Genomic DNA, 57,671 nt, shown 5'->3' with positions numbered 1-57,671 from the left:
TCGGATTAAAACTGTCGCCTGCCGCAATCGATATGCTTATTTCACGTCACGGCGGAGATTTGGCCGCCGTCGCCGGTGCGCTTGGCAAGCTCACAATCTTCATCGAGCCGGGCGCGGCGGTGCAGCCGGGCGACTTGGACGAGGGCTCAAGGCGGATGCCGGAAGCATTCGAACTCGCCGAGAGCCTCGCGCGCGGCCGGGGCTCGGCGGCGCTGGCGCAATTGGGCCGCGCGACGGCGCTCGGTCGCGACGTTTTCGAAATCCTCGCGGTCGAGATCATACCGATGATGCGCCGAATGATGATCGCGGCCTCGATGATCGCGGCGCGAAGGAGCGTCGGCGACGTCGCCGCGGCGCTGGGGTTGCCGCCGCAAAGCGGCCTTGCGACCCGCGCAATCGAAGGGGCGCGGCGCTTCGGCTTGGCGCGCCTCGAACGCGCTTACTGGCGCGCGTGCGCTTTGGACGCGGGATTCAAGAACGGTAGGATCAAGGAGCGCGAACAAGCGCTCGCCGGATTGATCCTCGATCTGATGAGCACGCCCGACTAGAAACCGTCGCCCCGAGCCGACGGCTTACGCTTTTTTGCCGAACTTCCGATGCAGGCTGGCGGACAACCGTGCAACTTTGCGCCGCACCGTGTTGCGATGCATCGTGCCGCTGCTGATCGCCCTGTACAGAACCTTGGTGGCCTGCTTGAGCGCTTCGCGCGCCTTGGCTTCGTCGCTGCTCGACGCGATGGTTTCCGCCGCCGTCTTGGCCAACGTGCGGGCACGTGTCCTGACGACGCGGTTGCGCTCGGCGCGCTTGAGGCTTTGCCGATGGCGCTTCTCGGCCGATGGATGAACTGGAATATGAGGCATAACCAGTCATTTCTAACAGCGCGCGAGCGCCGGAGCAATACACCGGTTCAGTTCATTGCTTCGCTGCCGGGCCGATGGGGCGCACCGCGGCTTTTGCCTCGTTCCACAGAGCGTCGATTTCGGACGGTGTCATCGCTTTGAGATCGAGGCCGCGCGATGCGGCGATTGCCGCGACTTCGTCGAATCGCGCGACGAACTTGTCGCAGGCGGCGCGCAGCGTCTGTTCGGCATCCATCCCGATGAAGCGGGGCGCGTTGGCGACCGCGAGCATCAGGTCGCCGATCTCCTCGGCGGCGCCGGCGGTGTCGGCGCGATCGAGCGCATGCTCGATCTCATCAATTTCTTCGCGAGCCTTCGCCAGCACCTCGCGAATATTGCCCCAATCCATGCCGGCGGCGCGCGCCTTTTCGCCGAGTTTCTCCGCGCGCATCGTGGCCGGCAGCCCGCGGCCGACGTGCGCGAGACTCTTCGCGCTGTTGGGCTCCTTGCGCTCGCGTTCCTGCTGTTTGATCTGATCCCAATTTTCAAGCACTTGCTCGATCGTATCGGCGCGGGTGCCGCCGTAAATGTGCGGATGCCGCCGAATAAGTTTTTCCGCGGCGTTTTGCAGGCCGGTGGCGATATCCAACTTTGACTGTTCGGCAAGAATCACGCCGGCGAACAGGCTTTGCACCGCGAGGTCGCCGAGTTCCTCGGCGACGTCGGGAAAGTTGCCGCGGGCGATCGCGTCGGCCACTTCGTACGCTTCCTCGATCAAGTGCCGCGGTGTGTCGGCGAGTTTCTGTTCGCGATCCCACGGGCATCGAGCGCGCAGTTCGGTAACGACCGCGAGCAGTTTTGCAAACGCTTGCGCTGAACTGGTGTCATCGCTCATGGCGCTACGCCGTGACGATCGGTTCGAGCACCTTCTCGGTGAGAAAGTTTGACAGATCGTTCAGGCCCTCGGCCGTTATCTCGTGACCGCAATCGTACTCGCGATAAGTCAGCGGCACCTTCAGCGCGCGCAGCGATTCCACCGACGCCCGCCCGCGCGCGATCTCGATCATCTCGTCGGCGCGGCCATGCTGAACGAGCGTCGGGATCGCTTCGAGAGCGGCGGGATCGCTGACCTCATCCTTCAAGTCGGGCGGAAAGTACGTGGAGAGCGCCACCAGCGCCGCGAACTTCGAGGGATTTCTGAGCGCGAGCCGATACGCCATCATCCCGCCCTGGCTGAATCCCAGCACCACCAGTTTTTTCCGATCGACCGGATACTTCTGCAGCGCGGCGTTGAGAAACCCGGTCACCATTTTGTTCGCGTCGTCGATCGCGCCGCGGTCGGGCGAAGCTCCCATCCGAATCGGAAACCATGCGTAGCCGCGGGTGGGACCGATCGGCACTTCCATCGGACCCTGCGGACAAATCACCATGAAGCGGCCGTCGGCGATATACGGCGCGAGTCCCAGCAGATCGAGCGCATTGGCGCCGAACCCGTGCATCGCGATTAGCGTCGGATGAGGTCCTTCGCCGGCGGGCTCATAGACGGTATGAATCAGTCGCATCGATGCGTTCTCCTTCGCGGCAGTCTCGCATCATAGACTGGGCTCCAACGGCGTCGCCAGCCAACTTGCGCCCGCGCTGGATGCCCGTTGCCCGGCCGGGCCTGACGCCCGGGGCTGTTCATCGCGGCCCCAATAACCGCTATCTTAGCGGCGCGCGATATGGGCAACAGCAGGATGATCGAGCGTTGAAGGCTGCGGACGACAGGCCGCGGCGGTGGATTGCGCGGGCGCCATTTTTGCGGTGGGCCGCTGCCGCGTTGTCGGTATTTTCGATCGCGGCGGCATCGGCTCCCCAAGCGTCCAGCGGAAAATTGCCGGGATTCATTGCCGGCGCGATTCTGATCGCGCTGGTCGCCTACGCGCTGATCGACTACCTCCGCCCCCTTATCGGCGATCGCGACTCCGGGCTTACCGCCGCGCTGCTCGTGCTCGGCGCCTTGGCCGCCGTGAAGCTCGCGGTGATGCCGTTCTTTCCCGGCTTCGGCCCCGACGTTGGCGATTACCAGGCGTGGGCGGGCCAAATCGCGACCTTCGGTCCCGCGCATACCTATCAAGCGGGATTCTTCCTCGACTATCCGCCCGGCTATCTGTACGCGCTGTGGTTCGTGGGGATCATTGGGCATGCGGTGGGCGCGTCGGGAGATTTTTACCGAGTCATAATCGAGAGTCCCGCGATCGTCGCCGACTTCGCGCTCGCGCTTGTGATGTATGCGTTCGTGCGCCGTGGCAGCCGGCCCGCGATGGCTTTGATCGCGATGCTGATGGTCGCGCTGAATCCGCCGCTGCTGTTCGACACCGTCGTCTGGGGTCAAAGCGATTCGGTGATGACGTTCGTCATGCTGCTCAGCATCGCGGCGATTCTCGGCCGGCAATACGAGATCGCATGGGGACTCGCCGCGATCGCGGTGCTGGTCAAGCCGCAGGGATTGATGATGCTTCCGGTGCTCGGCGTCTGGACGCTGCTCGAGGCCGACTTCGCGACCTGGATCAGGTCGGGAGTCGCGCTGATTGCGGTCGCGATCATCGGCATCGCGCCGTTCCAAATCGGCCATGACTGGAACTGGATTATCAAGCTCTACACTTCCACCGCGGCCTACTACCACGAGACTTCAGTCAACGCATTCAACCTGATGGCGCTGATCGGCGGGCTTCGCCAGTCGGATTCGGGGACTTTTGCGGGAGTATCTTACTTTGTGCTCGGGATGAGCCTGCTGGTGCCGCTCTACGGATTCATCGCGTGGATCTTGTGGCGCGGCCGCACGCCCACGCGCCTGCTGTTCGCCTCGTTCATCGCGATTTTTGGATTCTTCATGGTTGCGCCCAGGATGCACGAGCGGTACCTCTACCCCGCGGTCGTGCTTGCGGTGCCGTTGGCTCTGGAAGCGCCCGAGATGCTTGCAGTCTTCGTAATTGTCTCGCTCACCGGCTTGATCAATTTGGCCTACGTCCTGCACACGCTTAACACCGTGGTGTTTCTCGACGCGCGCGATGGGCTCGCGATGACGACCTCGGCGCTCAACGTGGTCGCGCTTGCGATGGCCGTTTACTACGGAGCAACGCGGCTGCAAGGCGCAAGCGGTGCGACCGATGCCATCGCTGCGTTCTTCGGCAGATTCGCCATGCCCCGGCAGGTCGAGGATTACGTTGAAGAACCGGCCGCCGCGCCCCCGTGGATCGCGGCCGATACGATCATCATCTCGGCGCTGTTGATCGTCGCCGCAATTACGCGCTTCTGGCACCTTGGGCATCCCGCCGAGATCGTTTTCGATGAGGTCCATTTCGTCGCGCAGGGACGCCATTATTTGCACGGCGAGTCCTTCCTCGATCCTCATCCGCCGCTGGCCAAGCTCATAATCGCCGCAGGCATCCTCATTTTTGGCGATCATCCGTGGAGTTGGCGGGTCGGCAACGCGACGCTGGGCACGGCAATCGTGGGCATCACCTACCTGCTCGGGCGCCGGATGTCGGGCTCGCGGCTGGTCGGCGCCATCGCGGGCGCGATCATCGTTTGCGACGGGATGTATCTGGTTGACTCGCACTACGCCGTCATCGACATCGTCTATCTCACCTTTGCGGCACTGGCGTACCTGCTCTTTTTCAGATTCGCGCAAACGCCCGATCCGCGCGCGCGCCGGCGCATCCTGCCGTGGATTGGTCTGGCGCTGGGCCTGTGCCTGGCAAGCAAATTCTACATCCCGGCGATAACCTTCCTGCTGGTGACGGGATTTATTCTCTATGTGCTCGCCAAGGAGCGTCCCAAGGCCGCGCCGGTTGCCGCGCCGGTCGGATCCAAGGCGAGCAAAAACCCGCCGCCGACGCCGCTCGCAATCGACCTCTTCGATCCGACCGGGTTAGTCTTCGCCGCGCTGATCTGCATTGTCCTGGGCTTGGTGATGTTTCTGTTCGGCGAAAGCTTCGCGCACATTCTGCTGATTGTTTTCGCAGTGTTGGCAATCCGCGTTGCCGAGATTTTCTGGCGCAGCCGCTCGTCATCGGCGCCCGGCGCGTTGCGGATGCCCTCGCTGGCGAGCCTCCTCGAACCGATGAGCGTTGGCGCAGTCGCGCTCGTTGGATCGGTCGCCGCGATTGCATACCTGGCGGTGTTCTTCCCGCATTACTGGCTCGGCTGGTGGGGCGGCATCGCGGATCTGTTCAAGTACTACAGCGACATCGTCTGGTACGAGAATAGCGTCGCCTCCGCCACCCATCCGTACGCGTCGCCGTGGTGGAGCTGGCCGCTGATGCTGCGCCCGATCGCGTACTGGCAGAACTTCCCCAAGACCGGTGACGTGCAAACCGTCTGGGGCGGAGGAAATCCTCTCCTATGGTGGGGTGCGCTGACTGCGATCACGATCACCGCCGTGCAGGCGCTCGAGCGCCCCAACCTGACCCGCTCCTTCCTCGTCATCGGCTATCTCAGCTATCTCTTGATCTGGGCCTGGATCGGCCGCACGCTCTTCCTCTACCACTACATGGCGTCGGTTTACTTCGGATACCTCGCGCTGGCGATTTTGCTCGCCGAATGTTTCAAGGAGCGCGCCGAGCCGTGGGAGCATCTCGCGCTGCTGCTGACGATGACGCCGGTGTTTTTCCTCGGGATGCCGCCGACATGGGGATGGATCACTTTCATCGCCGTATTCGTCGCGTACGGCTTTTTCCTGCTGCAGACTCGGTGCGCGGGCCGATACGTTGCCGGCGTGTTCCTGATCGCCGCGCTGATTCTGTTCGTGTACTACTTTCCGATTTGGGTCGGCATGCCGATCAGCCGCAGCGGATACTACGCGCGGATGTGGCTGCAAGGGCCGGGGCTGCGCAGTTGGATATGATCGCTTACCTGCATTCGTATCGAGGCCGCCGCGCGATTTTGCTCTGCGCAGTTTTTCTTGGCGCCACGCTTGCCGCCGCCCTATCCGCACCGCGCCGCGCGGTTGCCGCCGATCAGAGAAACCTGCTGATCAACGGCGACTTCGCCAAGGGCTCCGAGGATCAGCCCGATTTGTGGCGCACCGAGGCCTGGATCAACAAACCCGACGCGTTCCAGGCCCATTGGCATTCGTACCCCGACAAGCCCTGCGAGCTGGAGGTCGATAACCTTCAGGCTAACGACGGGCGCTGGATGCAGTCGCTGACGGTGCAACCGGGATGGTATCAGCTCAGCGTCGATCTCCGCACCGAAAATGTCGGCGCCAAGCAAAGCGGCGCGTCGATTTCAGTCATGGAAGACGGCATCATGTCGCCCGACATCCACGGCACCACCGACTGGCAGCGCGTGACGCTGTACCTCAAGGTCGGCGGACACGGCGCGGACATCGAGGTAGCGCTGCGCGTCGGCGGCTTCGGCAGCCTCAACACCGGCAAGGCGTTCTTCAGAAATGCGTCGCTGGTCCGGATTGACGCGCCTCCCCCCAGCGCGACTCCCACTTACGACTTGCTGGCGATTCGGCAACAGGGGGCTCCGGCGCCGATCGGCTCGCCAATCTCGCTGGTGTTCACGTTGGTGGCGCTGGCGGCGCTCGCATGGGCGGGTTGGCGCATATTCGGCGACGACGACTTTCGCATCTTCAACTCATTTCGCGCCGCCATGTCCGGGCGCTCGAACAAGCGATGAAGTGGGCCGCCGCGAACTCGCCTGGCGCGATCGCTCCGGAGGATCGCATCCGGCAAATCGAGACTGCGGTCTTCCTGATCCCCTTCATCACCTACGCCTACTTCTATCAGGGCGCCGACCAGAGCGTCGCCTGCCGCTTCGACCTGATGCGCTCGATGGTCGAGAAAGGCGTCCTGTGGATTAACGATTTTTGCGGCTTCAACACCGCCGACATCATCACCTTCCACGGCCATATTTATTCGGTTAAGGCGCCCGGCACTTCCTACACCGCATTGATTCCGTGGCTGGTTTTCCGAATCGCGCTGCTGCCTCTGAGCGCGGCTCACGAGCCGCTGTACTGGGCCTTTGTCACTTACCTGACCACCGTGTTTACCACCGGGCTGCTGATCTCGGCGCTGTGCGTCGTCATGTTTCGCTTTGCGCGATTCATCGGCGCGTCGGAGGGCCGCGCGGCCGGCGTCGCGCTGATTCTCGGCCTTGCGACGATCGCATTTCCGTACGCGACCGAGCTCACCGGCGAACCCGTCGCCGCTGCATGCGTCTTCACCGCGTTCTATCTGCTGGCGACTTTCTATTCCCGCCCGTCGCGCGCGCGCGCGATTGCGGCCGGCTTTCTGGCGGGATGGGCGGTGCTCAACGATTACCCGGTCTTCCTGGTCGCCGCGGCGATCGGAATCTACGCCCTGTTCAAACTGTCCGATTGGAAATATCTGGCGGCGTTCTCCGCCGGCGCCGCGATCACCGTCGCGATCATGCTCGCTTTCAACTGGGGCGCCTTCGGAAATCCGTTCTTCTTCAGTTACCAGGCGTTCAAGCTCGCGCCCGCCGAAAATCATCAATTCCCCGAGCAAGCGGTCGGATTCGTCGGCCTGACCTATCCGAAGCTCCGCATTCTCTGGAACGTGCTGGTCGATCCGCAGCGCGGATTGTTTTTCTGCAACCCGGTGCTGTTGCTGTCGATTGTCGGCGTCGGCTACTTCGCGCGGCTGAAGCGATGGCGCGCCGAATTCATCGTCACGGTTTATTCGTTCGTGGTGCTGTTCCTGTTCAACGCCTCGTACGGCCAATCGATCATATCGTGGGGAGGCGGCACCGCGACCGGCCCGCGGCAAATCGTCGCCTCGGTTCCCTTCATGGTCCTCGCGCTCGCTTTTCTCCCCGCCGCCTGCGACTACCTGCTCGGCGCGATCGGCGCGCTGTCGGCCGTGATCATGCTGATGGCGACGGCGACCAATCCGCACTTTCCCTACGAATACGACAATCCGGTGCGCGACTTCGCGCTTCAGCAATTCATGCGCGGCGACTTCGCCACCAACCGCGACGCATTCTTCGGCGGCGGCATGGTCGTCGGCGACTCCGTCGCCTTCAACCTCGGCAAACTCATCGGACTGTCCGCCCCGTTTCAGCTCTGGCCGCTGGCCGCGTTTTGGATCTTCGGCTCGTTCGATCTGTCGCAGTCGCTGGGGCTATGGGGAATTGGCGCGTCGCGCCGCCTGACGCAAATCGCCGCGGCGGTGGGCATCGCGGCCGTGTTCCTGCTCTCGATGAATCAGCGGGTCATGCAGGGGTTCCTGGATAGCGGCCGCCACGGATTACTGGGCAGGTACTACGTCGGCGAGCAATGCGGCCAGACCGCGCCGCACATTGTGCGCGTCGATCGGCAACTGGACTTCGATGACATTGCCCAGATGGGCGCGATGCCGTTTCCGTCGTGCGACATCTGGCGAGGCGAGCTGATCGCGCCCAAGACCGGCGACTACGAGTTTATGATCGAGGTTGACGATTCGGGATGGGTCACGGTGGACGGCATGCAGGTGATTCACGATCCCGGCTTGGTAAACAAGGGTCACGACGCCGGCCGTATCCAGCTTACCGAGGGGCCGCATCGGATTGAGGTGGGCGAGCGAAATATGGCCGGCGGCTCCTACCTGCACCTGTATTGGAGAATCCCCGGCGCGCCGGACTCCGAGATCGTGCCCGCCGATGCGCTCATCCCCGACCGCCCCCGCACCTAGCGCAACCAGCGCTAGTTTTGCGCGGGAATCAATCGTGCGCGCCGACTCCGGCCGGGATGACACAAAAGAGGACACGAAAAAAACAACGCCCGCGATCTGCCGTCTCTCCTCCCCCTTACCCTTCTAACAGGGCAAAGCCCGCATCCTCTCTTACCGTCGGGTGCAGGGGTCACCCCTGCCGAAGGAAGTGTGAAACCCACCGCGGGTTTCACATTCAATCAAGTTCTCCCGTCGAACACTCCGGGGTCGCTCGAAAATGTCACGCCCGCGCGAAGCTTGGGCTCAATTCGGCGGAGGCGCAGGCAGAACTGGATTCATCCCGCCGAGCGAAAACCCCCGCATCGACGCTGGCACATTGGGTTGCGCGGCGGCTTTATCGATCGAGGACGGGGGCCTCGGTTGACTCCGCACCGTCTCCGGCGCTGACGATCTGGCCCGGGCTTGTGACGCAGCCGGTTGCGGCGGCGCGTTTGGCTTGGCGAACTCCGGGCGATGGGTCTTCTTCGCCGCGACCAATACCTCGCGGAGCAGATCCGATTCCTGGATTCCATGCGATACGCAATCTACGTCGGTGGCCTGATGCAACGGGACCTTGACCGACGAATTGAACGTGGCGCGCACCTTGACGATGCTCGCTTCCGGACCCCGTGGCCGCACCAGGAAGTTGTACACCGACGACGAGTTCGCCTCCGGCTCGGCCGTGTAAGTGCCGACCAGGCTCTTTATCTTTCCGCAATCGGCGTCGTGCAGCGTGAAGCGCGGACCGACCGCCTCGATGATCCCGTTGGTCATGTCCTGCGCCTGCACGTGGAACGCGTTTTGGCTGATGACCGCGTTGACCGCATCCCACGCGAGATCGTACGGCAGCGGGATCACCACTTCCTGCTGTTCGTCCGGCGGCGGCTGTGTAACCGGCGGATAGAAGCATCCGGCAGCAAACAGCGCCGCAATCGCGCCCAAAATCGAAACTCTCACCCCAAACCTTGCCCCATTCATCGGCTCGCTCGCCCCAGCATGATAACAGAAGCGGGCTCTAGTGCGTCCAAGTTTTCCACACTCGCCGGTGGCGGCGCTATCGCCTCCGCGCCATTCCCCCTTGGACGAATCTTTATGATAATCTCGGCTTCGCCGGGACCCGCCCGCCAAGGCGGCCCCGCTCGAGGGTATTTGTCATGTCGGGTCATTCGAAATGGAGTTCGATCAAGCATAAGAAGGCGATTACCGATTCCAAGCGCGGCCGCGCCTTCACCAAGCTGATCAAGGAAATCACGATCGCGGCGCGACTCGGCGGCGGCGACCTTAATTCCAATCCGCGCTTGCGCACCGCCGTGACGCTGGCCAAGAAGCAATCGATGCCCAACGACAACATCGATCGCGCGATCAAGAAGGGCACCGGCGAAATCGCCGGCGCGTCGCTCGAGGAAATCACCTACGAAGGCTACGGCCCCGGCGGCGTCGCGATAATGGTTGACGTGCTCTCGGACAATCGCAATCGCACCGTCGCCGAGTTGCGCTTCATCTTCTCCCGGCGCGCCGGCAACCTGGGCGAGGCGGGATGCGTCGGCTGGATGTTCAAGAAGCGCGGCCTGATCGGAATCGAAAAATCCGCCATCGACGAGGACAAGCTGCTCGAACTCGCGCTCGACGCCGGCGCCGACGACGTGACCAGCGACGGCGATACCTTCCAGGTCCTCACTTCGCCCGACAAATTGAACGCCGTGCGCGACGCGCTGGAAAAGGCCGGGCTTGCGATCGCGCATTCGGAACAAACACGGATTCCCGAAAATACGGTCGCGGTTTCCGGCCATGCGGCCGAGCAGGTGCTCAAGCTGATGGAAGAACTCGAGGATCACGATGACGTGCAGAACGTCGCCGCGAACTTCGACATCAGCGACCAAGAGATGGCGCAGTTCTCGGCGGCCTAGCGGCGCGCGGGTTCTGCTGCGGAGGTGGGGGTATGCGGATACTCGGGGTGGATCCCGGGAGTGCGGTATGCGGTTACGGCGTCGTCGAAGGTCCCGGCGCACGCTTCGTCACCGCCGGTACGATCCGATGCGCGTCGCTCGCACCGGGACCCGGGCGCTTGCGCCGCATCCACGAAAATCTTCTCGCCATCATCGACGAGTTCTCTCCCCAGGCGCTGAGCCTCGAGCGTCATTTCGTCGCTGCCAATGTGCAAAGCGCGTTTCGCCTCGGCGAGGCGCGCGCGATGGCGATGCTCGCGGCGGCGGAGCGCGGCCTCGCCATGTTCGAATATCCGCCCAACGAGGTTAAGCTCTGCGTCGCCGGTCACGGACACGCCGACAAGGCGCAGGTCAAATACATGGTGCGCAAGACGCTGAATCTCGACCCGTCGATCGATCTCGCCGACGACGCCGCCGACGCGCTCGCGCTGGCGCTTTGCCATCTTGGCCGCGGACGCGTCCCCAACCTGGTCGAGGCGATCGAGCGCATTCGCCCGCCCGCGCCGCGCCGAAGCAGGCCCCGGATGGCGCCGCAATGATCGCGTCGCTGACGGGCGCGCTGGCGGTTCGCGATGCGGGCCGGATCGTCGTCGAGACCGGCGGCGTCGGCTACGAAGTGCTGATTCCGCTGAGCACCTACTACCGATTGCCGCAACTCGGCGACCGGGTCGCGCTCGAGATACGCCAGGTCGTGCGCGAGGATGCGCTCACGCTTTACGGATTCTCCAGCGCCACCGAGAAACGCGCCTTCGACCTGCTGATGAGCGTGCAGCACGTCGGCCCGAAACTCGCCCTGGCGATCCTGTCGGTCCTTGCGCCCGAAGAACTGGTCGCCGCAATCGGCAAGGGCGACGTGGACAGAATCGACGCGGTGCCCGGCGTCGGTCCCAAGGTCGCGGAGCGGGTCGTGCGCGAACTGCGCGACAAAGTCGCCGCCTTGAAGATGGCGGCGCCGTCAACCAGCGCGCCCGACGGCTATATCCGGCCCGCGCCGGATGGAAACGGAAGACCGGCCGGCGCGGCCGATGAAGCAGTTTCAGTGCTGGTGAACCTCGGCATGAAGCCGGTTGAAGCCAAACGCACGGTTGACGCGGTGCTCGCCGCGGACGCCGGCGCGGCGGACAATCTGGAAGTTTTGATTCGCAAATCGCTGGCGGTGCTGTTTGGCGAAAAATAAGCCTCGCGAAGATGCCGGCGCGGAAAAGAGCGCGCCGCCTCCAACCGATGGCCGTGCCGCGCCGCGCCCGGCCATCGACGAGGATCGCAAGCTCGACTTGGCGCTGCGCCCGCGCGAGCTCTCTGAGTTCGTCGGACAGGAGCGCACCAAAAAAATCCTGGGGATGTCGATCAAGGCGGCGCGCGGACGCGACGAGGCCATGGACCACGTTCTGCTGTCGGGGCCGCCCGGACTGGGCAAGACCTCGCTCGCGCACATCATCGCGCGCGAGATGGTCGTGAACGTCCGCGTCACCTCGGGGCCCGCGCTCGAACGCCAGGCTGATCTGGCGGGGATCCTCACCAATCTCGAAAAGGGCGACGTGCTTTTCATCGATGAAATCCACCGCCTGCAAAAACCGGTCGAGGAGCGGCTGTACTCGGCGATGGAGGATTTCGACTTTCATATGATGGTCGGCGAGGGGATGGGCGCGCACACGATGAAGCTCTCGGTCAATCCATTCACTCTGGTGGGCGCGACCACCCGATCGGGCTTGCTGAGTTCGCCGTTGCGCGACAGATTCGGCCAGCATTTTCACCTCGACTTTTACGATCACGCTGAACTGGGCGAGATAGTGCGCCGCTCCGCCGACTTGCTGAAGATGGCGATCGACGACAATGGAGCCACCGAAATAGCCTCGCGCTCGCGCGGCACACCCCGCATCGCCAACCGCCTGCTGCGCCGCGTGCGCGACTTCGCGCAGGTCAACGAGGCGCCGGTCGTGACCCGCGAAATCGCGCTGGCCGCGCTCGACCTGCTCGAAATCGACACCGCCGGCTTCGACAAGATGGACCGCGCGATTCTCGGCGCGATAATCGACAAGTTCGACGGCGGACCGGTTGGCGTCGAGAGTCTTGCCGCCGCGGTCGGCGAGGAATCCGACACCATCGAGGAAGTTTACGAGCCCTACCTGCTGCAGGAGGGATTCCTGGCGCGCACTTCGCGCGGCCGCGTCGCGACCCAGCGCGCCTATGCGCATCTCGGCCGCGTCCGCCGTGGCACTATGCTCTAGCGATTGTTTCGATCGCGTCGGAGATTCATTCGATGGCGAAGATTTATGTTTTGCAGCATCACCCAGTCGAGAATCTCGGCGCCATAGCCGACGCGCTCGAAGGCGCCGCGCTCGCCTGGCAATACGTGCGCGTTTACGACGGCCAGCCAGTGCCCGCGAGCATGAAGGGCGCCGGCGGCCTGATCGTCATGGGCGGTCCGATGGGTGTCGATCAGACTGACCGGCATCCGTGGCTGCGCGACGAGATGCGCCTGGTCGAAGACGCGATGAAATCGAATCTGCCGGTGCTCGGCGTATGCCTGGGCGCGCAGATTATTGCGGCCGCGCTCGGCGCGAAGGTCGATCGCAACCCCAACGGCAAGGAAATCGGATGGCATCCGATCCGGCTCAGCGATTTTGCCAAACACGATCGTCTGATGCGCGATTTGCCCGAGACGATGACGCCGTTTCATTGGCATGGCGACAGCTTCGATCTGCCGCCGGGTGCGGTCTTGCTCGCATCGTCGGAGAAAACCCCGTGCCAGGCGTTTCGTCACGGCGACAAGGCGTACGGCTTCCAGTTTCATTTCGAGCTGACGCGCGACGGAGTCGCGGCGATGGCCGATGCGTTCGCGAAGGAATTAGTCCGCGAGAATATCGCAGCCGCTCCAATGATCGCTCAGGCCGCCGAGTTCACGGCGTCGCTGGAAAAGATTTCCGACACCGTCTTTTCGCGCTGGGCCTCCCCAATCCAGGGCACCTGACAAGCGATCTGGGTTCCTTCGCTGCGCTCAGGATGATACAAAAAGCGCGCCCGCGGTTCTTCCATTGCGTAGTCGCGAAAAGATGCGCTGCGCAGATTTTCGCGTCTTCTCACTGCGGTGCAGGGCTCAGCCCTGCCCAAGGAAGTGTGAAACCCACGGTGGGTTTCACATAAAATCAAGTGCTTCGATTTTAGTTTCGCACCCCTGCGTCAGCCCTTGGGCAGCTTGAGCACCCGCTCGCCAATGATGTTGTGCTGAATCTCGCTCGAGCCCGCCGCGATCGTCAGCCCGCGCGCCGCCAGCGTCCGATGCATCCAGCGGCCGCCCTCGACCGCGCCGAGGCTGCCGCCTTCGACGTTGGCGAACGCGCCAAGCATCTCATCGGCGAACATCGCGACTCTCAAGTTCAGCTCGGTGGCGAAAAGTTTGCCGAATGAGCTCTCCACCCCGGGCACCTTGCCCTTGAGCTGCGCCGACAGCGAGCGGTAGCGCGACAGGCGCAGGCATCGCGCCTCGCTCGCGAACTGCGCGAGTTTCTGCCGCACGTACGGATGCTTCCACGCGGGGCCGCCCTGGAAATCCACTTTCTTCGCGAGCTCGAGCAGCTCGCCGATCGTGCGTTCCACCGGATGCCGCGTGCCGCCGGAAACTCGTTCGTACATGAGCGTCGCGATCGACACCTGCCATCCCGCGTTCAGCTCGCCGACCAGGTTTTCCTTGGGCACGCGCACGTTGTCGTAAAAGACCTCGTTGAATCCGGCGTCGCCCGTGATCTGAACCAGCGGACGCACCGTGATCCCGGGGCTATGCATATCGACCAGCAGGTACGAAATCCCTTTGTGCTTGGGCGCCGCGGGGTCGCTGCGCACCAGCAGCACCTGCCAGTCCGCGCGATGCGCCAGACTGGTCCATACTTTCTGCCCGTTGATGACGAAGGTGTCGCCGTCGAGCACCGCGCGCGTCTGCAGGGCCGCGAGATCGGAGCCCGCGTTGGGTTCGGAATAACCCTGGCACCAGATTTCCTCGCCGGTCAGCATCTTGAGCAGGTAGCGTTTTTTCTGCTGCTCGGTGCCCAGATGCATGATGGTCGGGCCGATTCGATCGATCGCGAGCTGATTGGCGCCGTACAGCGGCAGCGCGAGCCCCAAGACTTCGTCCTGGTAGATGGCCTGATCGATCATGCTCGCGCCGCCTCCGCCCCATTCCTTGGGCCAGTGCAGCGCTACGTAGCCGGCCTGGTAGAGCCGGCGATGGTAGTCGAGCAGTTGATTCCATCGCCCGTCGTCGCGAACGTCGAGCAGGCTGGCAGTCGAGCCGCCGAGACCCTCGCCCGTGCGCCCGAAGGCTTCGGCGGAGTTCTTTTCAAGCCAGCGCCGCAATTCGGCGCGAAATTTTTCCTGTTCCGGCGTGTAGGTGAAATCCATCGGATGCTCCGCTTGATTGGTCCGCGGGCGGCCTCGTCGATAGTCGAACTCATATGGTAAATATCAGACGATGCCAAAGCGTGAAACCGCGAAGGTGTTCAAGATCGGCCGCAGTCAGGCGGTTCGGATTCCAAAGCAGTTCAGGTTCTCCGCCGATGAAGTTCTCATCGAGCCCGATGGAGACAGCGTAATCCTGACACCGCGCCCGCGTCAGCGAAGGGCGCTCGGCAGTGTGTCCGTCTAATACATCGCCGGGGCAATTATTAGGCTATGGCATCGCAAACTTTTTGATGTATGATTGGCGGATAACTCTGAGCGCTGCGCGCCGCGGTGATAGTGCGGATCGCGTTCGCGCTCAATCAATCAACCAGAGAGGCGAAGCGAGACACCGATGGCATATCAGCACATCAAAGTTCCGAGCAACGGCGAAAAGATTACTCTTGGCGCCAATCACATCCTGAAAGTTCCTGACCGCCCGATCATTCCGTTTATCGAAGGCGACGGCACCGGCCCCGACATCTGGCGCGCATCGCAGTACGTTTTCGACAATGCGGTGAAGAAAATCTACGGCGGCAAGCGCCAGATCGCGTGGATGGAGGTGTTCGCGGGCGATAAGCCGTTCAAGAATTGGAAGACCTGGCTGCCCGACGAAACCGTCGAGGCATTCCGCGAATTCCTGGTCGGCATCAAGGGCCCGCTGACAACTCCGATCGGCGGCGGCATCCGCTCGCTCAACGTGGCGCTGCGCCAGATGCTCGATCTCTACGTATGCCTGCGCCCGGTGCGCTACTTCGCGGGCGTGCCCAGTCCGGTCAAGCATCCTGAGAAACTCGACGTCGTAATCTTCCGCGAGAACACCGAAGACATCTACGCGGGAATCGAATGGCCGGCGGAGTCGCCCGAGGCAAAAAAGGTCATCAAATTCTTGCTCGAGGAAATGGGCGTCAAGAATATGCGCTTCCCCAATACCTCGGGAATCGGAATCAAATGCATTTCGCGCGAGGGTTCCGAGCGCCTGATTCGCGCCGCGCTTGATTACGCGATTAGCCACAAGCGCAAGAGCGTGACCTTCGTCCACAAGGGCAACATCATGAAGTACACCGAGGGCGCGTTCCGCGATTGGGGCTACGAACTCGTAAAACGCGAATACAAAGGCAAGGCCGTTGGATGGGACGATTGCAACGGCAAGCCGCCGGCCGGCCAAATGCTGGTCAAGGATGCAATCGCGGATATCACCCTCCAACAGGTGCTGACGCGTCCCGATGAATTCGACGTCGTCGCCACGATGAACTTGAACGGCGACTTTCTGTCCGATGCGCTTGCGGCGCAGGTCGGCGGGCTCGGAATCGCTCCCGGCGCGAACATCAACTACCTGACCGGCCATGCGATCTTCGAAGCGACCCATGGCACCGCGCCCAAGTACGCCGACCAGGACAAAGTCAATCCGGGCTCGGTTATCCTGTCGGGCGTGATGATGTTCGAGCACCTGGGATGGCAGGAAGTTGCCGACGGGATCGTTCGCGGCCTTGAGAAGACCATCGGCAAGAAAGAGGTGACCTACGACTTCGAGCGACTGACCACCGGCGCGAAGCTGCTCAAGTGCTCGGAGTTCGGCAAGGCGATCGTGGATAATATGTAACTTCTGAATTGCCTCTTTCTTATTCCCTCGCCCGTTTTCGGCAGAGGGTCTAAGTGGAGTGAGAGCGAATCCTTGATGGGGCTGTCGCGCGCGATGCGTGACAGCCCCGTTCTCTTTTGCCCCGCTCCGGCGTAATCATTTCACTCAGTGCCGCCGACCGTCGAACTGCTGCGAGTCCGAAAGTCGTACGGCGGCTTTACAGCCGTTGACGATCTCTCGTTCGAAATTCCGCCAGCGCATATTTTCGGCCTGCTCGGACCCAACGGCGCCGGCAAGACCAGCACCATCCGCATGATGATCGGTATCACCGCTCCCGATTCCGGCTGCGTGCGGCTCTTTGGCGAACCACTGCGCCGCCGCGCGCTGCGCCGGGTCGGTTATCTGCCCGAGGAGCGCGGCTTGTACCGCCGGATGACCGTCGGCGGCAACCTGGTTTTTCTCGGACGGCTTGCGGGGCTGTCGGTCGCCACCTCGAGGGAACGAATCGATGCGTGGGCGCGGCGGCTCGGGATTGCGGACTGGATCGATCGCCGGGTCGAGGAGTTGTCGAAGGGGATGCAGCAGAAGATCCAGTTCATCGCGGCGCTGTTGCACGATCCCGGCTTGATCGTCATGGATGAGCCGTTCGCCGGCCTCGATCCGCTCAACACGATGCAGCTCAAAGATGTGCTGGTCGGGCTTCGCGCGGCGGGAAAGTCGATCCTGTTCTCGACCCATCGGATGGACCAAGTGGAAAAGCTGTGCGACTCGATCTGCCTGATCGATCGCGGCAAGTCGGTGCTGCAAGGGAGCCTGAGCGCGATCAAAGCCGGTAACGGACGGCGCTTCGTGCAAATCGACTATGAAGGCGATGGCGGATGCCTGGCCGGCAATCCGCTCATCGATTCGTTGAATGACTACGGCAATCACGCCGAAATCCGCCTCAGGCCGGGCGCCGACCCGCAACAACTGCTGCAGACTGCGATGCGCGGGTTGCGCGTGATCCGATTCCAGGTGATGGACCCGTCGCTGGAACAGATCTTCATCGATCGAATAGCCGGCAGAGATGACTGAGTTCTCGATTCACAAAGTCTGGATCGTCGCGCAACGGGAATACCTCGAGCGGGTCAGGACCCGCTCGTTTATCTTCTCGACCTTGGCGACTCCGCTGCTGATGGGAGTATTTCTGATCCTGCCCGCGCTGATCAGCGCATCGACGGCGCCCGGTATGGCGCGTGACAGCGAGCGCCCGGCGCGAGTCGTGATCGCATCCGATAATCGCGCGCTGGCCGAACTTGCCAGCGGCGAGTTGATGCGCCAGCGGGGGACGCCCTACCAGGCCTCGGTCGTTTCTTCCGCGTCGCCGGCCGAGCACCAGCTACTCGACAAGCGGCTCGACGCGGGCGGCATCGAAGGCTACGTGTGGCTCGACGGCGCGGCGCGCGCTTCCCGTCACGTCGTGTTCGCGACCGATCGCACGGACGACTTCATTCTTCAGCGCCGGCTCGGCGACGCGCTGTCGTACGCGTTCGCCGCGGATCGCATGGTGAAGCAGGGCAGCAGCGCCGGCGACGTGGCCGCGACGCTGCAGCCCGTCGATCTCACGGCGGTCCGCGCGGGCAAGCCGTCCTCGATGTACAACGCGGTGCGCGGCGCCGCAGTCGTGTTGATTCTCATGTTCGTGATGCTGTTTTCGCTGCTGTCCTACGGCGTGATAGTGATGCGATCGGTCATGGAAGAAAAGACTGCGCGCATTACCGAAGTCTTGCTGTGCGCGGCGAGCGCGCAGGAACTCATGACCGGCAAGATTCTCGGCGCCGGCAGCGTCGGCCTGACGCAGATCGGGGTATGGTTCACGATCGCGGCGTTCAGTGCGTCGCGAAGCCTGTACTTCCGCGCCGCGATGACGGCGCTCGACGTGGGCCCGTCGCTGATCGTCTATTTCGTCGTCTTCTACATATTGGGTTACCTGCTGTACAGCGCGATCTTCGCCGGCGTCGGCGCGATCTTCAATTCGATCGACGAAGCGCAGCAGTGGAACTTCGTGATCATCTTGCCGCTGATCGCTGCGTCGGCGATGATTCTGCCGGTGGCGACGGCGTCGGATTCGCCGGCCTCGGTGGTGGTTTCGCTGTTTCCGTTCTGTTCGCCGATCCTGATGTTCGAGCGCCTTGCTGTCAACAATCCGCCGCTATGGCAGCTCGCGCTGTCATTGCTGTTGCTGGTCGCGACGATTGGCGCGGCGATGTTCATCAGCGGGCGAATCTACCGGACCGGTATTCTGATGTACGGCAAGCGCCCCACGATTCGTGAGCTCTCGCGATGGCTCCGCCACGCTTGAGTATGCCGGGGCGGGCATCCCGCCCGTGGCGTCACGGATAGCCCAATCCGATTGCTTCACAACGTCATCAAACGCTGCTATCTATCGGGCGTTTGGGCGGCGCATTCGGGCGCCGCGCGCGACGCGCCGACCGCTCCGGTTCGGTTGGCGCATCCACTTAAGTCTTGCTCATTAGCAAATACACGAATATAAGGTAGGCTTCAGAAAACGAACGACCGGAAGTTAGGAGCAAACCATGGCTCGCAAAAAAATTGCGTTCATCGGGGCGGGTAATGTCGGCGCGACTTGCGCCCATCTATGCTTCCTGCGCGGACTCGGCGACATCGTGCTCTACGACATCATCGACGGACTGCCGCAGGGTAAGGCGCTGGACATGCTCGAATCGGCGCCGGTGCTCGGCATCGACGCCAACGTCACTGGCGGCATCGACATCAAGCTCATAGAGGGCGCCGATTGCTGCGTCGTCACGTCGGGCTCGCCGCGCAAGCCCGGCATGAGCCGTGACGACCTGCTCAAGATAAACGCCGCGGTGATGACCGACGTCGGCGCCGCAATCAAGAAACACGCGCCCGGCGCCTTCGTGATCGCGGTGACCAATCCGCTCGACGCGATGGTTACCCAGCTCAAGCGCGTGACCGGTTTCGCCAAAGCTCGGATCGTCGGGCAGGCGGGCGTGCTTGACTCGGCGCGCTACCGCACCTTTCTGGCGTCGGAGCTGGGCGTGTCGGTGGAAAGCGTTTCCGCGATGGTGCTCGGCGGGCATGGCGACGACATGGTGCCGATTCGCAGCTACACGACGGTCGGCGGCCAGCCGGTCGAACGCCTGGTCGGGGCGAAGCGGCTGGAAGAAATTGAGAAGCGCACGCGCGGCGGTGGCGGCGAGATCGTCCAGTTGATGAAGACTTCGTCGTATTACGCCGCAGGAGCCGCGGCTTACAAGATGGTCGAGGCGTACATGCTCGATCGCAAACAAGTGCTGCCGTGCGCCGCGTTTCTTGACGGCGAATACGGGGTGAAGGGACTCTTTGCGGGAGTTCCGGTCGTGATCGGCGCGGGCGGTGTCGAGCGCGTTGTGGAAATCCAGTTGAGTGCCGCCGAAAAGGCAGCCTTCGACAGTTCGGTGGCACACGTGCGCGAACTGGTCGAGGCAATGGACAAAGTAATCGCGGCCGGAAAACAGGGCTAGCGATTCGGGAAAGGCTTATGGCAGAAGCAGAGGCAGTTGCAGCGCCGGCGATTACGGCGGGGATGACGGCAGACGAGCGCCACTGGCTGCTGCGCAGGTTGCACTCGCTGTCGGGAATCATTCCGATCGGCGGATTTTTATTTTTCCACTTCTTCGAAAACGCCTTCGTCCTGAAGGGCGGCGCGATGTGGTGGAAGGAAACCGAGTTCACGCGCAATATTCCGTTTCAGATCGCGGTCGAAGCGTTGGTCCTGTGGATTCCGATTCTCTACCATGCGATTTACGGATTGGTCATCACGGCCACCGCGCAGCCCAACGACTACCCATACGAGCGCAACTACCAGTACACGTTACAGCGCATCACCGGGATACTCGCGTTCCTGTTCATCGGCTTTCACGTCCTCTCGACGCGCGGGGTTTTCTACGCCACCGGCGTCGAGACGGATTACCTGCGGATGCATAACTTCATGATGAATCCGCTGATTCTGACGGCCTACCTGGTCGGGACGCTGGCGTGCGTCTATCACCTGACCAACGGCATTTTCACGTTCACGATCACGTGGGGAATTGCGGTCGGTCCCAGGGCGCAAACGCTGGTGAATCGCGCGTGCGTTGCGCTGTTCATCATCATGGCGATCGTCGGCGTTTCAATTTTGCTCGCATTTCGCGCACCCGCCTGAGGAGAAAACCAATGCCAGGGCATCACATAATCGTAGGCGGCGGGCTGGCAGGTTTGACCGCGGCAATGAAACTCGCGGAGCAGGGCGAGCAAGTCGATCTCTTCTCCATCGTCCCGGTCAAGCGTTCGCATTCGGTATGCGCGCAGGGCGGAATCAACGGCGCGGTCAATACCAAAGGCGAGGGCGACTCGCCGATGATTCACTTTGACGATACGATTTACGGCGGCGACTTTTTGGCCCATCAGCCGCCCGTCAAGGCGATGTGCGAGGCCGCGCCGGCCATCATCTACCTGTTCGATCGGATGGGCGTAATGTTCAATCGCACGCCCGAAGGCCTGCTCGACTTCCGCCGCTTCGGCGGCACCAAGCATCATCGCACCGCATTCGCGGGCGCCACCACCGGGCAGCAGCTGCTGTACGCATTGGACGAGCAGGTCCGCCGCTACGAGGCGGCAGGCCTGGTGCGCAAGTTCGAAGGCTGGGAGATGCTGAGCATCGTGCAGGACGAGTCGGGAAACTGCCGTGGGATCGTTGCGATCGACACGCGCTCGCTCGAGATGCGCGCGTTTCCCGCCGACACCACGCTCGTCGCAACCGGCGGCCCGGGCTTGGTCTACGGCCGCTCGACGCAGTCGCTGGTGTGTACGGGATCGGCGGTCAGCGCGTGTTACCAGGCGGGCTCGACCTACGCCAACGGCGAGTTCGTCCAAGTGCATCCCACCGCAATGCAGGGTGAGGACAAGTATCGTCTCATCTCGGAGTCGATTCGTGGAGAGGGTGGACGGGTGTGGACCTATCGCGACGGCAAGCCGTGGTACTTCCTTGAAGACATGTACCCGGCGTACGGCAACCTGGTGCCGCGCGACATCGCGACCCGCGCGATTCACAAGGTCGTGTTCGAGATGAAGCTCGGGGTTGACGGCAATCCGCTGGTTTATCTCGACGTGAGCCATCTCGATCCCGAGGAACTCAATCGCAAGGTCGCGGGCGTGCTCGAAATCTACCAGAAGTTTTCCGGCCAGGATCCGCGCAAGGTTCCGATGAAGATTTTCCCGGCGATGCACTACTCGATGGGCGGTCTGTGGGTTGATTACCATCAGCAGACCAACATCCCGGGGCTGTTCGCGGCGGGCGAGTGCGACTTTCAATATCACGGCGCCAACCGGCTCGGCGCGAACTCGCTGCTGTCGTGCATCCACGGCGGCAACATTTGCGAGCCGGCGATGATCGGCTATGCCAAGGCGCACAAGAGCGCCGCCAGTTCGCAGATTTACGATCAGGAGCTGAAGCGTCAGCGCGAATCATTCGACAACATTTTCAAGATGAGCGGTCCGGAGAACGCGTTTGCGGTGTGGCGCGAACTCGGCGACATCATGACGGAGAACGTCACCGTCGTGCGCTATAATGACAAGCTCAAAGCGACCGACAACAAGCTGCTCGAGTTCAAGGATCGATGGGGCCGAATCGGGCTCAACGACAAGGGCAAGTGGGCGAACCAGGAAGTGTTGTTCGTCCGCCAGCTATGGAACATGCTCGAGATCGCGCGGCCGATTACGCTCGGCGCACTCAATCGCAATGAATCGCGCGGAGCGCACTACAAGCCCGATTTTCCCGAACGCGACGACGCGAATTTCATGAAGACCACCATGGCGGCGTGGTCGTCCGACGGCCCGCGTTTCAGTTGGGAGCCGGTTGACGTGAGTCTCATCAAGCCGCGGCCGCGGCGCTACGACATCGAGAAATCCGCCGCGTAGTCCCAGCAGGAGCATCCCAGTGCCAGAACAGACGCAAGTTTTGAGAATCAAGCGCCAGGAAACGCCGAACTCCGAGCCCTATTACGAGGAGTTCGAGGTGCCGTATTTGCCCCATCACAACGTCGTCTCGATGCTGATGGAGATTCGGCGCAATCCGGTCAATCGTAAGGGCAAGCGAGTCGCGCCAGTCGTCTTCAACGCCAACTGTCTGGAGGAAGTTTGCGGCGCGTGCACGATGGTGATCAACGGGCGCGTCCGCCAGGCGTGCTCGCAGCTCGCCAACGGGCTTCACGGGCCGGCGACGGTCGAGCCGATGACGAAGTTCCCGGTGGTCCGCGATCTATGGGTCGATCGATCCAAAATGTTCGACTACCTGAAGAAGGCGCGCGCGTGGATTCCGATCGACGGGACTTACGACCTGGGCCCGGGCCCGCGAGTCGCGCCCGACGTGCAGCAGTTCGCCTACCTGTTCTCGCGATGCATGACTTGCGGATGCTGCCTCGAGGCGTGCCCGCAGATCAACTCGCATTCGAAGTTCATGGGCGCGTCCGTGATCGGGCAGGTCTATCTGATGAGCCAGCATCCAACCGGCAAGATGAACCTCGACGAGCGGCTCGACGCGATGATGGCGGAGGGCGGAGTGGCTGACTGCGGCAACGCGCAGAACTGCGTCGAGGTTTGCCCCAAGGATATTCCGCTCACGACCGCAATCGCCGCGATCGGCCGCCAGACGACGATCAAATGGCTCCGCGACCTCTTTATGAAATGACGCTGCCGCCGCGCTAATGTAATCGTGAGCGAGCGGGCCGAGTCGAAGGATCGCCGATCCCTATCCAAAACGAGGGTGATGCCTGGGTAACTGAATGAACATCCACGAATATCAAGCCAAGCAGGTTCTGGCGCGCTTCGGCGCTCCCGTTCCCAAGGGGCAGTTCGCGACCACGCCTGACGAGGCTGCTGCTGCATTCACGGCGCTGGGCAAGCCAAAAGCTGTGGTCAAGGCGCAGATCCACGCGGGCGGCCGCGGCAAGGCCGGCGGCGTCAAACTGCTGACGGTTGCCTCGGAGGTGCGAGATTTCGCAGCCCGGCTGCTGGGCAAGCCGCTGGTGACTCATCAGACGGGCCCCGAAGGCCGGGTGGTGCGCCGCGTTTACGTCGAGGAAGCAAGCGACATCGCTCGCGAGCTTTACCTTGGGATGCTCGTCGATAGAAAGGCGGGAACGGTTTCCGTGATCGCGAGCACCGAGGGCGGCATGGATATCGAGGAAGTCGCCGCCAAGACGCCGGAGAAAATCCTCACCGAGCCGATCAATCCCATCCTGGGTTTGGCCGGGTTTCAGGCGCGCAAAATCGCATTCGCGCTCGGCCTCAAGGACAAGCAAGTCGGCCAGTTCGCGGCCCTGCTCGCGTCGCTCTATCGGGCGTTTATCGAAACTGACGCGTCGCTTATCGAGATCAATCCGCTGGTGGTGACCACCGACGGCCGCGTCATTTGCCTCGACGCGAAGATGTCATTCGATGACAACGGCTTGTTCCGCCATCCGGACATCCGCGAGCTTCGCGACGCCAACGAGGAAGATCCCGCCGAGACCGAGGCGGCGAAGTATGACCTCAGCTACGTGCATCTCGACGGCAACATCGGATGCATGGTCAATGGCGCGGGTCTCGCGATGGCTACAATGGACATCGTCAAGATTTACGGCGCCGAGCCGGCCAACTTCCTCGACGTTGGCGGCGGCGCCAGCACCGAGAAGGTCGCCGCCGCATTTCGCATCCTGCTCGCGGACAAGCGCGTCAAAGGCGTGCTGATCAATATCTTCGGCGGCATCATGCGATGCGACGTGTTGGCGCAGGGCGTCGTCGAGGCGGCTAGGCAGGTGAAACTGAACGTGCCGTTGGTGGTCAGGATGGAAGGCACCAACGTCGTCGAAGGCAAGAAGATCCTTGCCGACTCCGGGATCAAGGTGGTCAGCGCCAGCGACATGGCCGACGCCGCCCGGCGCATCGTAAAAGAAATCGGAGCCTAGAATTTTCAGATGAGCATTTTAGTTGACAAAAACACCCGCGTGCTGACGCAGGGAATCACCGGCGCGACCGGCCAACTCCATACGCGCGCGTGCAAAGAGTACGGCACGCAAATGGTCGGCGGGGTAGTGCCGGGCAAGGGTGGCACCGACTTCGAAGGCATCCCGATCTTCGACACCGTCGAGCAGGCGCGCAAATCGACCGGCTGCAACGCGACCGTGATCTACGTGCCGCCGGCGTTCGCCGCCGACGCGATGCTGGAGGCTGCCGCCGCCGGCATCGAGCTTGTCATCTGCATCACCGAAGGCGTTCCGATCCTCGACATGGTCAAAGTGAAGGCCTACCTGGCGGGCACCAAGTCGCGCCTGATTGGCCCCAACTGCCCGGGAATCATCACGCCGGGTGAATGCAAAATCGGCATCATGCCGGGCTACATCCACCAGCCAGGCGATATCGGCGTCGTCTCGCGTTCGGGCACGCTGACTTACGAGGCGGTGTATCAGCTGACCCAGCTTGGAATCGGGCAATCGACCTGCATTGGGATCGGTGGCGACCCGATCGTCGGCACAACGCATATCGACGCGCTCAAGTTGTTCAACGAAGACCCCAGGACGCGCGCGGTCATCATGATTGGTGAGATCGGCGGGACGGCCGAGGAAGAAGCCGCCGAATACATAAAGCAACACTTTAAGAAACCCGTAGTCGCGTTTATCGCGGGCCAGACCGCGCCGAAGGGACGGCGGATGGGTCACGCCGGCGCGATTATCTCTGGCGGACGCGGCACCGCGGCCGACAAAATCGCGGCGCTCAAGGCGGCGGGAATTACGGTCGCAATGAGCCCGGCTGACCTCGGCTCGACGATGAAATCAGTACTTGAGGGCAAGAAGTAATTCGATGGAACGAACTTTCGCAATCGTCAAGCCCGACGCGGTGCGGCGCGGGCTCACCGGCGACATCCTCAAGCGAATCGAAGCTTCGGGGCTGACGATCGTTGCGCTGCGCAAGATTCATCTCCCGCGCGCCGACGCCGAGAAGTTTTACGACGTGCACAAAGCGCGGCCGTTTTTCCGCGGGCTGTGCGACTATATGACTTCCGGCCCGGTGGTTATCGCGGTGCTGCAGGGCGAGAATGCGATCAGCAAGTGGCGTCAGCTGATGGGCGCAACCGATCCCAAAAAGGCCGACGCCGGCACGATTCGCAAGGACTTCGGAATCGACGTCGAACAGAACGCCACGCACGGCTCGGATGCGCCCGGGACGGCGGCTGAGGAAATCGCTTTCTTTTTCCCGGCGCGAGAGATTCTTTCCTGAAGACGAGAGCCGCGCGTAACTCTGGTTCCTCTCCTGCTTGTTGCGCTACTTTTGCCTGAGTAGGCCACCTTTCGGAGACCAGAGTGAAATCAACGCGAGGAACAAAAATACCGCACCAGCGAACATGTAGGTCGTAGAGAATAACTCGGATACCATCAGATCGAATGCTGAGCAAGCAAGTCCAGTCAGGCCAACTCCGAGAAGCCAAATGTTCATGTAGCAATAAAAGCGCTCGAGTGACTCTTGTCTGTCTCCAATCACTGATCCATTCCAAGATGTGGACCCAGACAACACCAGAACTGAATATAGCGAAACCACATAGGGGCCGGCTACTAGAATTAGGCTGGGCATCAAACTCAAAGAAGATACTGGCATATACCCCCCGACGAGCGCGCGGGGCAGGATGATCATAGACCAGCCACACGCCACTGATCCGATCAGAAAAGTGACAAGCACGCTTTGAAAAGAACCGGTCCTGCCAGGATTCATCATGGGATATAGCCCGGACCAGTTGCTTGATTCGATTCGAAGTTAAATTGCGTCAGCGGATCATTCGGTTCGGAATAGAGTGAGATTATCAGCTCCTTGGCCCCCGGGATAGATCGGGGGCCCAGGCGGATGCGGTAGAGGGTCTTAACACTGGCTACCCGCGCCCTCACGGGCGCGCGATTCAGGATTCTGCCTCTGCGCGAGGCTATGCAAAGCGCCCACTACGAGACCATCCTGCTTTCACGGCGGCGTTTCGGTTAGAATAACTGGCCGTGAACGCGAATCGCCAAACATCGGCCGAGCCGGCGCCCGTGGGCGCGGATTTCCGCGACCTGACGCTCGATGAGGTCGAGCAAATGGTCGCCAGCGTCGGCGAACGCTCATATCGCGCCCGCCAGATTCTGCATTGGGTACACGCTCGGGGCGCTGAGTCATTCGACGAGATGCGCGATCTGCCGGCGGCGCTGCGCAATTGTTTGAAGCAGAGCTTCACCATCGGGCATCCGGTGTCGTCATTGGTTTCGCGTTCGTCGGACGGCACCCGAAAACTGCTCATTGCGCTCGACGACGGGGAAGAAATCGAATCGGTGATAATCCCCACGGAAAAACGCGTCACGCTTTGCATGTCGAGCCAGGTGGGATGCGCGCTGGCCTGCGAATTCTGCGCGACTGCCCGCATGGGACTGCATCGCAACCTCACTGCTTCCGAGATGCTGGCGCAGATCCCCGTTGCTCGACGCGAGCTGGCCGCAGGTGAGGAAATCACGAACTTTGTTTTCATGGGGATGGGCGAGCCGCTGGCAAATTACCCGCGCCTGGTGCGCACGCTCACGATAATGACTTCCGATTGGGGAATGGGCATCTCGCCGCGCAGGATCACGGTCTCGACGGTTGGTTTGGTCCCGATGATGGAGCGGCTGCTCAGCGAAACTCCGGTTAATCTGGCGGTCTCGCTGCACGCAACTACCAACGAGCTTCGCGACCGCCTCGCGCCGATCAACCAGCGCTATCCGCTTGAAGTTTTGCTCGACGCATGCCGGAATCTGCCGATCAAACGGCGCAGCCGGATCACGTTTGAGTACGTGATGCTGGCCGGGGTGAACGATTCGATTGCGGACGCGCGCCGCCTGGTGAAGTTGCTTGCGCCTTTGCGCGCGAAAGTGAACCTGATTTTTTACAATCCGCTGGCGGGGTCGGCGCTTGCGGCCAGCTCGCGCGCCGCGGTGGAGGCCTTTCAAGCGATCCTGAAGAACGGTAATTTGACCGCAACCATCCGCGAAAGCCGGGGGCTAGATATTGCGGCGGCATGCGGCCAGCTTTACGCCGAGCAGCACAATCCGGCCTGACGCCAGTTCAGGATCAACCCCAGAACCAAGATGCCACAGAACATACTCGGAGTGATCGGAGGCAGCGGCTTCTACCAGATGAAGGGCCTGGACAAGGTCGCGCTGAAGGAGCTCGAGACACCGTTCGGCCGTCCGTCCGATCCGTTTTACCAGGGACGAATCGGAGACACCGAGGTCGTTTTCCTCGCGCGACACGGCCGCGGTCATCGACTGTTGCCGTCCGAAATAAATTTTCGCGCCAATGTTTTCGGGATGAAGCAGCTCGGCGTGACCCATCTCGTTTCGGTGTCCACAGCGGGCAGCCTGAAAGAGGAAATTCATCCGGGCGAACTGGTAGTTCCAAATCAGTTTATCGATCGTACCATCAAACGCCCCATGACATTCTTCGGGGACGGGTTGGTGGCGCACGTTTCGATGGCCGATCCTGTGTGCGCAAATCTCGCGAGCGATCTGGCCGTCGCAGCGCGCGCGGGCGGCGCGGTGATTCATGACAGCGGGACCTATCTATGCATGGAAGGTCCACAATTCTCGACCCGCGCCGAGTCGAATCTTTTCCGCAGTTTTGGCGCCAGCGTCATCAGCATGACCGCGATGCAGGAAGCGCGGCTCGCGCGCGAGGCGGAGATGTGTTACGCGACGCTGGTGCTGGTGACGGACTACGATTGCTGGCACGATACGGCCGCGGCGGTGGATATCGGCGAGATCCTGCGCGTGATGAAGCTGAACGTGGACAAGGCGCAAAGCGCGGTGTCGGCGCTTGCGCACGCGCTTGGCAATCGTGCGCGGACCTGCGGGTGCCAGGACGCGCTCAAGAACACGATAATTACCGATCGCGCGGCAATTCCGCAGCGCTTGATCGACGACTTGCGTCCGCTGGTAGGCAAGTATCTCCAGGATGATCGAAATCCGGGGACGCTGAAGGTGCAATAGATGAGTATCGTTGTGGTCGGATTTCTAGCCTACGACACGGTCGAAACACCCAATGGAAAAGTCGTCGAAGTGATGGGCGGCGGCGCCAGCTACTTTTCGATAGCAGCTCGATTCTTTTCCCCGGTCAGCGTCGTCGCGGTGGTCGGTACGGACTATAAGGCCGAGGATTTCCAGTTGTTCACGGATCGGAATATCGATGTGCGCGGAGTAGTAAAACGCGAGGGGCAGACCACGCGATGGCACGGCCGTTATCACGAAGATATGAACGTGCGCGACACGGTCAAACTTTCGCTCAACGTGCTGGAAAACTTCACGCCGGAATTGCTGCCCGACCAATGCCGCGCAGACTACCTTTATCTGGCGCCAAACGATCCTGCGCTTCAGGAACACGTACTGGACCAGGTGCTTAGTCCCAAAGTAGTCACGGCCGATCTCTATGACTATTGGATCCAGAACACCCGCCCGGGCCTGGCCAAGGTGCTCGAGCGAATCCAGATACTGCTTTGCAGCGACAGCGAAGCGCGCACGCTTACCGGCGAGCACAACCTGGTGAAGGCGGGGCGCGCGATCCTGAAAATGGGTCCGGCCACCGTCCTGATCAAGCGCGGCGAGTATGGCGTGCTTCAGTTCAGCCGGGAAGGCATGTTCGCGGTGCCCGCATATCCGCTGGAAGAGGTAGTCGATCCTACCGGGGCGGGCGATACGTTTGCGGGCGGCATGATGGGCTTGCTGGCGCGACACGGGCGGATCACAGAATCGTCGCTGCGCACGGCGGTCGTGTACGGCAGCGTGATGGCGTCGTTCGTTGTTGAACGCTTCTCGCTGGAGAGGCTATTAGCTCTGACTTGGGAAGAGATAGATAATCGCTATCGAGAGTTTATCAATCTAATCGACTCTCATCATTCGAGATGGACTACTCAGTAGTTATTCCGCTCTACAACGAGCGGGATAACCTCGCCCCGCTGCATGCAGAGTTGAGCCGCGTGATGCAGACGCTCGGACGCGCCTACGAACTCGTGTTCGTGGACGACGGCAGCATCGACGGGAGCATCGAGGTGCTGCGTGAGATTAAGTCGGCGGACAAACAGGTGCGCGTGATCTCGCTGGCGCGCAACTCCGGACAGACGGCGGCGCTGGCCTGCGGCTTTGCGCACGCTACCGGCGACGTAATAATCGCGATCGACGGTGACGGACAAAACGATCCTGCCGACATCCCGCGGCTGCTGGCCAAGCTCGATCAAGGCTACGATTTGGCCAGCGGCTGGCGCACTGAGCGGTGGCAAGCGGAACGGTTTACGCGCCGGCTGCCTTCAATGGCGGCAAATTCGCTGATTTCGGCGATGACCGGCGTCAAGCTTCACGACTACGGCTGCACCTTCAAGGCCTACCGGCGGGAACTCGCGCGCAGTCTGCAGCTCTACGGCGAGATGCATCGATTTGTCCCGGCGATCGCGGCGGAGCAGGGTGCGCGAATCGCAGAAGTCGAAGTCGGATTTCGGCCGCGCCGCGCGGGCACCTCAAAGTATGGACTGTGGCGCATCGTGCGCACGTTGCTCGACCTAATCACCGTCAAATTTCTCTCGGGTTATTCCACCGCGCCGATACAAGTGTTCGGCCTGATCGGAATAGTGCTGGGCGGACTCGGCGGTCTATGGACCTTCATCCTGGTGCTGGAGAAGATACTACTGGGGCGCGAACTGGGTAATCGGCCGGCGCTGCTATTGGCAGTGTTGTTGGTAGTCGTCGGAGTGCAGTTTGTGAGTATCGGACTGCTGGGCGAGATGCTCGCGCGGACCTATCACGAATCGCAGGGGAAGCCGATCTACGTAATCAAGGAAGAATTCTAGAGGCTATCGATGAACATCGCAGTCGTGGGGAGCGGATATGTCGGACTGGTGAGCGGCACCTGCTATGCGGAAAGCGGCAACGAAGTATTCTGCGTTGACATCGACCAGCAGCGAATCGCCGAGCTTTGCGAGGGCAGGATTCCGATCTATGAGCCGGGGCTCGAAGAGCTGGTGCGCCGCAATTTGAAGGAGGGCCGGCTTCATTTCACCACCGACATCGCCAAAGCAGTCAAGCAATCGATGGTCTCGTATATTGCGGTCGGCACTCCGATGAGCGCGTCGGGCGCGGCGGATTTGAGCGCGATCTTCCAGGCGGCCGAGGATATCGCAAAAGCGATCACCGGCTATCACATCGTGGCGATCAAGAGCACCGTTCCGGTTGGCACCAACGACCGGGTGCGGGAAATCGTCGGCCGCTTCGCCAAACATCGCGCTGACGTGTGCTCGGTCCCGGAGTTTCTCAAGGAAGGCTCCGCGATAGAAGATTTCATGCGGCCGGACCGGGTCGTGATCGGAAGCCTGAGCGAGCAAGCGACGGCTATCCTCAAGGAAATTCACAACCCCTTCGTGCGCACCGACAATCCGATCCTCGTAATGGATCCGCGCTCGGCGGAGCTGACCAAGTATGCGTCCAACGCGATGCTTGCGATGCGCATCTCGTTCATCAACGAGATGGCGAATCTGTGCGACGCCGTGGGCGCCGACATCAATGCCGTCCGCCGCGGACTCGGCTCCGACAAACGCATCGGCCCGTCGTTCCTGTTTCCCGGTGTCGGTTATGGCGGTTCATGCTTTCCCAAGGACGTGCAGGCGATGATTCATATCGGCAGCGAGCACAACCTTGACTTCGCACTTTTGCGCGCGGCGGAAGCGGTGAATTCCCGGCAGAAGCGGCTGATTCCCGCGCGCGTGAAGCAGCATTTCGGACAAAACCTGAGCGGCCGGGCGTTTGCGATTTGGGGGCTTGCCTTCAAGCCGCGCACCGACGACATGCGTGAAGCGCCGGCGCTGGTGGTGATCGAGGAACTGCTGCAGGCGGGTGCGAAATGCCGGGTGCACGACCCCGAAGCGCTGGAAAATGCGCGCAAGATTTTTGGCGATCGCGTCACCTACCACAAGACCAACTACGAGGCGCTCACCGGCGCCGACGCGCTGCTGATTCTGACCGAGTGGAACGAGTTCCGGCATCCCAACTTTCAGCGCATCAAGGCCGAACTCAAACAGCCGGTGATATTCGACGGCCGGAACCTGTATGATCCAGAACTGATGAAGGCGCTCGAGCTGCGGTACTACTCGGTCGGACGCCACCCGGTTTAGGTCAAGGACGCTTCGATGAGAATTCTGGTGACCGGCGGCGCCGGCTTTATCGGCTCGCACACGGTGGATGCGCTGGTCGCGTCCGGCGCCGGCGAAGTGTCGGTGCTGGACGATCTTTCCACCGGCAAGCGCAGCCAGGTGAACGCGAAAGCCACGCTCTATCAAACCGATCTGCGCGACGCCGCGGCGGTTGCGTCCGTCGTCGAGCAGGCGCGCCCCGAGATTATTTTCCATCTGGCGGCGCAGATGGACGTGCGGCGTTCGGTCGCCGATCCTGCGTTCGACGCGCAAGTGAACCTGGTCGGATTTCTCAACCTGATCGAATCGGCACGCCGCCACGGCTTGAGGCGCGTGATCTTTTCTTCGACTGGCGGCGCGATTTACGGCGAGCAGGACGAATTCCCGTGCACCGAGGAGCATCCGCGCCGCCCGGTAAGTCCCTACGGCGTCGCCAAGCTGGCGACCGAAGCCTATCTGTTCTTTTACAAGGTCGAGTACGGAATCGACTACCTGGCGCTGCGATTCGGCAACGTTTACGGGCCGCGCCAGGATCCGCACGGCGAAGCCGGCGTAGTTGCGATCTTCTGCGGACGAATCCTCGACGGCAAGCCCGTGACGATTTACGGCGACGGCACGCAGACCCGCGACTACGTTTACGTCGGCGACGTGGTGCGGGCCGTGGTCGCGGCTGCGAAATCGAGCGCGTCGGGAATCGCGCTCAACATCGGCACCGGGGTCGAGACCAACGTGAACGATCTTTATTCCACGCTCGCAGGCATCGCCGATTTCCCGACCCGGGCGGAGCATGCGGCGGCGCGTCCCGGCGAACAAAAGCGCTCCGTCATATCGCCGGCGCGCGCCGGGCGGGAGCTTGGCTGGCGTCCCGAAAAGAAGCTGGCGGATGGACTCGAAGAGACGTTCAAATATTTCAAGCAGCAGCGGGCCCGCTCGAGTTGAAATGACCGAAGCCGCCTCGATTCGCAATTTTTCGATCATCGCGCATATCGATCACGGCAAGTCCACGCTGGCCGATCGAATCCTCGAGCGCACCGGCGCGCTCACGCTGCGCGAGTCGAAGGATCAGTTTCTGGACTCGATGGACCTCGAGCGCGAGCGCGGAATCACGATCAAGGCGCGCTCGGTGCGGCTGAATTACACGGCCAAAGATGGAAAGGTCTACGTGCTGAACTTGATCGATACGCCCGGTCACGTCGATTTCGCCTACGAAGTTTCGCGCAGCCTGGCCGCGTGTGAGGGCGCGCTGCTGGTGGTCGATGCGAGCCAGGGCGTCGAGGCACAAACGCTCGCCAACGTTTATCTCGCGCTCGATCACGGGCTCGAAATTATTCCGGTGATCAATAAAATCGATCTGCCCAGCGCGGATGTCGGGCGCACCAGGCATCAAATCGAAGAAATCATCGGGCTCGATGCCTCCGAGGCGATTCTTACCAGCGCCAAGGAGGGCGTGGGCATCGACGATGTCCTCGAAGCGATCGTCGCGCGAATCCCCGCGCCCAAAGCCACCGGCGAGGACGCCGTCCGCGCGCTCATCTTCGACAGTTGGTACGACGTGTACGAGGGCGTGATCGGATTGGTCCGCGTCTTCGGCGGCGAACTCCGCGTCGGGATGAAAGTTCGGCTGATGGGCACCGACAAGCTGGGCGAAGTGATGCGCCTAGGGCATTTCACGCCGCACGAACGGCCCACCGGTGCGCTCGGTCCGGGCGAGGTCGGCTTTGTCGTGGCGGGAATCAAAACCGTCGCGGACATGCGGGTGGGCGACACGATTACCGATGCGGACAATCCCGCGGTGGCGCCGCTGCCGGGCTTCAAGGAATTGAAGCCGATGGTGTTCGCGGGCCTGTATCCGACCGAGGCGAATCAGTACGGCGCGCTGCGCGACGCGATCGAAAAGCTGCGGCTCAACGATGCGAGCCTCATCTGCGAGCCCGAGACCTCGCAGGCGCTCGGCTTCGGTTTTCGCGCCGGATTCCTGGGCTTGCTGCACATGGAAATCGCGCAGGAGCGCCTCGAACGCGAATTCGGAATCAACCTGATCGTGACCGCGCCCACCGTCGCCTACCAGGTGCGCACTGTTTCGGGCGGGCTGATGACGGTGGACAATCCCGCGCATCTGCCCGATGAGAACACGATCGAGGCGATCGAGGAGCCGTTCATTCTCACTTCTATCCACATGCCCGAGGAGTACCTCGGCGCGGTGATGAAGCTGTGCGAAGACCGGCGCGGCATCCAGCGCGATCTGCGTTTCCTGGGTGAAAAGCGCGTGATCCTGCACTACGAATTGCCGCTCGCCGAGATCGTCTTCGATTTTTACGATCGGCTGAAATCGGTGAGCCGCGGATACGCGTCGTTGGACTACGAGTTTCTGGACTTTCGTGCCGGGCCTCTGGTTAAATTGGACATTCGAATTAATGGCGAGGTGGTGGACGCGCTTTCAATTATCGTGCATCGCGACAAGTCCTACGAAAGGGGCCGGGCGTTGTGCGAAAAGATGCGCGAGCTGATTCCGCGCCAGATGTTCGAAGTCGCGATTCAAGCCGGGATCGGCTCCAAGATTATCGCGCGGGAATCCGTGAAGGCGCTGCGCAAGAACGTCACCGCCAAGTGCTACGGCGGCGATATCACGCGAAAACGAAAGCTGCTCGAGAAGCAAAAGGAAGGCAAGAAGCGGATGAAGCAGGTGGGGCGGGTCGAGATTCCACAAGAGGCTTTCCTGGCCCTGCTCAAGGTCGGGGAGTAGGGCGATCGTGGCCGAACCAGCGCGCAACATTCCCAAAGCACAGCCGCAAAACGCCGGCGAGACCGCCAATCGCGCGCCCGCGCAGAAGTCCGCCGCCCGCGAGTATGGCGAGGCGATGTTCATCGCGCTCGTGCTCGCGATCTTCATCCGCACGTTCTTCGTGCAGGCGTACAAAATTCCGTCGGGCTCGATGGAACCGACGCTGCTCATAGGCGACCATATACTGGTCAACAAGATTGTTTACGGGCTGCGGATGCCGGACTCGATTTTAGGCCTCGCGGTCCCCGGCCTCCCATTGGGCGAGTACGTTTTTCATCTCGCGCCGGTGCATCGCGGCGACGTCGTGGTGTTCGTCTTTCCGCCCGATCGCAGCAAGGATTTCATCAAGCGCGTGATCGGCGTCGCCGGCGACACGATTGCAGTGAAGAACGGCGTCGTCTGGCTCAACGGTTCCGAGATGCCCGACCCGCACCGGCACTGGGAGGTCGCCGCGCAGGATCGATCGCCCGTCTCGCCGCGCGACAACTTCGGACCCGTAACTGTCCCGCCGGGCAAGCTGTTCATGATGGGCGATAATCGCGATCGCAGCTACGACAGCCGCTTTTGGGGCTTCGTCGATCTCAACGACGTCGAGGGACGCGCCATGGTCATCTATCTGCCGTGGAATGAGGAGAAGGCGGATAGCGCCTCGATCCTGAGTGACATCTTCTTGTGCTTCGAGTACATCAGATGGAATCGACTCGGCATGCTCGTGCACTAGACCGAAAACCGAAAAGGGATATCAGGTGGCGGACGAAGCGGTAAACAGGATTGGCGCGATCCTCGAGGAGCTGGGGGCGCGATTCGATCTTGTGGTCGAGGCAGTCTCGGGTTTCGGCGGACGCCTGGACGCGCTGCGCGACGAGATCTTCGAACAGTTCGCGGAAGTCGGTGGGCAGATCCGCTTCCTGTCCGAGCAAATTGCCGAGAATCGGCTGGGTATCGTCGCGACGCGCGACGATCTCGGCGCTGAGATCGTGCGGCTGGGCGAGGCGCTTGGCAAGGCGCGCATCGAGTTCCGCGACGAACTGGCCGCCGCTGAGAAGGGACTTCGCGGCGATTTTGCCGCCCGCGCCGTCGAGTTCCGCGAACAAGCCGCGCGCGCGGTCGCGTCCGCCGCCAAGCAGGCGACGGACTCAGGCGGCGAGACGACCAAGATTCTCAAGCGGGAAATCGCGGCGTCGGCGGAGCTCGCGGCAAAAAAACTCGGCGCCGAACTCAAGCAAACCAGCAAATCGCTGGCCAATCTCGCGCGCAAGTTCGACCGCTTCGACGACCGGATTACGGTTCAGACCCGCGACCAGGATCAACGCTTGAGAAAACTCGAGCGCAAGCGGGGCGCATAGCCCGCGTCGCGCTGCGGAGCGGAATTGAGCGCAGGGGTTGACCGCACTCTTCGGCGATCGTAAATTCTAGTCACCTTTAACCCGCTACTGAGATAGCGAAAAGGGACGACAATGAAAGTGTACATTTGCGGACCCGGCTGTTTTCGCAGTCGGGATTTTTTTTGGGCATCGCGATGAGCGCCGCGCCCAACATCGTACTCGACGCCGCTCAGCTCGGGCGCTCGCTCAAGCGGATCGCGATGGAGATAGCCGAGCGCAACGGCGGCGCGGACAACATCGTGCTGGTCGGAATCGTCCGGCGCGGCGCCACGCTCGCCGAACGGATCGCCGACGAGTTGCGCGCCAACGGCAGGCGCGAGGTCCCCGTCGGTACGCTGGACATCTCTTCCTACCGCGACGACGGCAAGGGCTTGCCCGGCGATCCCCGGCTAATCGGCCGCGACATTCCTTTTTCCCTCGACGCCAAGCGTGTCGTGCTCGTTGACGACGTGCTCTACACCGGGCGAACCGTGCGCGCCGCGCTCGACGCGATCTCCGATCTGGGCCGGGCGGAATCGGTACAGCTCGCCGTTCTGGTCGATCGCGGAGAGCGGGAGCTTCCGATTCGCGCCGACTACGTGGGCAAGAACATCCAAGCCCCGCACGGCCAGCGCGTTTACGTGCGCCTGGCTGAGATCGACGGCGCGGACGCGGTCGTGGTTGGCAACGCAAACGTAAAATGAGGTCGAGCATCCGCGCGCGATGAGGGACGAACGATACCGTGTCACGGCTGGCAAAATTTGACGTCGTCTCGATCGAGGATCTCGAAACCTCGGACATCGAACGCGTATTAGCGCTCGCCGACGGCTTTGCCGCCCAGCTCGCGCACGGCGATCAGATCACGACCGCTGCCGGACTGATCATGGCGACGCTGTTCTACGAACCCTCCACGCGCACGCGGCTCAGCTTCGAGTCGTCGATGCATCGGCTCGGCGGCGCCGTGATCAGCTCGGCTGATATGCGCGCGAGCTCCGCCGCCAAGGGTGAGAGTCTGGCCGATACCGTGCGCGTCGTCGCCGGCTATGCTGACCTGATCGTGCTGCGCCATCCGCATGACGGCGCGGCGCGCGTGGCCGCGGAGTATGCGCCATGCCCGGTGCTGAACGCAGGCGACGGCAGCGGCGAGCATCCCACGCAGACGCTTTGCGATCTCTACATTCTGCGCAAAAAGAAGGGCCATCTGAAGGGACTCACCGTCGCGCTATGCGGCGACTTGAAGTTTGGCCGCACGGTGCATTCGCTGATCTACGCGCTCGCGCGTTTCGGCGCCAACATCGTCGCCGTGCCGACCAGCGGAATGGACATTCCGGACTACGTCCTCGAACGGCTGGCCGCCGAGCGCCACTACAGCTTGTCAACCGTCACGATGGATGAACTCAAGTCGTTGGCGGGCGGCCTCGACGCTCTTTATCTGACCCCCAGCGCGCCGCATCAGATGGCGCTCTTTACCGGCGACGGGACGCTTCGACAAATCCCGGCGGCCGAGCCTCCGGCCGCTCTCGATGCATTCTACGTCACGCGCTTGCAGAAGGAGCGCATGTCGGGGAAGGAGGCCGATCCCGCGGCGTATGTCCGCTTCGACGCGCGCGCTCTTCGCACCAGCCGCACGCAGGAAGCCGTCGTGATGCATCCGCTGCCGCGCCTGGGCGAGCTGGCGTACGAGCTCGATGCCGATCCGCGTGCGGTTTACTTCGAGCAGGCTGCTGCCGGCGTACCGGTGCGAATGGCGTTGATCGCATTGCTCATGGAGAAAGCCGCCAGCGCATCCGTCGGTCCGCGGCCGATGGCCGAGGCGATTCGCTTCAAGGCCGAGCCGCCGCCGCGATGCGCCAATCTCAACTGCGTCACCCGCTTCGAGGGCGCCTACCTGGCTCCGCGATTCACGCTCGGGCGCAGCATGGATACCACCGTACTCGCGTTGAAGTGCGGCTTCTGCGAACGCGAACTGAAGACTGAATACGTTGGTCATGCGCGATCCCATCGCTACTATCGCTTCGACGAAAACCTGCAAGGCTATGTCCGCCAATGGATCGAAGAAGGCTCGCTGGCCGTATTCGACAGCGTGAAGCAGGCCGAAGAGGCCGGCTACGAGCCCTACCGGCGCGGTCCGCAGCGCGAAATTATGAATGAAAAGGAAGTCGTTGGCGCGATCGATTCGCTCGCCGACCAGGTGATTGCCGATGTCCACGATATGCCGGCAGTGTCGATTGTGGGCGTCGTCAGTCATGGCGCGATGCTCGCGCTGCGGCTGCGCGACCTGATCGGACTGAAGACCGGCGTTCTTCCTCCGTGCGCGGCGCTCGATGCGTACAAACCGGCTGACGCGTTGCATCCGATCGACGGCGCCGAGAATTTCAGCGTCGAAGACCGCATAATAATCCTTGTCGATGACGTGATTAACAGCGGCTGGACCGTGCAACGCGCGATGGCGACGATCTGGCAGCGCGGGCGTCCGGCTGCGGTCAAACTGGCGGTTCTGATCGATCGCGGGCATCGCGCCGTCCCGATTCGGCCAAACTATGTCGGCAAGAATATCCCGACCTCGCGCGGCGAGCGCGTGCAGGTGCGCCTCGCCGCGGCCGGCACGGAGAGCAAATCGCGCGATCGCGTAATGATCTATTCAATCGTCGAACCGCTGAAAGAACCCGAGGCGGCGCATTGAACGCAATCCTGCTCAGGGGAGGACGGGTGATCGATCCCGCCAGCGCACTCGACGGACAGTATGACTTGCTGGTGCGCGAGGGCGAGATTGCGGCGGTCGAACGGGCCGGGACTCGGATAAATTTGCACGATGCAAGTTTAGTTGATGCGAGCGGATGCTGGATCGTGCCCGGGCTTATAGATCCGCATGTACATTTGCGCGACCCCGGCTTCCCCGAAAAGGAAACGATCCTGACGGGTTTGCGGGCCGCCGCCGCCGGCGGTTTTGCGACCGTGGCGGCGATGGCGAACACCTCGCCGGCCAACGACAGTCCCGCGATTACCCGCTACATGCTCGAGCGCGCCGGGGAAGCCCATTGCGCGCGGCTGGTGCCGGTTTCGGCGGTCACGCAAGGGCTGCGCGGGATTGAGCCGGTGAATTTCGCCGCGATGGTTGACGCGGGTGCGCGGCTGTTTTCCGACGATGGGATTCCGATCGATGATGCGGCGGTCCTGTCACGCGCGTTGGATGAAACCGTGCGGCTTGGATATGCGGTTGCGCTGCATGAAGAGGATCGCGCGCTGTCATGCGGTGGAGCGTTGAACGCCGGCGCGGTAGCCGAGCACTTGGGCGTCAGCGGCTATGCGCATTCGGCGGAACCGCAACGCGTGCGCCGCGATCTCGCGATAGCGATCGGCTCGGGCGCGGCGGTTCATGTCGCCCACGTATCGACCGCCGAGTCACTCGAACTCATCCGCGCCGCGCGCCAACGTGGCGCGCAAGTCACCTGCGAGGTGACGCCGCATCATTTCACGTTGGACGAAAGCGCCGCGCTGACCTGGGGGCCAAACGCGAAAATGAACCCGCCGCTTCGCAATCGCGACGATCTCGAAGCGCTCCACGCGGCGATTCGCGACGGCACCGTTGACATGATCGCGACCGACCATGCGCCGCACGATCCGAAATCGAAGCGGATGGAGCAACTCGGCGCCTTTTTCGGCCCGGGGCGCCACGCGGGGCATCTCGAGCACGACGCAGCCGAGCTGTTCGCGCACGCGGCAAACGGAGTCGTGGGTCTCGAGACCTCGCTCGGACTTGCACTCGACCTGGTGCATCGATCTTTGATCGAACCGGCGCGCCTGGTCGAGATGATGTCGATCAATCCCGCAGCGCTGCTGCGGCTGAAGGCAGGTACGCTTGCGGTTGGCGCGGTCGCGGACATCACGATAATCGATCCCAATCTCGAGTGGACCGTTGCACCGGAAAAATTCCTGTCAAAGAGCCGAAACACTCCGTTCGCGGGGATGCGGCTGAAGGGCAGGGCGGTGCTGACTATCGTTGCGGGCGAAATCGTCTTCGACGGGAGGAAGGCGTAGCGAATCGATGAACAAGGGACGCGAAGCGATACTGGCGCTGGCCGACGGGCGAATTTTCCGCGGCCGCGCATTTGGCGCGGTGGGCGAGACCGTGGGCGAAGCGGTCTTCAACACCGCGATGACCGGCTACCAGGAAGTGCTGACCGACCCGTCGTACAAGGGCCAGCTGGTCTGCATGACTTATCCGGAAATCGGCAACGTCGGAATCAACGCCGAGGACGCAGAGTCGCGGCGCCTGTACCTGGAGGGTTTCATCGTCAAGGAATACTGGGAGCGGCCGTCGAACTGGCGCTCGGAAATGGCGCTTGGAAAGTACCTGGAAGAGGCGGGCGTGGTCGGTATCGAGGGCATCGACACGCGCGCGCTGGTCCGCCATTTGCGCACGCGCGGCGCGCAGGAAGCGGTGATATCGAGCGTCGATCTGGACTCCGAGTCGTTGGTGCGCAAGGCCAAGGCGTCGCCGGGACTGATCGGCCGCGATCTTGTGAAAGAGGTCACCTCCGCCGAGGCCTACGATTGGGACTTCGGGGATTGGAAATTGGGGCGCGGCCACGTCCGCGTGAGCCACGAAGCGATGCGCGATGCGCCCACGGTTATCGCGCTCGACTACGGAATCAAGCTGAACATTCTGCGCCGGCTGGTCGCGACCGGCTTTCGCGTGAAGGTGATCCCGGCGGCGTCGAGCGCGGAGCAGATCCTCGCGCACAACCCCGACGGAATTTTCCTGTCGAACGGACCCGGCGACCCTGCAGCGCTGCCGTACGCTTACAGAGCCATCGCAGGCGTATTGGGCAAGAAGCCGGTGTTCGGCATCTGCCTTGGCCATCAGTTGATCGGGCTGGCGCTGGGCGGCAAGACTTACAAGCTCGATTTCGGCCATCATGGCGCCAATCATCCGGTGATGGACTTGCGCACCCGGCGCGTCGAGATCACGGCGCAGAACCATGGCTTCGCGGTCGATGACGAGTCATTGAGAAGACGCGCGAAGCTTTCCCACCTGAACCTGAACGACAACACCGTCGAAGGCCTGCAGGGAACCGGAGTGCCGTTCTTTTCCGTGCAGTACCATCCCGAGGCCTCGCCCGGGCCGCACGATTCGAGCTACCTGTTTGCGCGATTCAAGAAACTGGTTGAAGCGTTTCCGCGTTACGGCGCGCAGGCGCTGGACCGGGTCCTTGCCGCCGAGGCATCGGCGCAATGACCAGATCAAGCCATCGACTCGATCCAGGTTCGACCTATTGGGACTACCAAGTTGCCGCTTCGTAAAGATTTGAAATCGGTGTTGCTGATTGGCTCTGGGCCAATCGTCATCGGGCAGGCGTGCGAGTTCGATTACTCGGGCACGCAGGCGGTCAAAGCGCTGCGCGAGGAAGGGCTGAGGCTCGTCCTGGTCAATTCGAACCCGGCGACGATAATGACCGATCCGGACCTGGCGGATCGCACCTATATAGAGCCGATGACGCTCGCGGTGCTGACGAAAATTATCGAGCGCGAACGTCCGGACGCGATCCTGCCGACCGTCGGCGGGCAGACCGCGCTGAACCTGGCGATAGAGCTTGCCGAGGCGGGCGTACTCGATCGATTCAACTGCGAACTTATCGGAGCGAAGCTCGGGGCGATCAAGAAGGCCGAGGATCGCGACCTGTTCAAGCAGGCGATGTTGAAAATCGGGCTCGAGGTGCCGCGTTCCGCCATTGCGCGTTCGGCGGCCGATGGCGAGCGGGTGCTGGGCGAGCTTGGCCTGCCGGTGATCATCCGGCCATCGCGAACGCTGGGCGGAACGGGAGGTTCGATCGCGCGCGAACTCGACGACTATCGCGCCAAGGTGGCGTACGGACTCGAACAATCGCCGAGCCACGAAGTGCTGATCGAGCAATCGGTCGAAGGCTGGAAGGAATTCGAACTCGAGGTGATGCGCGACACGGCGGACAACGTCGTGATCATCTGCTCGATCGAGAATCTGGATCCGATGGGCGTGCACACGGGCGATTCGATAACGGTGGCGCCCGCGCAGACGCTGACCGACAAGGAATACCAGATCATGCGCGACGCGGCGATTCGCATCATCCGCGAAATCGGCGTCGATACCGGCGGATCGAACATTCAGTTTGCGATCGAACCGAGTACCGGACGGATGGTCGTGATCGAGATGAACCCGCGGGTGTCGCGGAGTTCGGCGCTGGCGTCGAAGGCGACCGGATTTCCAATTGCCAAGATCGCGGCGCGGCTGGCAGTGGGCTACCGTCTCGACGAGATTCCCAACGACATCACGCGCATGACGCCGTCGTGCTTCGAGCCGACGATCGACTACGTGGTCACCAAGATTCCGCGCTTCACCTTCGAGAAGTTTCGCGGCGCGGCCGACGAACTGGGGCCGCAAATGAAGTCGGTCGGCGAGGCGATGGCGATAGGGCGGACCTTCAAGGAGTCGCTGCAGAAGGCGCTCCGCTCGCTCGAAACAGGCTCGTATGGGCTGGAAAGCGGGCTCTCAAAGCCACCGGGCGCTCACGCGGCGGCGCAAATTTGCGCGCAGCTCGCGACCGCCAGCAGCCATCGGTTGTATCATCTGGCGGACGCTTTGCGGCTGGGGATAACGCGGGCGGAAGTTTATCAGCTGAGCAAAATCGATCCGTGGTTTATCGACGCGGTCGCGGAGCTGGTGGCAGAGGAAAAGCGCGTCACGCGCGAGCCGCTTGGCGCGGCATATTTCCGGGAGTTCAAGCCGATGGGATTTTCCGATCGGCGAATCGCGGAGCTGCGCGGGATCGATGAAGCGGCGGTGGCGTCGGCGCGGCGCCAAGCGGGAGTAAGCCCGGTTTTTAAATCGGTGGACACCTGCGGCGCGGAATTCGAGGCGTTCACGCCCTACCTCTACTCGACTTACGAAGGCGAGGATGAGGCGCCGCCGACCGCGCGCAAGAAGGTGATCATTTTGGGCGGCGGCCCGAACCGGATAGGCCAGGGGATCGAGTTCGACTACTGCTGCGTGCACGCGAGCATGGCGCTCAAAGAGGGCGGCTTCGAAACGATCATGGTCAACTGCAACCCCGAGACCGTCTCGACCGATTACGACATCTCGGATCGCCTGTACTTCGAGCCGCTGACCTTCGAGGACGTGATGGCGATTGCGGAGCGCGAGAAGCCGGTCGGCGTAATCGTGCAGTTCGGCGGGCAGACGCCGCTCAAGCTCGCGGTGCCGCTGGAGCGGGCGGGCGTGCCGATTCTCGGGACAAGTCCCGATGCGATAGACCGCGCCGAGGATCGCGAGCGATTCAACGCGATGGTGACGCGGCTCGGGCTGCGCCAGCCCGAGGGCGTGCTGGCGCGCGGCCTGGAGGATGCGATCGCGGGCGCATCCAAGGTCGGCTACCCGGTGCTGATCCGGCCATCGTACGTGCTGGGTGGCCGCGCGATGGAGGTAATCCCAAACGAAGAAGAGCTGCGCAGATACGTCACGCAGGCTCTGCAAGCCTCCGAGCGCCATCCGCTGTTGATAGATCGCTACCTGCAAGGCGCGATCGAAGTGGACGTCGACGCGATTGCCGACGGCGAGACGGTCGTGATCGGCGGAATAATGGAGCACGTCGAGCACGCCGGGATTCATTCGGGGGACAGCGCGTGCGCGATTCCGCCGACCACGCTGAGCGCCGCGATCCAGCACGAGCTGATCGCGCAGACCAAAATGCTGGCGCGCGAACTCGGCGTGATCGGGCTGATCAATATTCAGTACGCGATTTACGGGGGCGAAGTCTTTATCCTGGAAGTCAATCCGCGCGCGTCGCGCACGATTCCGTTCGTCAGCAAGGCGATCGGCGTGCCGCTGGCGAAGTATGCCGCGCTGGTGATGGCGGGGAAGAAGCTCAGCGAGATTGGGTTCACGACGCAGCGCGTGCCGACTCACGTCGCGGTCAAGGAGTCGGTGTTTCCGTTCGGACGATTCCCGGGCGTCGATACAATTCTGGGACCGGAGATGAAATCGACCGGCGAAGTAATGGGAATCGACACGACGTTCGCGATGGCGTTCGCCAAGGCGGAGCTGGCGGCGTCGTCGAATCTGCCGGATGGCGGGCTGGTGTTCATCAGCGTCCGTGATGAAGACAAGCGATACCTCGAGCCGATAGCGCGCGGGCTGGCTGCTATGGGATTCGATCTGATCGCGACGGGCGGGACCGCGAATCATATTCGAAATCTCGGGCTCAAATGCGAACGCGTCAACAAGGTGCTCGAAGGCAGCCCGCACATAGTGGACGCGATGAAGGATGGGCGGATCGCGATGGTCGTCAACACGCCGGACGCCAGCGGCACGAAGGATTCGTTCTCGATTCGGCGCACCGCGCTGGAACTTCGGCTGCCGTATTTCACTACGATGGCAGGGGCGAAGGCGGCGGTCGAAGGAATCTTCGCGCTGAAGCACGAACCCTTCGAGGTGCGCGCACTGCAGGATTACCATCGGCAGAAGTAGCGGGCACGGCCAGCGGGGGAAGAACTTAATTGAATGCGAAACGCACCGTGGGTTTCACGCTTCCTTGGGCAGGGGCCAGCCCCCGCACCTCAGTCAAGGAAGAAGATGCGGCCTGACGGCCTGTTAGAAGGGGTAATCGGACAGAAGCGGGGGGCGCTTGGAATCGACAGTCCGGTTGCCGCAATGGCGGGGATCGGTCCCAAGCGCGCGGCGGCTCTGGAAGCGCGCGGGATCGTGACCGCGGGCGACCTCGTCTTTCATCTGCCGGCGCGTTACCAGGACTGGCGCGAGCGCACGCCGGCTGAAGATCTCCGCGTCGGAAACATCGTCGTCGTCGAAGGCGACCTCGGCAAGATTTCCGAGCGGCCGATGCGCGGTTCGCGGTGGCGCCGGCTCGCGTCGGGATGGCTCACCGTGAGCGGGATGCAGATTCGGGTCGTGTGGTTCAACCTGCCTGCCTACATGCGCGGCTATCTTCCCGGCGGCGAGCGCGTGTTGGTCCGCGGGCGAGTCGCGGCCGGGGCCGCCGGCGGAATCGAGATAGTGCAACCGGAGTTGCATCCGCTGTCGGATGGTCAGCCGAAAGCGATCCGCCCGGTTTACCGCATCCCTTCGATAGTCGGGCAGCGGCTGTTCGCAAGCCTGGTCGCGCGCGTGCTGGTCGAGACAGGCAACTCGATCCGCGCAGCGATCCCCGACCAGGTGCGCGCCGAAGTTCCGGCGGTTCGCGACGCGCTCAGCTACATTCACGATCCGCCGCCCGATGCTGACTTCGAGGCCCTGGCGAACGGAGAATCGCGCGGCCATCTGGCGCTCGCGTTCGATGAATTGTTTGCGTTCGAGCTGGCGCTTTCGATTGAACGCATCCGCAGCTCGCGCCGCGCCGGAATTGCGCTCGATGGCTTGCGCAGCCTCAGCGCGAGGATGATCGATGAGGCGCCGTTTGCGCTGACCGGATCGCAGTCGCGCGCGATAAACGAAATCGGCGCCGACCTTGCGCGGCCGAATCAGATGAACCGGATGCTGATGGGCGACGTCGGCAGCGGCAAGACGATTGTTGCGTTCTGGGCGATGATCCGGGCGGTCGAATGCGGGCATCAGGCGGCGATGATGGCGCCGACGGAACTGCTCGTCGAGCAGCATTACCGGGGATTCACGCGCGTGTGCGGACGGCTTGGAGTAAACAGCGCGATCCTCACGGGCGGCGTGACCGGTGCGGCGCGCAGCGAGACTTTGCGCGGGCTCGCCAGCGGCGAAATCGGTGTCGTGTTCGGAACCCATGCGCTGATACAGGAACGGGTGCGAATGCGCGGACTCGCGCTCGGCGTGATCGACGAGCAGCATCGATTCGGCGTTTTTGATCGCGCGAAGATGAAAGCATTGGGCCCGAAGGCGAATCTGCTGATGATGACGGCGACGCCGATTCCGAGAAGTTTGGCGATGAGCCTGTTCGCAAACCTCGACGTATCGTTTCTCGACGAACTGCCGGCGGGCCGGACGCCGATCGCGACCGCGATTTGCGCCGAGAACGATATCGCGCGCGTGCATGAGGAGCTGCGCGCCGAGATCGGCGGCGGCGGACGCGCGTACTATGTGGTGCCGTTTATCGAAGGCGACGAAGACGAAGCCAAGTCGGTATCCGCCACGGCGGCGCGCCTTAAGAAGGGGGCGTTGCACGGCGCGAGGGTCGGCACGATGCACGGCAGGATGACTGCTGCGGAAAAGGATCGTGCGATGCGTGAATTTCGCGACGGCGCGATCGACGTCCTGGTCTGCACGACAGTGGTCGAGGTGGGAATCGACGTGCCGGAGGCGACGGTAATCGTGGTGGTCGCGGCAGAGCGCTACGGCCTCGCGCAATTGCATCAGCTGCGCGGCAGGGTGGGGCGCGGCGAGAAGCCGTCGCGATGCTGCCTGGTGGCGTCGAGCGACGCGGACGAACCGGCGCTGGAGCGCCTCGCGGTCATGCGCGAAAGCATGACGGGCGCGGAGGTTGCGGAGGCCGACTTGCGGCTGCGCGGTCCGGGCGATTTGCTCGGCGCGCGGCAGACCGGGGCGCTGCCGCTACGCTTCGTTCATCTAATTCGCGACCATCGCACGATCGAACGCGCGCGCAAGATGGCTGACGACTGGATCCGGCGCGATCCGTCGCTGGCGAGCCGGGAATCGCAAGGCGCGCGGGCGGCGGTCAGGAAAATGCTGGCGCTCGGATTCAGCCTCGGCGACGTAGGGTAGGGCGGCGCCCTATCGACCGGTTGACGCGGCGGAGGGCTCGATGCGCGCGGCGGCGCCGCCTGATTCGATCGTGCTGGCATTCCAAATGGCGGGCGCAAGGGTGCGGAAATAGTCCGCGCCCTCTCCGATCACGACCAGCACCGCCTTCGCGCGGGTATCGATGCGATGCGGGGTGGAGTCGCCGAGCAAGCGATCGAGCAAAGTCTGATAGACGACGGCGAAGTCGCTGGCGGTCTGCGCGTCGCTGAACGCGAGCATCCAGATCACGTTCACGTCTCGGCTTTCCTGCAGGATGATCATGCGGTCCGCGGTCCATCGCGAGGCGAGTCCGAGTTCATTGGATTGTTTGCCCAGATTGCGCTCGAGGATGACGCGCAGGAGCAGCTCGCCGTAAGTATCATCGTCGGCTTTTTTCCAGCCGCTCATGATCCGGTCGTAGCCGGCGAGCTCGATTCGCGGCTGAGGCGCGGGGTTGTCGAAGTAGAGCGCGGGATGCAGAATCTGGTGGCTGGACTGCGGCGGGTTGCGATAGAGCGCATCAACGCCAAGCCATCCACCACGGCGGAAAGCCTCGGCGACGAAGCGGGCGCCCTCGGAATATTGGAACAACAGCGGAACGCTGAGGCCCTCGGGCGTGCCGGGCGCCTCGGCGGCGAGCGCTTGCGGAAGGTCCTTGAGATTGTCAACCAGAGCGTCGGCGGTGCTGTCGTCCATCCTGCCCAGCGCGTAGGCGAACCCCGCAAGCGTCGCATCGCCTTCTGCGACAGACTTCAGCGCGAGCGCGCGATCGTCGTCGTCCTTCACTTTGTCGAGGCTCGATTCGAGATCGAAATTCTGATCCTGGAGCGCATGCGTCAGTTCATGCGCGAGCAGCATCTCGCCGACGACGTCGCGCTGAATCATGAACTGAGCCGCGCTGTTCCAGATGCCAAGATCGGCGCCGCCTTCGACCAGAACCATTTCCTTGCCATGCGGATTGTAAAAGCCCGCCACCTGGCTCTTAAGCAGCTTGAGCGACTCGGCCTTGAGATCGATCTGCGCGGGAAAGAGGCCGACGAGTGCGCCCGCGACGCCATCGGCCTCGAGCTGGTCGTCGGTGTAGTCGCGCATCAGGTCGGCCTCCATCATGGCCTCGGCCTCGTCCGCTGACTTGACGACGAGCGGGACCGGTTGCTTGAAGCGAAGCTGGCGAAGACTCTGGATGCCGGTCTCGATTTTTGCGGCCTGCCGCGAATTAATCCGGTCGCCGTTGACCAGCGAGTAGGCGCATCCCCAGACAAAGACCAGGGCGGTGGCAGCGCAGATTGGCCACCAGAGCCGTCGTGTGAAGTAGCTGGCTCGGCTGATCATTCGGTGACGATCACGACCGGAAGTCCAAAACTGGCGGAGTCGGCCGCGCGCGCCTCGGCGGCGGAGCGAGTCGCGAATGCGCCCATCCGTACACGGTAATAGTGGCGATGGTCGGCATCAAGCCGATCGACATGAACGTCGGCGTAGTAGGCAAGCAATTTGCGTCGCAGCTGCTCGGCGTTGCGTTGCTCGGAAAATGATCCTATCTGAACGAAGTAGCGCATCGGCGCGCCAACTGCGCGAGAGCCGGCCGGCTTGCTGATCAGCGAAATACGAACCCGCGCGGTGCCCTGGCCGAGCATCCCGATCATGCCCGCCGCCTTGCGCGAGAGATCGATCTTGCGGCCCTTGAGGAACGGCCCGCGGTCCGTAATCGTCACTTCGACGGAAAGGCCGTTGTCGAGATTCGTGACCATCACCCGGCTGCCCAATGGAAACGCGATGGAGGCCGCGGTAAGTTCCTCCTGGCTGTAAACCGACCCGTCCGAGGTTTTGTGGCCGTGGAATCCCGGTCCGTACCACGAGGCCATCCCGACTACCTGAGGCGTCGGAGTTGGCTTAGGCACGGCGACAGGCGGTGGGAGCGATGGAGGCGGAAGCTGGGCCGGACGGGACGTCGCACAGGCGGCGAAAAGCGCGCTCATCGCGATCGTCAAAGCGATCCGGCGGATGGCGCCGTGGTTTCGAATGCCGGACACGTCAACTAACCCAAGCCGGATTATAAATACCCGGCATTGGCGGCATAAGGCCGCACCATGTTGACCGATGTCGACCGAGGCGCTTCGAGAGCCGTCGATGGCGTGGTAGCATCTCGAATGTTTAACACAACCGCGGGATAAGGGCTGCGATGCTGCGGACAAGGCAGGAGCTCGAGGAAATAGAGGCGCGGACGCTGGCGCCGTATGCGATGGCGTCGCGGGCCAGTCGCGGCCGCCGCTTTCCCGAACCCGAACATCCGATGCGCACCGTTTTTGCGCGCGACCGTGACCGGGTTATCCATTCGGCCGCGTTTCGGCGCCTCGAATACAAAACGCAGGTCTTTGTCAATCACGAAGGCGATTACTACCGCACCCGGCTGACTCATACGCTCGAAGCCGCGCAAATAGCGCGCACCGTAGCGCGGGCGCTGGGTCTCAACGAGGAACTGGCAGAGGCGGTAGCTCTGGCGCACGACCTGGGGCATACGCCATTCGGCCACGCCGGCGAGAAAGTGCTCAACGAGCTGATGATGCCGTACGGCGGCTTCGATCACAACGCGCAGAGCTTGCGCACTGTGGACTGGATCGAGATCCGCTACCCGAATTTTCGCGGACTCAACCTGAGCTTCGAGGTGCGGGAGGGAATCGTCAAGCATTCGCACTTCCAGAATCGTCCGGCAGCGCAGGAGTTTGACGCGAGCACATACCCATGCCTCGAAGCGCAAATCGTCGATCTTGCGGACGAAATCGCATACCTGGCGCATGATGTTGACGACGGATTGAAGGCGCAGATGCTGACGGTCGACGAGCTTAATCAATCGGCGCTGTTCAGAGAATCGGCGGCGGCGGCGCGCGCCGCGGATCCGGGGGCCGAGACGCGCGTGATCCGCTATCAGACCGTCATCAGGATGATCGACGCGATGTCCACCGATTTGATGACCAATCTCGCCGGCCAGCTGGAACGCAACAAGATCCGCAGCGTCGAGGACGTGCGCAAGGCGGGCAGCGCGCTGGCGTGTTTCGGCTCCGCGGTGGGCGCGAAGGTCGAGGAAATCAAGCAGGTCATGCGCGATCGCCTGTATCGGCACTACCGGGTCAGCCGAATGACCGAGAAAGCGGGCAGGGTGCTCGCGCGGCTTTTCGAAACCTACATGACCGAACCGCGCCAGATGCCCGAGCACGTGGTCGCGCGCGCGGAGCGCTACGGCGAGCCGATTTCACGCGCCGTGGCGGATTACATAGCCGGGATGACGGACCGCTTCGCGCTCGACGAATATCGCAAACTCTTCGATCCCAATGAGCGCGTCTGACGGACAGAAGCCGCCGGGAAGGATGCGCGCGCGGCGATCTCTCGTCATCCGGCGCAACGATCACGTCGGCGACCCGGTCGGGCTGGCATTCCTCGAGTCGCCGGAAACCGACGGCGACGCGGTTCTCGCGCGGCTGCGCGAATACCTGGGCGACAAGCTGAAACTCGTCAAGGCGGAAGTATCGCACGGCGAGATCACCGTGGAAGTCGAATCGCGGGGATGGACCGAGGAGGGCGCCCGGATGGCCGCCGCCGCGCGCGATCTATATCAGAAGGGAGCCAGGCGCGCGGCGTTGTCGATGTATCGCGACGCGCTCGAACTCGACCCGCTGAACGCGGAGGCAATGCTGAGGCTTGGCCTGGCGCTTGCCGAGCAGGAAACATTTGCGCAAGCGTTCGATGCGCTCAAGCGCGCGCGCGAGTTGGGCGCCGGCGGCATCGAACTGCTGATCGCGATGGGGCGATGCGCGGTCGGGCTGGAGCGCGGCGCCAATGCGGTTGCGTACTACGAAGAAGCGTTGAAGATCGAGCCGCGCAATTTCGTAGCGCGCAGGGCGTTGCGCGCGCTGGGCCGCACGCCGGCGACAACGAAACCCGGGAAAGAATCGGGCGCTGTACGGAGCGGCCGCGATTAGCTAAAACTGTGCCAAATTCGCTTTTCACTTTTCACTGTTGACTGTTAACTGGGAGCATTCATTGGCAATGGTCAAGATCGTTTATTGCATCAGCAAGCTGCCGCGCCTGAGCAACGAGGAATTTCATCGCTACTGGCGCGACATCCACGGCCCGATCGCGGGCCGGATTCCAGGCTGCCGCAAGTACGTTCAGAGCCACACGATTCATCGCGCGCTCGGCCAGCGCGAGCCTTCGTTCGACGGCGTCGCCGAGTTGTGGTTCGATGATTGGAAGGCGCTGGAGACTGCGATGGCGACCAAGGAAGTGGCAGCCGCGCTCGAAGACGAACGCAAGTTCATCGATCATTCGCGCACGGCGTTCTTCATCGCCGAAGAGCATCACGTAATCTGAGCCGGATAAAAGAACACTCGAAACCGGGAGCGTTGGAGCACTTAATGATTTCAGGCCTTTTTCGATTCTCAGCCAGCCTGCGTAGTTTACATAATACTTCTTATGCGAAGCTGTGCTGCCGCAAAAAGATAGCGGCCATCTGCGCGTTCGTTGCCGCGATCGCGTTGATGGGCGCCGCAGGTGCGGCGCTCGCCCAGAGCGCGCCCGACGCCTCCCCTGCCGGTGCCGGCGCGGTCCCAACCGATCCCGCACGAGACGCCGCGCTCAGGACCTGGCTGCAGAAGCATTTCAGGATTCCCAGTGCCGAACTGATCAAGCTGGGCCCCGCATTTAAGACGGTGATCGACGGACTGCTCGCGCGCCAGGTGGCCGTGAGCAACGAACAGGGGCAGAGGATCGGCACGACGCTGTTTGTCGACAAAGACGAAAGCAAGGTGATCATCGGCCAGCTTATCGACACCAGCACCGACCCGTGGGGACGAGTCAACATGGGCGCCGTGAGCCTGGATGATCGGCCGACGCTGGGACCGGCAGACGCTCCGGTGACGATTGTTGAGTTTGCCGACTTCGAATGCCCGTACTGCGCACATGCGTTCAGCGTGATCGAAACCCTGGTCAACACGACTTACAAGGGCAAGGTGAAGGTAATTTACAAAAATTACCCGCTCAACGCGCATCTGTGGGCGCCTAAAGCCGCCGCGGCGGCCGAGTGCGCACGGCTGCAGAATCCGGCGGCGTTTTGGGAGTTCGCACGCTACTTCTACACGAACCAGGGAACGATCAACCCGAAGAACCTGCAGCAGCAGGTGAACAAGCTGGCCAGCGCTCAGAAGCTCGACCAGCCTTCACTGAAGGCGTGCATGGACAGCCCGCAGACCGAGGTTCGCGTGAAGCAGGATCAGAACGACGGCAACTCGATTCGAGTCACCTCGACGCCGACCTTTTTCGTCAACGGAATACCGGTAGTGGGATTGCCCGACGCGAAGGTCCTGGAATTCGTGGTCAACTCGGAGCTCGGGGAGAAATCGCCGTCGCCCGCCGCGCACTAGTGAGCGGCGACCGGTTGCGGGCCCGCCGCAGCGGCTGAACGCGGCGGCGCCAGCACGGCGGGTGCGCCGAGCAGCGCCAGCGATTCCATTACTTCCTGGCGCTGCTGCGCGAACGGATGGGCGGCGAGGAAGCCGCGATAGGCGGCGATCGCGCCCTGCTTGTCGCCCGATTGCACGAGCATCCGCGCGACGCCCAGCTCCGCCCTCGCCTGCTCCGGCCCCGGATCGGCTGCGGCTTGCTGATAAGCGCCAGCCGCTTTCTTCCAGTCCGCCATTCGCTCGTAAACCACTGCGAGGTTCGTCAGCGCGAGACTGCGGAACAGCGGGTCGCGCTCTTCGGTGAGAAATACCACGAGCGCATCGCGCGCGTTCGCCAGGTCGCCATCGGCCAGGTATGCGCTCGCCATGTAGAAGCGCGCAAGCCGTCCGAGCCGGCGGCCCGGTTCTTCATCGGCGAGCTGGTTGAACTGCGTTTCGGCGGCTTTGTTCTGGCCGGCGTTGAGCGCGGTGATCGCGTCATAGAACCGGGCCGACGCAATATTGTCGCGATGGCGCTCGTAGTAGTACACGCCAATCGCGATCGCCCCGACCATGACGACGACGCCGGTTGAGATCAGCACCTTGGTGAGATTGTTGACCAGGAAATCGCGCGCGCTATCGACCAGCGTCGTTAGCTCGTCGGGCGCTTTGAGTTCCTTTTGGGTTATTTTGCGGCGATGGGTAGTCGGCGGCATCGAATGCTCCAGCGGGCGCCGCCCGGCAGAGGATCAAAGGAGTTTAGCGCGCTCGCGGCTACATCTTGTATTTGAAATCCTCGGGCGACATCCGCTCGAGGATCTCGGACCATTTGTCGCGCGACACACCGGCGAGGTTCTGATCCGAAGTCTGCTGTTCACCCTGAGATTCGTGGAGTTCGCTGGAAGCTTCGAGCACTTTCTTGGCCACGTAGATGGGCGACTTGGTGCGCAGGGCCACGGCGATCGCGTCGCTCGGCCGCGAATCCATTTCGAGCGTCTTGCCGTCACGCGTCTTGACCTGAATCCGCGCGAAGTAGGTGTTCTCGCGCAACTCGGTGATCTCGGCCAGTTCGACTGTCGCGCCGAACTCGGCCAGCAGATTGCGCAGCAGGTCGTGCGTCATCGGGCGCTGCGGTTTGATCCCTTCGAGTTCGGTGGCCATCGCGGTGGCCTCGAGCGGACCGATCCAGATATGCAGGTTGAGCTTGTTGTCGGGATCCTTGAGGACGACGATGGGCATCTTGGTCGAGGGGTCGAGCGTGATCCCGCCTACGATCATCAAAATGAAGTCTTCCCTGTGACCAGCCATAGACGGGCTCTTCAACCGTTTCTCTTCAAGCGCGCGCGGCTTCGAGTCGAAATCCCGCGCGCCGCTTCGAGAGAGTATCTTGGCCCAAAGACGCCTTGTGGTCAACCGAACAAGCTGCGCAGCCGCGAGGATCGAGTCCGTCAGCCTGCGACCAAGCGATCGACCACCCGATAAAGCTGGTTGAGATTGCGGCACTCTTCCACCAGGTCGCAGTGCGGGGCGTAGCGCTCCATTTCGCTGTCGCCGAAGCCCCAGGTATTGCGGCTTTCAGGATTAAGCCAGATCACTTTTTTGGCGCGCTGGCGGATTTCACGCAAGCACCAATCGTGCGGGAGATTGTAATTGTTGCGCGCGTCGCCGAGCACGATGACGGTGGTGCGCTTGTTGACGGCGCCCAGATGATCGGTGACGAAGTTGCGGAACGCGTAGCCGAAATTCGAGTGGGCATAGACGTTGATGATATCGCCCGTGAGCGCGACGTCGAGCGCTTCCTTGGCGTCATTGTTGCGAAAGCACTCGGTTACTTCTCCAATGTCGGCGACGAAGATGAAGCTGCGCACGCGCGAGTAAAGATCCTGCAGCGAGTAAACGAACTGCAGCATGAAGCGCGACGCGTTGCGCACCGAATCCGAAACGTCGCACAGGATTACGACCTGCGGTTTCTCTTTCTTGCGCTTCTCGAAGCGGAGCTTGAACGGAACGCCGCCGAATGCGAGGTTCTGGCGAAGGGTGCGCTTGATGTCGAAGCGGCCCTTCTTGGAACGCTTGCGGCGCACGGTGATCACGTTTTTGAGACGCTGCGCCAGGCGCGTCACCGCCTCGTTCATTTTCTTGAGTTCCTCTTCGGTCAGGTAATAGAAACTCTTCTCGCCGATCTGGTTGAGGCGCTGATCTTCCTTCTGCTTGATGTCGCGTTTCTCGCGCTCCATCCGGACGTAGCGGCGGATGATGTCGTCGAGCGCCTTGAGGCGGCGCTCGAGATATTCTTCGATCTTGGCCTTGAGCTCGGAGCCGATATCCATCTGCTCGAGCTGCTCGCGCAGTTGCTTGATCTCGGCTTCGATCTTGTCCAGCCCGAGCTGGCGCGCCAGCGCGCGCGCAAAGTAGTTCTCCTCGATCGTGCGCTCGATCCCACTGAGCTTGACGGCGCGCGCGGCCTCGCGGATCTTCCGCTCCATCTCGCCCGAGTTGTTCTGCAGCAATTGCTTTGCCAGCTCGGAGAGATTCTTGCCCTCTTTCTGAAGCATCTTCTCGATTTGATCGAGGAACTTCTGGAATTCCTGATCCGACATCGAGAGCGCGTTCTGCACCGCTTGGCTCGCCTGCTTGATAATCTCGCCCAGGCCGGAGAAGTAGATATCGAACAGTTCCTCGAACACGGGCAATTCGCTGGCCCGCTTGACCATCGTCGCCCGCAGCGCGGCGCGAAACGCATCGCGCTCGGCCAGCCCGGTGACTTCGGAAGCGCTGAACGCGTCGAGCGTCTCCGCCAGCGAGACGCGCACACCGTTCTCGCGCAGCAGGTTCGCAAATTCGACGAGCTTCTCTTGCATGATGTTGTGGCGCCCTACCCTGCTACCCGCTTGAATCTTCGAGATCCTTCGCCGGGCCCAGGATGACCGCTCGGGCACGCCTCGCGGTCAATTTAGAAGATCCTTGTCGCTGCCGGCCTCGGTGCCGCGACGCGCGCGCACGCGGCGCACGTAGTCCTTGAGCTCTTCCTGCGCCTTGCGCACGTCGCCCTCGTACTTGACGATGGTGTCGAGCGTTTCGGTGACGAGTTCCTGATCGAGACTGTTCACGTTGAGCAGAGTCAGGGCCTTGACCCAATCGAGCGTTTCGCTGATGCCGGGCGTTTTCTTGAGGTCGAGTTTGCGCAACGATTGCACGACGGTGACGACTTCCTCGGCGAGCTTGGCGGCGGCCTCGGGGACCTTGAGCTTGACGATCGCAAGTTCCTGCGCGCGATCGGGAAAATCGATGTACAGATGCAGGCATCGCCGCTTGAGCGCGTCGGACATTTCGCGCGCGTTGTTCGAAGTCAGCACGACCAGCGGAATGTGCTTGGCCTTGATCGTGCCGAGCTCGGGCACGGTCACCTGAAAGTCGGAAAGCAGCTCGAGCAGGAACGCCTCGAACTCGGCGTCGGCCTTGTCGATCTCATCGATCAGCAGGACCGACGGCTGCTCGCTGGAAATAGCCTTGAGCAGAGGGCGCGGCAGCACGAAGCGCTCGGAGAAAAAGACTTCGTCCTGCGCGGCGATTCGATCGACCGCCTCGGTCAAGCCCTTGGCGCCGACCAGCACTTCGCTGATTTTGTCTTTGAGAATCTGGGTATAGAGGAGCTGCTTGGCGTACTCCCATTCGTAAAGCGCCTTGCCCTCGTCGAGGCCTTCGTAACACTGAAGACGGATCATCTCGAAGCCGAGCGACGCGGCCAGCACCTTTGCGAGATCGGTCTTGCCGACGCCGGCGGGGCCTTCGACCAGGATGGGCTTGCGCAGTTCACTTGCCAGGTAGATGACGGTCGCGATTCGCCGGCTGGCGATATAATTGTTCTTGGCGAATCGCTCGATTACGTCCTCGATCGATGAAAACATCCATCCTCCTCGACGCCGGAAGCTGAAAGCGGGCGCGCCCTGCGCGAATCAGATTAAATATCACGGCTAGTTGAGCCGAGGAAACCCGCTGGAGTTGGCGGCCGGCGGCGCGGTAGTCGAATCGCTCGCCCGCCCTCACGCGAACGACTCTATCGAAGTCACTCGATTGAGGATGAAACATGCTGCGCGCAATGGCAGTCAGTTTCTTGAGAAGTCGCCAGAAATGGTGTGGTCCTGTTGGGGTTTTGAGAAAAACGTTTCACGTGAAACGTTCTTCAGTTCAGGAGAACGAATCACGAAAATAGTTGAATCGTTGCTGGTCGCTGCTCAAGCGTGGCGTGATCGGCACGTACCACAACGTCAGCAAGAAGTATTTGCCGCTCTACCTGAACGAATTTCAGCGGCGATCTAACCACCGGAAAGACCCGGATATTTTTAAGGCTGCACTACCAGGATGCTGAGGCGTCCGAACTGGCGGACGCTTCTGCATCGTGCGTCCAGACCAAAGCAATTAGAATTTAGATTTTCGCGATGCGGACCGGTGAACGAATGGCAACAAAAGAAGATGACACGCCAGTCGTCGTACATCTTTTAACGTTTGAGGAAGTTCTAAAACGGATGTTGAAAACTCCACCAGTCAATTCGGCCAAGCGAAAAAGACAGCGCAAGAAAAGACAGACTAAGGCCAAGTAGAGCGCGAGCCCTTCGTACCGACAAGCACGACAATTTCCGCTACCTCACTCTGGTCCAAGGCTGCAAAGTAACCGAGTCCCCCTTTACCAGTTGGCTCAGCGCTTCGCTCACTTTAAGACCAGTTTGATCTGGGTACTTGCCCAGAATGTGGATACCCGAATTCATCGTTACGAGTTCGCGATCACGATCCAGGCTTTCGATTCTTTGCGGCGGTAGGTCTAACGTCCATCCAGCAGCCATAAAGGCCTGACGGAGATCGCCGATCAATTCGATACAGTCAGTTTGTTTGACGCTTATAAATCGGACTGAATGTTTCCCAATCTTCAATAGATTTTCTTTGAGCGCCACCTTTTCGTCATCGCGCATGCGTCGCCAGAACATGCTGGCTAAATCTGCTTGGCTTTTTTGAAGTTTCTCAATTTCTTTTTTGAGCGCTTGCGGCGATTCCTTCTCGCGAGCGTCTCGTTCCTTTTTCCAAGCAAGAAACGTCGCCCAAAAAAGTAATAGTCCACCGCCGAGCGCCCGAACATGCTGGTTCGCATTCAGATGACTCAAAAATGGATCTATCGTTCCTTGAGTGTGCGGCCAGAAGTATTCGACAACTGTCGGAAGAAGAAAAATCGCACTACCGGCGATGAGTAAGATATAGTGGTTGAGAGCGCTCAAATATTGCAGAAAACGACGGCCCATCAACGGGCTAATTACGCCGTTTCTCCCGTGGTGTCGAGTTCGTTGTATTCGCCTCTTTAGTTCAGGAGAACGAATCACGAATAGTAGCCCTCAAAAATTCTCGGACAATTTTCTGGCGCCGTGAAACACGCGCAGGATCTCGACGGTCTCGCCGCGCACCCGGTTGGCCTGCTCCCCAATTTCCCGCCAATCATAAGTAGAGTCCGCCGGTTTTTTCGCCCTCCTCGGGCGGTTGCGTTTCCCGTCTTTTTAACGCTGCGAACTCGGCTGGCGTCAAGGCGCCGAGACTGCCGTGCGGTCGCAT

General features: G+C 62.0%; 52 protein-coding genes (1 of these 52 running past the window's edge). 40 read left to right on the top strand and 12 right to left on the bottom strand.

The genetic code is table 11. From position 1 onward, the window contains the following. Window positions 1-548, top strand: the 3' portion of a protein-coding gene (holA, locus tag VIO10_RS08860) for a DNA polymerase III subunit delta (protein ID WP_331962503.1). The gene continues 523 nt to the left of window position 1, outside the view; the window shows 548 of its 1,071 coding nt (coding positions 524-1,071); its start codon lies beyond the left edge, outside the window; the stop codon is at window positions 546-548. A gap of 24 nt (window positions 549-572) precedes the next feature. Here holA and rpsT read toward each other — a convergent pair whose 3' ends face one another. Genes rpsT through VIO10_RS08845 form a run of 3 tightly spaced genes read right to left on the bottom strand, consistent with a single transcriptional unit; the run spans window position 573 to window position 2,401 of the window. Next, window positions 573-860 (bottom strand): 30S ribosomal protein S20, encoded by a 288-nt coding sequence (rpsT, locus tag VIO10_RS08855; protein ID WP_331962500.1) that lies wholly within the window; start codon window positions 858-860, stop codon window positions 573-575. Between the two features lie 52 nt (window positions 861-912). Further along, window positions 913-1,734 carry a nucleoside triphosphate pyrophosphohydrolase gene (gene mazG / locus VIO10_RS08850; RefSeq protein WP_331962497.1) on the bottom strand — a complete coding sequence of 274 codons (822 nt, stop codon included), beginning with the start codon at window positions 1,732-1,734 and terminating at the stop codon, window positions 913-915. A 4-nt stretch (window positions 1,735-1,738) separates the two neighbouring features. Beyond that, window positions 1,739-2,401: an alpha/beta hydrolase gene (locus VIO10_RS08845; protein WP_331962494.1), complete on the bottom strand. Its 663-nt coding sequence runs from the start codon at window positions 2,399-2,401 to the stop codon at window positions 1,739-1,741. 236 nt (window positions 2,402-2,637) lie between these two features. Here VIO10_RS08845 and VIO10_RS08840 point away from each other — a divergent pair, with 236 nt between their 5' ends. The 3 genes from VIO10_RS08840 to VIO10_RS08830 are packed head-to-tail and all read left to right on the top strand — an operon-like array spanning window position 2,638 to window position 8,524. Further along, on the top strand, window positions 2,638-5,727 hold the full coding sequence (locus VIO10_RS08840) for a phospholipid carrier-dependent glycosyltransferase (RefSeq protein WP_331962491.1): 3,090 nt from the start codon (window positions 2,638-2,640) through the stop codon (window positions 5,725-5,727). Beyond that, the gene (locus VIO10_RS08835; RefSeq protein WP_331962488.1) at window positions 5,718-6,509 is read left to right on the top strand and encodes a hypothetical protein; all 792 of its coding nucleotides are present in this window, start codon (window positions 5,718-5,720) and stop codon (window positions 6,507-6,509) included. Before VIO10_RS08840 ends, VIO10_RS08835 begins: the two co-directional genes overlap by 10 nt. Next, the gene (locus VIO10_RS08830) at window positions 6,506-8,524 is read left to right on the top strand and encodes a PA14 domain-containing protein (protein WP_331962485.1); all 2,019 of its coding nucleotides are present in this window, start codon (window positions 6,506-6,508) and stop codon (window positions 8,522-8,524) included. The genes VIO10_RS08835 and VIO10_RS08830 overlap by 4 nt, the downstream gene beginning before the upstream one ends. A gap of 282 nt (window positions 8,525-8,806) precedes the next feature. Here VIO10_RS08830 and VIO10_RS08825 read toward each other — a convergent pair whose 3' ends face one another. Continuing rightward, window positions 8,807-9,499 (bottom strand): hypothetical protein, encoded by a 693-nt coding sequence (locus VIO10_RS08825; protein ID WP_331962482.1) that lies wholly within the window; start codon window positions 9,497-9,499, stop codon window positions 8,807-8,809. A gap of 197 nt (window positions 9,500-9,696) precedes the next feature. On the opposite strand from VIO10_RS08825, the gene VIO10_RS08820 reads away from it, so the two are divergent. The 5 genes from VIO10_RS08820 (at window position 9,697) to VIO10_RS08800 (ending at window position 13,459) form a co-directional block, all read left to right on the top strand. Beyond that, on the top strand, window positions 9,697-10,449 hold the full coding sequence (locus VIO10_RS08820; protein WP_331962479.1) for a YebC/PmpR family DNA-binding transcriptional regulator: 753 nt from the start codon (window positions 9,697-9,699) through the stop codon (window positions 10,447-10,449). A gap of 32 nt (window positions 10,450-10,481) precedes the next feature. Further along, complete coding sequence (ruvC, locus tag VIO10_RS08815) at window positions 10,482-11,027, top strand: crossover junction endodeoxyribonuclease RuvC (RefSeq protein ID WP_331962476.1); 546 nt, start codon at window positions 10,482-10,484, stop codon at window positions 11,025-11,027. After that, on the top strand, window positions 11,024-11,665 hold the full coding sequence (gene ruvA, locus VIO10_RS08810; RefSeq protein ID WP_331962473.1) for a Holliday junction branch migration protein RuvA: 642 nt from the start codon (window positions 11,024-11,026) through the stop codon (window positions 11,663-11,665). Before ruvC ends, ruvA begins: the two co-directional genes overlap by 4 nt. Window positions 11,666-11,738: 73 nt before the next feature. Further along, window positions 11,739-12,716: a Holliday junction branch migration DNA helicase RuvB gene (gene ruvB, locus VIO10_RS08805; protein ID WP_349259237.1), complete on the top strand. Its 978-nt coding sequence runs from the start codon at window positions 11,739-11,741 to the stop codon at window positions 12,714-12,716. 32 nt (window positions 12,717-12,748) lie between these two features. After that, the gene (locus tag VIO10_RS08800) at window positions 12,749-13,459 is read left to right on the top strand and encodes a type 1 glutamine amidotransferase (protein ID WP_331962467.1); all 711 of its coding nucleotides are present in this window, start codon (window positions 12,749-12,751) and stop codon (window positions 13,457-13,459) included. Between the two features lie 209 nt (window positions 13,460-13,668). Here the strand turns inward: VIO10_RS08800 and VIO10_RS08795 are convergent, their stop codons facing one another. Continuing rightward, window positions 13,669-14,883 carry an acyl-CoA dehydrogenase family protein gene (locus VIO10_RS08795; protein ID WP_331962464.1) on the bottom strand — a complete coding sequence of 405 codons (1,215 nt, stop codon included), beginning with the start codon at window positions 14,881-14,883 and terminating at the stop codon, window positions 13,669-13,671. Between the two features lie 70 nt (window positions 14,884-14,953). On the opposite strand from VIO10_RS08795, the gene VIO10_RS16220 reads away from it, so the two are divergent. From VIO10_RS16220 to VIO10_RS08670, 26 genes are all read left to right on the top strand, one after another. Further along, window positions 14,954-15,127, top strand: a complete 174-nt coding sequence (locus VIO10_RS16220; RefSeq protein ID WP_414645323.1) for an antitoxin — start codon at window positions 14,954-14,956, stop codon at window positions 15,125-15,127. Window positions 15,128-15,274: 147 nt separating this feature from the next. Continuing rightward, complete coding sequence (gene icd / locus VIO10_RS08790; protein WP_331962461.1) at window positions 15,275-16,522, top strand: NADP-dependent isocitrate dehydrogenase; 1,248 nt, start codon at window positions 15,275-15,277, stop codon at window positions 16,520-16,522. 147 nt (window positions 16,523-16,669) lie between these two features. After that, a complete protein-coding gene (locus tag VIO10_RS08785) occupies window positions 16,670-17,575 on the top strand; it encodes an ABC transporter ATP-binding protein (protein ID WP_331962458.1) in 906 nt (301 codons plus the stop codon). Continuing rightward, entirely contained in the window at window positions 17,568-18,842 is a 1,275-nt protein-coding gene (locus VIO10_RS08780) for an ABC transporter permease (RefSeq protein WP_331962455.1), read from the top strand. Before VIO10_RS08785 ends, VIO10_RS08780 begins: the two co-directional genes overlap by 8 nt. A 235-nt stretch (window positions 18,843-19,077) precedes the next feature. Further along, the gene (gene mdh, locus VIO10_RS08775; RefSeq protein ID WP_331962452.1) at window positions 19,078-20,028 is read left to right on the top strand and encodes a malate dehydrogenase; all 951 of its coding nucleotides are present in this window, start codon (window positions 19,078-19,080) and stop codon (window positions 20,026-20,028) included. Window positions 20,029-20,045: 17 nt separating this feature from the next. Beyond that, entirely contained in the window at window positions 20,046-20,708 is a 663-nt protein-coding gene (locus tag VIO10_RS08770; protein WP_331962449.1) for a succinate dehydrogenase, read from the top strand. An 11-nt stretch (window positions 20,709-20,719) separates the two neighbouring features. Further along, window positions 20,720-22,462 carry a succinate dehydrogenase flavoprotein subunit gene (gene sdhA / locus VIO10_RS08765; protein WP_331962446.1) on the top strand — a complete coding sequence of 581 codons (1,743 nt, stop codon included), beginning with the start codon at window positions 20,720-20,722 and terminating at the stop codon, window positions 22,460-22,462. A gap of 19 nt (window positions 22,463-22,481) precedes the next feature. Beyond that, window positions 22,482-23,231 (top strand): succinate dehydrogenase iron-sulfur subunit, encoded by a 750-nt coding sequence (sdhB, locus tag VIO10_RS08760; RefSeq protein ID WP_331962443.1) that lies wholly within the window; start codon window positions 22,482-22,484, stop codon window positions 23,229-23,231. Between the two features lie 94 nt (window positions 23,232-23,325). After that, the gene (gene sucC, locus VIO10_RS08755) at window positions 23,326-24,489 is read left to right on the top strand and encodes an ADP-forming succinate--CoA ligase subunit beta (RefSeq protein ID WP_331962440.1); all 1,164 of its coding nucleotides are present in this window, start codon (window positions 23,326-23,328) and stop codon (window positions 24,487-24,489) included. Between the two features lie 9 nt (window positions 24,490-24,498). After that, entirely contained in the window at window positions 24,499-25,377 is an 879-nt protein-coding gene (sucD, locus tag VIO10_RS08750) for a succinate--CoA ligase subunit alpha (RefSeq protein WP_331962436.1), read from the top strand. 4 nt (window positions 25,378-25,381) lie between these two features. Next, window positions 25,382-25,798: a nucleoside-diphosphate kinase gene (gene ndk, locus VIO10_RS08745; protein ID WP_331962433.1), complete on the top strand. Its 417-nt coding sequence runs from the start codon at window positions 25,382-25,384 to the stop codon at window positions 25,796-25,798. A 761-nt stretch (window positions 25,799-26,559) separates the two neighbouring features. Further along, window positions 26,560-27,633 carry a 23S rRNA (adenine(2503)-C(2))-methyltransferase RlmN gene (rlmN, locus tag VIO10_RS08740; RefSeq protein ID WP_331962430.1) on the top strand — a complete coding sequence of 358 codons (1,074 nt, stop codon included), beginning with the start codon at window positions 26,560-26,562 and terminating at the stop codon, window positions 27,631-27,633. A 30-nt stretch (window positions 27,634-27,663) separates the two neighbouring features. Beyond that, entirely contained in the window at window positions 27,664-28,563 is a 900-nt protein-coding gene (mtnP, locus tag VIO10_RS08735) for an S-methyl-5'-thioadenosine phosphorylase (protein WP_331962427.1), read from the top strand. After that, window positions 28,564-29,487, top strand: coding sequence for a PfkB family carbohydrate kinase (locus tag VIO10_RS08730; protein WP_331962424.1), 924 nt, complete (start codon window positions 28,564-28,566; stop codon window positions 29,485-29,487). Further along, entirely contained in the window at window positions 29,472-30,410 is a 939-nt protein-coding gene (locus tag VIO10_RS08725; protein WP_331962421.1) for a glycosyltransferase family 2 protein, read from the top strand. The genes VIO10_RS08730 and VIO10_RS08725 overlap by 16 nt, the downstream gene beginning before the upstream one ends. A gap of 9 nt (window positions 30,411-30,419) precedes the next feature. Further along, the gene (locus VIO10_RS08720; RefSeq protein ID WP_331962418.1) at window positions 30,420-31,727 is read left to right on the top strand and encodes a UDP-glucose/GDP-mannose dehydrogenase family protein; all 1,308 of its coding nucleotides are present in this window, start codon (window positions 30,420-30,422) and stop codon (window positions 31,725-31,727) included. A 15-nt stretch (window positions 31,728-31,742) separates the two neighbouring features. Next, complete coding sequence (locus VIO10_RS08715; protein ID WP_331962415.1) at window positions 31,743-32,684, top strand: NAD-dependent epimerase/dehydratase family protein; 942 nt, start codon at window positions 31,743-31,745, stop codon at window positions 32,682-32,684. Between the two features lies 1 nt (window position 32,685). Then, window positions 32,686-34,488 carry a translation elongation factor 4 gene (gene lepA, locus VIO10_RS08710; protein ID WP_331962412.1) on the top strand — a complete coding sequence of 601 codons (1,803 nt, stop codon included), beginning with the start codon at window positions 32,686-32,688 and terminating at the stop codon, window positions 34,486-34,488. A gap of 7 nt (window positions 34,489-34,495) precedes the next feature. Then, complete coding sequence (gene lepB / locus VIO10_RS08705) at window positions 34,496-35,248, top strand: signal peptidase I (RefSeq protein WP_331962409.1); 753 nt, start codon at window positions 34,496-34,498, stop codon at window positions 35,246-35,248. Window positions 35,249-35,273: 25 nt separating this feature from the next. Next, window positions 35,274-35,873, top strand: coding sequence for a hypothetical protein (locus tag VIO10_RS08700; RefSeq protein WP_331962407.1), 600 nt, complete (start codon window positions 35,274-35,276; stop codon window positions 35,871-35,873). Between the two features lie 173 nt (window positions 35,874-36,046). Next, window positions 36,047-36,595, top strand: coding sequence for a bifunctional pyr operon transcriptional regulator/uracil phosphoribosyltransferase PyrR (pyrR, locus tag VIO10_RS08695; protein WP_331962404.1), 549 nt, complete (start codon window positions 36,047-36,049; stop codon window positions 36,593-36,595). Between the two features lie 38 nt (window positions 36,596-36,633). After that, on the top strand, window positions 36,634-38,574 hold the full coding sequence (locus VIO10_RS08690) for a phosphoribosyltransferase family protein (RefSeq protein WP_331962401.1): 1,941 nt from the start codon (window positions 36,634-36,636) through the stop codon (window positions 38,572-38,574). Continuing rightward, on the top strand, window positions 38,571-39,929 hold the full coding sequence (locus VIO10_RS08685) for a dihydroorotase (RefSeq protein ID WP_331962398.1): 1,359 nt from the start codon (window positions 38,571-38,573) through the stop codon (window positions 39,927-39,929). Before VIO10_RS08690 ends, VIO10_RS08685 begins: the two co-directional genes overlap by 4 nt. Before the next feature lie 7 nt (window positions 39,930-39,936). Beyond that, window positions 39,937-41,130 carry a glutamine-hydrolyzing carbamoyl-phosphate synthase small subunit gene (gene carA / locus VIO10_RS08680; protein ID WP_331962395.1) on the top strand — a complete coding sequence of 398 codons (1,194 nt, stop codon included), beginning with the start codon at window positions 39,937-39,939 and terminating at the stop codon, window positions 41,128-41,130. A 51-nt stretch (window positions 41,131-41,181) separates the two neighbouring features. Further along, window positions 41,182-44,391, top strand: coding sequence for a carbamoyl-phosphate synthase large subunit (gene carB, locus VIO10_RS08675; protein ID WP_331962392.1), 3,210 nt, complete (start codon window positions 41,182-41,184; stop codon window positions 44,389-44,391). Between the two features lie 105 nt (window positions 44,392-44,496). Next, on the top strand, window positions 44,497-46,626 hold the full coding sequence (locus VIO10_RS08670; protein ID WP_331962389.1) for an ATP-dependent DNA helicase RecG: 2,130 nt from the start codon (window positions 44,497-44,499) through the stop codon (window positions 46,624-46,626). Between the two features lie 9 nt (window positions 46,627-46,635). Here the strand turns inward: VIO10_RS08670 and VIO10_RS08665 are convergent, their stop codons facing one another. Further along, a complete protein-coding gene (locus VIO10_RS08665; protein WP_331962386.1) occupies window positions 46,636-47,976 on the bottom strand; it encodes a hypothetical protein in 1,341 nt (446 codons plus the stop codon). After that, on the bottom strand, window positions 47,973-48,506 hold the full coding sequence (locus tag VIO10_RS08660; RefSeq protein ID WP_331962383.1) for a septal ring lytic transglycosylase RlpA family protein: 534 nt from the start codon (window positions 48,504-48,506) through the stop codon (window positions 47,973-47,975). Before VIO10_RS08660 ends, VIO10_RS08665 begins: the two co-directional genes overlap by 4 nt. Before the next feature lie 317 nt (window positions 48,507-48,823). Here VIO10_RS08660 and VIO10_RS08655 point away from each other — a divergent pair, with 317 nt between their 5' ends. The 4 genes from VIO10_RS08655 (at window position 48,824) to VIO10_RS08640 (ending at window position 52,058) form a co-directional block, all read left to right on the top strand. Next, entirely contained in the window at window positions 48,824-49,984 is a 1,161-nt protein-coding gene (locus tag VIO10_RS08655; RefSeq protein ID WP_331962380.1) for a deoxyguanosinetriphosphate triphosphohydrolase, read from the top strand. Further along, window positions 49,971-50,618 (top strand): tetratricopeptide repeat protein, encoded by a 648-nt coding sequence (locus tag VIO10_RS08650; RefSeq protein ID WP_331962377.1) that lies wholly within the window; start codon window positions 49,971-49,973, stop codon window positions 50,616-50,618. Before VIO10_RS08655 ends, VIO10_RS08650 begins: the two co-directional genes overlap by 14 nt. 67 nt (window positions 50,619-50,685) lie before the next feature. After that, complete coding sequence (locus VIO10_RS08645) at window positions 50,686-51,009, top strand: EthD domain-containing protein (protein ID WP_331962547.1); 324 nt, start codon at window positions 50,686-50,688, stop codon at window positions 51,007-51,009. Between the two features lie 167 nt (window positions 51,010-51,176). Further along, window positions 51,177-52,058 carry a thioredoxin domain-containing protein gene (locus tag VIO10_RS08640; protein WP_331962374.1) on the top strand — a complete coding sequence of 294 codons (882 nt, stop codon included), beginning with the start codon at window positions 51,177-51,179 and terminating at the stop codon, window positions 52,056-52,058. Here VIO10_RS08640 and VIO10_RS08635 read toward each other — a convergent pair. The 4 genes from VIO10_RS08635 to VIO10_RS08620 all read right to left on the bottom strand — a co-directional run bounded on the left by VIO10_RS08635 (window position 52,055) and on the right by VIO10_RS08620 (window position 55,984). Then, the gene (locus VIO10_RS08635; protein WP_331962371.1) at window positions 52,055-52,792 is read right to left on the bottom strand and encodes a tetratricopeptide repeat protein; all 738 of its coding nucleotides are present in this window, start codon (window positions 52,790-52,792) and stop codon (window positions 52,055-52,057) included. The genes VIO10_RS08640 and VIO10_RS08635 overlap by 4 nt on opposite strands. Window positions 52,793-52,850: 58 nt before the next feature. Further along, window positions 52,851-53,384: a bifunctional nuclease family protein gene (locus tag VIO10_RS08630; protein WP_331962368.1), complete on the bottom strand. Its 534-nt coding sequence runs from the start codon at window positions 53,382-53,384 to the stop codon at window positions 52,851-52,853. Window positions 53,385-53,524: 140 nt separating this feature from the next. Next, window positions 53,525-54,937 carry a vWA domain-containing protein gene (locus tag VIO10_RS08625; protein ID WP_331962365.1) on the bottom strand — a complete coding sequence of 471 codons (1,413 nt, stop codon included), beginning with the start codon at window positions 54,935-54,937 and terminating at the stop codon, window positions 53,525-53,527. An 87-nt stretch (window positions 54,938-55,024) separates the two neighbouring features. After that, entirely contained in the window at window positions 55,025-55,984 is a 960-nt protein-coding gene (locus VIO10_RS08620; RefSeq protein ID WP_331962362.1) for a MoxR family ATPase, read from the bottom strand. A 338-nt stretch (window positions 55,985-56,322) separates the two neighbouring features. On the opposite strand from VIO10_RS08620, the gene VIO10_RS16215 reads away from it, so the two are divergent. Continuing rightward, entirely contained in the window at window positions 56,323-56,445 is a 123-nt protein-coding gene (locus tag VIO10_RS16215; protein WP_349259236.1) for a hypothetical protein, read from the top strand. A 271-nt stretch (window positions 56,446-56,716) separates the two neighbouring features. On the opposite strand, the gene VIO10_RS08610 is transcribed toward VIO10_RS16215, so the two are convergent. After that, a complete protein-coding gene (locus tag VIO10_RS08610) occupies window positions 56,717-57,367 on the bottom strand; it encodes a hypothetical protein (protein ID WP_331962356.1) in 651 nt (216 codons plus the stop codon). Between the last annotated feature and the right edge of the window lie 304 nt (window positions 57,368-57,671).

It is taken from the genome of Candidatus Binatus sp., assembly GCF_036567905.1.
Lineage (GTDB): Bacteria > Desulfobacterota > Binatia > Binatales > Binataceae > Binatus.
This window is presented reverse-complemented; position numbering and strand designations above follow the sequence as displayed.

Excerpts from the sequence above, each read along its gene's own strand:
- rpsT (WP_331962500.1), bottom strand. The coding sequence starts at position 860 with ATGCCTCATATTCCAGTTCATCCATCGGCCGAGAAGCGCCATCGGCAA.
- pyrR (WP_331962404.1), top strand. The coding sequence starts at position 36,047 with ATGAGCGCCGCGCCCAACATCGTACTCGACGCCGCTCAGCTCGGGCGC.
- VIO10_RS08820 (WP_331962479.1), top strand. The coding sequence starts at position 9,697 with ATGTCGGGTCATTCGAAATGGAGTTCGATCAAGCATAAGAAGGCGATT.
- VIO10_RS08620 (WP_331962362.1), bottom strand. The coding sequence starts at position 55,984 with ATGTTTTCATCGATCGAGGACGTAATCGAGCGATTCGCCAAGAACAAT.
- VIO10_RS08640 (WP_331962374.1), top strand. The coding sequence starts at position 51,177 with ATGGGCGCCGCAGGTGCGGCGCTCGCCCAGAGCGCGCCCGACGCCTCC.
- sucC (WP_331962440.1), top strand. The coding sequence starts at position 23,326 with ATGAACATCCACGAATATCAAGCCAAGCAGGTTCTGGCGCGCTTCGGC.
- mazG (WP_331962497.1), bottom strand. The coding sequence starts at position 1,734 with ATGAGCGATGACACCAGTTCAGCGCAAGCGTTTGCAAAACTGCTCGCG.
- sucD (WP_331962436.1), top strand. The coding sequence starts at position 24,499 with ATGAGCATTTTAGTTGACAAAAACACCCGCGTGCTGACGCAGGGAATC.
- VIO10_RS08780 (WP_331962455.1), top strand. The coding sequence starts at position 17,568 with ATGACTGAGTTCTCGATTCACAAAGTCTGGATCGTCGCGCAACGGGAA.
- ruvA (WP_331962473.1), top strand. The coding sequence starts at position 11,024 with ATGATCGCGTCGCTGACGGGCGCGCTGGCGGTTCGCGATGCGGGCCGG.
- sdhA (WP_331962446.1), top strand. The coding sequence starts at position 20,720 with ATGCCAGGGCATCACATAATCGTAGGCGGCGGGCTGGCAGGTTTGACC.
- VIO10_RS08830 (WP_331962485.1), top strand. The coding sequence starts at position 6,506 with ATGAAGTGGGCCGCCGCGAACTCGCCTGGCGCGATCGCTCCGGAGGAT.
- ndk (WP_331962433.1), top strand. The coding sequence starts at position 25,382 with ATGGAACGAACTTTCGCAATCGTCAAGCCCGACGCGGTGCGGCGCGGG.
- VIO10_RS08655 (WP_331962380.1), top strand. The coding sequence starts at position 48,824 with ATGCTGCGGACAAGGCAGGAGCTCGAGGAAATAGAGGCGCGGACGCTG.
- VIO10_RS08720 (WP_331962418.1), top strand. The coding sequence starts at position 30,420 with ATGAACATCGCAGTCGTGGGGAGCGGATATGTCGGACTGGTGAGCGGC.
- VIO10_RS16220 (WP_414645323.1), top strand. The coding sequence starts at position 14,954 with ATGCCAAAGCGTGAAACCGCGAAGGTGTTCAAGATCGGCCGCAGTCAG.
- VIO10_RS08800 (WP_331962467.1), top strand. The coding sequence starts at position 12,749 with ATGGCGAAGATTTATGTTTTGCAGCATCACCCAGTCGAGAATCTCGGC.
- carA (WP_331962395.1), top strand. The coding sequence starts at position 39,937 with ATGAACAAGGGACGCGAAGCGATACTGGCGCTGGCCGACGGGCGAATT.
- mtnP (WP_331962427.1), top strand. The coding sequence starts at position 27,664 with ATGCCACAGAACATACTCGGAGTGATCGGAGGCAGCGGCTTCTACCAG.
- VIO10_RS08770 (WP_331962449.1), top strand. The coding sequence starts at position 20,046 with ATGGCAGAAGCAGAGGCAGTTGCAGCGCCGGCGATTACGGCGGGGATG.
- VIO10_RS08610 (WP_331962356.1), bottom strand. The coding sequence starts at position 57,367 with ATGGGCCGTCGTTTTCTGCAATATTTGAGCGCTCTCAACCACTATATC.
- VIO10_RS08645 (WP_331962547.1), top strand. The coding sequence starts at position 50,686 with ATGGTCAAGATCGTTTATTGCATCAGCAAGCTGCCGCGCCTGAGCAAC.
- icd (WP_331962461.1), top strand. The coding sequence starts at position 15,275 with ATGGCATATCAGCACATCAAAGTTCCGAGCAACGGCGAAAAGATTACT.
- VIO10_RS08625 (WP_331962365.1), bottom strand. The coding sequence starts at position 54,937 with ATGCAAGAGAAGCTCGTCGAATTTGCGAACCTGCTGCGCGAGAACGGT.
- lepA (WP_331962412.1), top strand. The coding sequence starts at position 32,686 with ATGACCGAAGCCGCCTCGATTCGCAATTTTTCGATCATCGCGCATATC.
- VIO10_RS08845 (WP_331962494.1), bottom strand. The coding sequence starts at position 2,401 with ATGCGACTGATTCATACCGTCTATGAGCCCGCCGGCGAAGGACCTCAT.
- VIO10_RS08660 (WP_331962383.1), bottom strand. The coding sequence starts at position 48,506 with ATGGCCTCGTGGTACGGACCGGGATTCCACGGCCACAAAACCTCGGAC.
- VIO10_RS08795 (WP_331962464.1), bottom strand. The coding sequence starts at position 14,883 with ATGGATTTCACCTACACGCCGGAACAGGAAAAATTTCGCGCCGAATTG.
- VIO10_RS08665 (WP_331962386.1), bottom strand. The coding sequence starts at position 47,976 with ATGATCAGCCGAGCCAGCTACTTCACACGACGGCTCTGGTGGCCAATC.
- ruvC (WP_331962476.1), top strand. The coding sequence starts at position 10,482 with ATGCGGATACTCGGGGTGGATCCCGGGAGTGCGGTATGCGGTTACGGC.
- mdh (WP_331962452.1), top strand. The coding sequence starts at position 19,078 with ATGGCTCGCAAAAAAATTGCGTTCATCGGGGCGGGTAATGTCGGCGCG.
- VIO10_RS08725 (WP_331962421.1), top strand. The coding sequence starts at position 29,472 with ATGGACTACTCAGTAGTTATTCCGCTCTACAACGAGCGGGATAACCTC.
- VIO10_RS08630 (WP_331962368.1), bottom strand. The coding sequence starts at position 53,384 with ATGGCTGGTCACAGGGAAGACTTCATTTTGATGATCGTAGGCGGGATC.
- VIO10_RS08715 (WP_331962415.1), top strand. The coding sequence starts at position 31,743 with ATGAGAATTCTGGTGACCGGCGGCGCCGGCTTTATCGGCTCGCACACG.
- VIO10_RS08670 (WP_331962389.1), top strand. The coding sequence starts at position 44,497 with ATGCGGCCTGACGGCCTGTTAGAAGGGGTAATCGGACAGAAGCGGGGG.
- VIO10_RS08650 (WP_331962377.1), top strand. The coding sequence starts at position 49,971 with ATGAGCGCGTCTGACGGACAGAAGCCGCCGGGAAGGATGCGCGCGCGG.
- VIO10_RS08730 (WP_331962424.1), top strand. The coding sequence starts at position 28,564 with ATGAGTATCGTTGTGGTCGGATTTCTAGCCTACGACACGGTCGAAACA.
- VIO10_RS08635 (WP_331962371.1), bottom strand. The coding sequence starts at position 52,792 with ATGCCGCCGACTACCCATCGCCGCAAAATAACCCAAAAGGAACTCAAA.